We start from the raw sequence: 57,671 nt of genomic DNA on the forward strand, positions 1-57,671 counted from the left end.
CGGTCGGCGACGCCGTGTCCTTCATCACGGGCGCCCAGGCCTGAGCACGCCCCGCCTGCCCCGCAGGCCTGCGGGGCAGGCGGGGCGTGCTCAGGCCTGGGCGCCCGTGATGAAGGACACGGCGTCGCCGACCGTCGTGAGGTTCTTGACCTCGTCGTCCGGGATGCGGACCCCGAACTTGTCCTCGGCGTGCGTGACGATCGTCATCATCGACAGCGAGTCGATGTCGAGGTCGTCGGTGAAGGACTTCTCGAGCGCGACGGCGTCGGTCGGCAGACCCGTCTCCTCGGCGACGATCTCGGCGAGGCCGGCGAGGACTTCCTGCTCGGTGTAAGCCATGGTTTCTCCTTGTCGTGGGGCCGGCGGCGACCGGTCCCGGTGGCGGTGCCCGGTGGGTGTCCCGGGCGGTACAGCGGTAGACGGTGCGTGCGACGGACGGGTCCGCCGACGGCGTGGGTCCTCCCGCGGCGGGGAGGGCGGCCGTCCGTCCAGGGTGATTCTCCCCTACGGCAGGACGACCACCTGCGCCGCGTAGACCAGCCCGGCGCCGAACCCGATCTGGAGCGCGAGGTCGCCGGAGCGGACCTGGCCCTCGTCGAGCAGACGCCGCGTGGCGAGCGGGATCGAGGCGGCCGACGTGTTGCCGGTCTCCGCGATGTCGCGGGCCACCGCGACGGTGTCGGGGAGCTGGAGCTGCTTGATCATCTGGTCGATGATGCGCATGTTGGCCTGGTGCGGCACGAACGCGCCGATGTCGCCGGGGGCGACCCCGGCCTCGGCCATGGCCTTGGCCGCGACGGGCGCCATCTGGAACGCTGCCCACTTGAACACGCTCTGCCCGTCCTGGCGCAGCGTGGGCCAGCCGAGCGAGGGGTCCTCGCGCAGGTCCGACCACGCGTGCGTCTGGCGGATGGCCTGCGCCTTGCCGCCGTCGGAGCCCCACACCGTCGGGCCGATGCCCGGGGTGTCGGACGGTCCGACGATCGCGGCGCCGGCGCCGTCGCCCAGGAGGAACGAGATCGACCGGTCCGTCGGGTCGATGAAGTCGCTCATCTTCTCGGCGCCGACGACGAGCACGTGCGTGGCGATGCCCGCGCGCACGAGCGCGTCGGCCTGCGCGATCGCATAGGCGTAGCCCGCGCACGCGGCCGAGACGTCGAACGCGGCGGCGGGCGTGGCCCCCAGGCGCTCGGCGAGCACCGCGGCGGCCGCGGGCGTCTGGTGGAAGTACGTGACCGTGGAGACGATGACGGCGTCGACGTCGGCACCCTGGAGCCCCGCGCGGGCGAGGGCGTCGCGCGCCGCCGCCTCGGACAGGTCGAGCACGTCGACGTCGGCCCCGGCGCGGCGGCGCGTGACGATGCCGGTGCGCTGGCGGATCCACTCGTCCGACGAGTCGATCGGACCGGCGATGTCGTCGTTCGTGACGACGTTCTCGCCCCGCACACCGCCGATCGCGAGGATCCGCGAGTGCGCCGGGCCCGTGGCCTGGCGCAGCGTCACGCCGCTCACGCGTCGTCCCCGGCGGGGACGGAGGTCTTCGCCGCGCCGCCGACGACGGAGTGTCGGGCGATCAGGTCGCGGGCCGCCTCGACGTCGTCGGGCGACTTCACGGCCACGGACTCCACGCCCTTGAGCGTGCGGCGCGCGAGGCCCGTGAGGACGCCGCCGGGCGCGAGCTCGAGGATCGCGGTGACACCGAGCTCCGCGAGCGTCTCCTGGCACAGGTCCCAGCGCACGGGCGCGGCGATCTGCGCGGTGAGGCGCCGGACGACGTCGCGCGCCTTGCCGAACGTGCTCCCCTCGATGTCGATCGTCCCGTACGACTCGCCGTCGGCGTTCGAGAGGAACGGCAGGCGCGGGTCGGCGACGTCCCACGACGCGGCCACGGGCTCGAACGCCTCGAGCGCGGGCTGCATGAACGGGGTGTGGAACGCCCCGGCGACCTGGAGCGGGATGACGCGCGCCTTGGCGGGCGGGTTCTCGGCGAGGGCCGCCAGGTGGTCGAGCGCCCCCGCGGCGACGACCTGACCGCCGCCGTTGACGTTGGCGGGCCACAGGTGCGCTGCCTCGATCGCGGCGAGCACCTCCTCGGGGTCGCCCCCGACGACGGCGCTCATGCCCGTGGGCGTCGCGGCGGCGGCCGCGGCCATCGCGCGCGCCCGGTGCGCGACGAGCCCGACCGCGCCGACGTCGGTCAGCGCGCCCGCGACCGCGGCGGCGGCGAGCTCGCCGACCGAGTGGCCCGCGGTCACGTCGACGACGTCCGCGGTGTCGCGGCCGTCGAGGATCGCCCGCAGTGCGACCAGGGACGACGCGACGATGAGCGGCTGGGCGACCGCGGTGTCACGGATCGTCTCGGCGTCGGACTCCGTCCCGTGCGCGCGCAGGTCGAGGCTCGCGGCCTCGCCGAACGCGGCGACCTGGTCGGCGAGGCCGGCCAGCTCGAGCCAGGGGGCGAGCATTCCGGGGGACTGGGAGCCCTGTCCAGGGCACAAGACGGCGAGCACCCGTCAACTGTGCCAACCCGAGGCTTCCAGGCCACGTCACGACCCGCACCAACCTTGCGGAGGGTGATTGTGCCGAACCTACAAGAGTGCGACGGTCCGGTGCGACGGCCGCTCCCGGCGCCGACGCGGGCTCAGCGCGTCGTGGAGAGCTGGCCGAGCGCGAGCGCGACCTGGAGGACGAACGACTCGCGCGCGTCGAGCGGGTCCCAGCCGGTGATCTCGGAGACCTTGCGCAGGCGGTAGCGCACGGTGTTCGGGTGCACGTACAGCGACCGGGCCGCCGCCTCCAGCGACCGCCCCGTGCCGAGGTACGCCGACAGCGTCTCGAGCACGGAGCCCGTCGCCTCCGCGAGCGGCCGGTACGCCTGCGCGACCAGGGTGCGCCGCGCCGTCGTGTCGCCCGTGAGCACGCGCTCGGGGAGCAGGTCGTCAGCGAGGACCGGGCGCGGGGCCTGGGGCCACGCCGGCGCGGCGCGCAGGCCCGCGAGCGCCGCCTGGGCCGAGCGCGCCGCCTCCTCCAGGCCGGGGACGGTGGGGCCGATGACGACGGGACCGGGCCCGAACCGCGGCAGGAGCGAGGCCGCCGCGGCCTGGAGGTCGCCCTCCCCGCCGAGCACCAGGACGAGGCGGTCGCCGTGGATGCCGACGAGCGCGTCACCCGCCGCGCGGCGTGTCGCCCGCCGCAGCTCGGCCGTGCGCACCTCGTCGAGCGTCGAGGCGATCGTGCCCGCCATGACCAGGGTCGGGCCGTGCCCGCCCCAGCCGAGCGCTGAGACGCGCGAGCGCAGCGAGTCGTCGCCGTCGCCACGGATCAGCGCGTCGACGACGAGGGCCTCGAGGCGCGCGTCCCACGCGCCGCGCACCTCCGCGGCGCGCGCGTAGACCTCGGCCGCGGAGAACGCGACCTCGCGCGAGTAGCGCAGGACCGCCTCCCGCAGGTCGCGCTCGCCCCCCGGGGCCGCGAGCTGGTCGGAGTACGCCTCCACGACCTCGACGACGATGCGGACGAGCTGGAGCGTGTTCTGGAGCGAGATCGAGCGCGTCAGCTCCGGCGGGGCCGCCGCGAAGATGTCGCTCACGCCGTGCGGCGGGGCCAGCGGGTCCGCGTACCAGGTGACGAACGCGGTGATGCCGGACTGCGCCACGAGCCCCACGTACGAGCGGTCCTCGGCCGGCAGCTCGCGGTACCACGGGATCTCGTCGTCGAGGCGTCGCAGCGCGGCCGACATGAGCAGGCCGCTCCCGTCGCGCAGGCGCTGGAGGTTGTCCGCGTTGCCCGTCGGGCCGCTCGGGGCGGACGCGCTCGAAGGCGTCCTGGGGGTGGCCGTCACGCGCCGAGCATACGGTCCGTGGTTGTGGACAGTCCACAAAGGCGTCTGTCCCCGCGGCGCCCGACCTCGCTCTACCCCCGGCCGCTGGGTGAGCGTCCGGACGACCCGCTAGGGTCGGGACATGGCCCTCATGCCCCGACTTCGACAGCTCATGCGTCGGCCGACGTCCGCGTCGACCGTCGGCACGCGCCGCCCGCGGTCCGGGGAGAAGCGCGGGGACACGGTCCACGAGGACGCGCTGCGGGCGATGCTCGTCGACGACCCCAACGACGAGCGCGCGTTCCGTGCGCTCGCCGAGCTGGTCCGGCGCCGCGCCGCAGAGGGCCCGGCTACGGACGACCCGCTCGCCGCCCCCGCGGACGAGACGGAGAAGCAGCGCGCCGCCGACCTGGCGGTGTGGGCGCTCGCGGAGGAGCTCGCCGGGCACCCCAAGGGGTGGTACCCGCTGGTCGAGCTCGGGCGCCTGTCCCTCGAGGACGACCAGGAGGCCGCGCTGCGCCGGTTCGCGACGGCCGCGGAGCGCGACCCGTCCGGCCGCGCGCTCGCGCAGTCGATGGAGGTGCTGCGCACGGCGGGCCTGCCCGTCGAGGCGCTGGGCCTGGGCGTCGGGCACTGGCGCGCGCGCGAGCACGAGCCGGAGGTCGGGCGCCAGCTCGTTCTCGCGGCGATCGAGGCCGACCGGCCGCTGGAGGCGCGGCACCACCTCGCGTCGCTGGTCGAGTACGGCGACCCGGAGGGCGTGGCCGCCCTGCACGCCGAGCTCGAGCGCACCGTCGCGCAGGCCGAGCAGCACCGCGCCGGGACCTGACGGCCCGCCCGGGCGAGGACGCGGCGGGACCGCTGGTGCGCCGTCGGGCCGCCCGACTGCCCGCACGACGACGGCCGGCCACCCCGCGGGGTGACCGGCCGTCGTCGTGCTACCGGGCGGGGGCCGTCAGGCCTCGCCGCCCGCGTTGCCGGAGGTGCCGGCGGTGACGTCCATGAGGCGGTACTTCTCGATCGCCTGGGCGGACGCGTCCGCGGGGACCTTGCCCTGCTTGGCGAGCGCCTGGAGCGTGCGCACGACGACGGACGGGCCGTCGATCTTGAAGTGACGGCGGGCCGCCGCGCGCGTGTCCGAGAACCCGAAGCCGTCGGCGCCGAGCACCTCGTAGTCGCCCGGGACCCACTTGCGGATCTGGTCGGGGACGAGGTGGTCGTAGTCGCTCGTGGCGACGAACGGGCCCTCGGCACCGGACAGCTTCTCGGTCACGTACGCGACGCGCGGCTCGGCGGACGGGTCGAGGAACGCGGCCTGGTCGGCGGCGAGGCCGTCGCGGCGCAGCTCGTTCCAGCTCGTCACGCTCCACACGTCGGCCGCCACGCCCCAGTCGTCGTGGAGGAGCTGCTGCGCCTCCAGCGCCCACGGGACGCCCACGCCCGAGGCGAGGATCTGGGCACGCGGCCCGTCGCCCTCGCCGACGGAGATGCGGTGGATGCCCTTGAGGATGCCCTCGACGTCCACGTCCTCCGGCTCGGCCGGCTGGACCATCGGCTCGTTGTACACCGTGAGGTAGTACATGACGTTCTGGTCGCGACCGTCCGCGCCCACCCCGTGCTCGCCGGGGCCGAACATGCGCTCGATGCCGTCACGCACGATGTGGCGGATCTCGTACCCGTACGCCGGGTCGTACTGGACCATGGCCGTGTTCGTGCCCGCGATGAGCGGCGAGTGGCCGTCGGCGTGCTGCAGGCCCTCACCGGTCAGGGTCGTGCGGCCCGCGGTCGCGCCGATGATGAAGCCGCGCGTGAGCTGGTCGCCCGCCGCCCAGAACTGGTCGCCGGTGCGCTGGAAGCCGAACATCGAGTAGAAGATGTAGAACGGCACCATGATCTCGCCCTGCGTGGCGTAGGACGTGCCGACCGACTGGAACGCGGCCGCGGAACCGGCCTCGTTGATGCCGGTGTGCATGATCTGGCCGGCCTCGGACTCCTTGTAGCTCAGCATGAGCTCGCGGTCCACGGCGAGGTAGTGCTGGCCCTGGGTGTTGAAGATCTTCGCCGACGGGAAGATCGAGTCCAGGCCGAACGTGCGCGCCTCGTCCGGGATGATCGGCACGATGCGCTTGCCGAACTCCTTGTCCTTGATGAGGTCCTTGAGGAGCCGGACGAAGGCCATCGTGGAGGCGATCTCCTGCTGGCCCGAGCCCTTCTTGAGGATCTCGTAGGCCTTGTCGCCCGGGAGCGCGATCGGCTTGGGCGACGAGCGGCGCTCGGGGACGAACCCGCCCAGCTGCTGACGGCGGTTCAGGAGGTACTGGATCTCCGGGGCGTCGGCGCCCGGGTGGTAGTACGGGGGCTCGTACGGGTTGGCGTCGAGCTCCTCGTCCGTGATCGGGATGCGCAGCGAGTCGCGCAGCGCCTTGAGGTCGGCCAGGCCGACCTTCTTCATCTGGTGCGTCGCGTTGCGGCCCGCGAACGTCGGGCCGAGGGCGTAGCCCTTGACCGTGTGCGCGAGGATCACGGTCGGCTGGCCCGTGTGGGCACGTGCCGCCGCGTAGGCCGCGTAGATCTTGCGGTAGTCGTGGCCGCCGCGCTTGAGGTTCCAGATGTCGTCGTCGGTCATGTTCTCGACGAGCTGCTTGGTCCGCGGGTCGCGGCCGAAGAAGTGCTCGCGGATGAAGGCGCCGGACTCCGCACGGTACGTCTGGTAGTCGCCGTCGGGCGTGACGTTCATGAGGTTGACCAGGGCGCGGTCCTTGTCCGCGTTGAGCAGGACGTCCCACTCGCGGCCCCAGATGACCTTGATGACGTTCCAGCCCGCGCCGCGGAACTGCGCCTCGAGCTCCTGGATGATCTTGCCGTTGCCGCGCACCGGGCCGTCGAGGCGCTGGAGGTTGCAGTTCACGACGAACGTCAGGTTGTCGAGCTGCTGCTGCGCCGCGAGCTGGAGCATGCCGCGCGACTCCGGCTCGTCCATCTCGCCGTCGCCGAGGAACGCCCACACGTCCTGCTGCTCCGTGTCACGGATGCCACGGTTGTGCAGGTACTTGTCCGTCCACGCCTGGTAGATCGCGCTCGCCGGGCCGAGACCCATGGAGACCGTGGGGTACTCCCAGAAGTCGGGCATGAGGCGCGGGTGCGGGTACGACGGCAGGCCGCCGCCGGGGTGCGACTTCTCCTGGCGGAACCCGTCGAGCTGGTCCGCCGAGAGGCGGCCCTCGAGGAACGCGCGCGCGTACACGCCGGGGGAGGCGTGGCCCTGGAAGTAGACCTGGTCGCCGCCGCCGGGGTGGTCCTTGCCGCGGAAGAAGTGGTTGAGGCCCACCTCGTACAGCGTCGCGACCGACGCGTAGGAGGAGATGTGGCCGCCGACGCCGATGCCGGGGCGCTGCGCGCGCGTCACCATGACCGCCGCGTTCCAGCGGATCCACGAGCGGTAGCGGCGCTCGAGCGCCTCGTCGCCGGGGAAGTAGGGCTCCTCGTGCACACCGATCGTGTTCACGTAGGGCGTGGTGAAGGAGGTCGGGACGGCGACGTTGCGCTCCCGGGCCCTCTTGAGCAGGTTCAGCAGGACGTAGCGGGCGCGCGGGCCCCCGCGGTCGTCGATCAGGCCGTCGAGGGCCTCGACCCACTCGCCGGTCTCGGCGGGGTCGAAGTCCGGAACCTGGCTGAGCAGACCGTTGATCAGCGGTCCGGTCTCGTCGTACGAAGCCACCAGCAACCTCATATCTCGTCGGATGCCGGGCGCACGGCCGCGCGGTACACGGCCGACACCCGTCTCGGGGCCACTCCGGGCACGCGGCCGCGGCCGCTGGTGGCGACCGCGCCTCTTCACGAGACCAGGGTGGTCTACCCATTGTGTTCACAACGCGCGCGTAAGTCACACCATCGGGTGGTCAAGAGGGCGTGATTTCGGCGACACGAACCGGAGGGGAGGCGTCCCGGCGTCGTGCGGGTGCGGTGCCCGCCGGTGGGCCGGGCACCACGTGCCGGACCGGGTGTCCGTGGCGGGCACCTTGCCAAGCAACGGATCCTCCGGTGGGCTACCTTTGCCAGACACGGCAGGTCGTCGTGCGCGCGGGCGTCCGCCCGCGCGTCGGTGGCCCGCCGCACGGACGCACAGGACGAGGAAAGGAACGACACGACAGTGACCGACACCGCAGGGCCCCTCGGGGCGGACCGCCTGGGGTTCGCGCCCGGCAACGTGGTGCAGGAGTTCGGCTGGTCGGAGGACGTCGACGACGACCTGCGCGGTGAGCTCGAGCAGCTCGTCGGCGGAGAGCTCGTCGACGAGGACTACGACGACGTCACGGACGGCGTGATCGTCTGGTTCCGCGAGGACGACGGCGACCTCACCGACCTGCTCGTGGACGTCCAGACCGTGCTCGACGACGGCGGCCTCATCTGGGTGTTCACGCCCAAGCCGGGCCGGTCCGGGCACGTGGGCCACAACGACATCCAGGAGGCCGCGACCACGGCCGGGCTCCACGCGACGAGCACGTTCGCCATCGCGCCCGACTGGTCCGCGACGAAGCTCGGGACCCGTGGCCGCGGTCGCTGACGAGGGCGTCGCCGACGTCCGGGCCACGCCGCCCGGGCCGGGCGACCCCGCACCCGACTTCACGCTTCCCGACACGCACGGCACGCCCGTGCACCTCGCCGACCTGCGCGGCGGGCCGGTGCTCCTCGTGTTCTACCCGTTCGCGTTCTCCGGCATCTGCACGGGCGAGCTGTGCGAGCTGCGGGACAACCTCGAGGACTTCGAGGCAGCCGGCGTGACGCTGCTGGGCATCTCGTGCGACTCGGTGTTCGCGCAGAAGGCGTGGACGGCCCAGGAGGGCTTCGAGTTCGACCTCCTCTCCGACTTCTGGCCCCACGGCGACGTCGCCCGGGCCTACGGCGTGCTGGACGAGGAGAACGGGCTCGCCCTGCGCGGCTCGTTCCTGCTCGACGCCGACGGGATCGTGCGCTGGTCGGTCGTCAACCCGCGCGGGCAGCGTCGCGACCTCGAGGGCTACCGGCGGGCGCTCGAACAGCTCTGACGCGGGCTCGCCGCGGCGGCGCCGCTGCCGTCGCCGAGCGGATGCCGACGGCGGTTCTTTGCGTCGGGTTGTCAGGTCCGGGCATCGCGCCCCAGGCGTGGCCGGTGGCGGGGTGCCGACCCGGTAGGCTGTGCTCCGCTGTTCCAGGGCCTGTAGCTCAGCTGGTTAGAGCGCCACGCTTACACCGTGGATGTCGGGGGTTCGAGTCCCTCCGGGCCCACCCCGACCGTAGGACTCGTGCGCACGTCGTGGCGGGTACGCGAGACGTCGCCCTCGAGAACGACGGCGAACGTCCGACGTCGCGCTCACGGCCCACGCCTGGCGTGGCCGACCGGCGGACTGCGATGGCAGTCTGACGCGGTGGCCCACAAGAAGCGGTACGGCGTCGTGATCGTGGTGGTGGTCGTCGCGGTGGTGGCGGCAGGTCTCGCCCGCGGCATCTGGCAGAACGGTCCGCGCTGGGCGTGGAAGCTCGCGGACCTGGACCGGAACGAGCTGCTCCTCGGCGGGGTCGACGACGTCGAGGACGGTGAGGTCGTCACGGTCGACGACGACTCGGTGGTCGTGCGGTACACGCGACCGGAGCTCGACTTCTTCGGGGTCGCCACAGGGAACGTGGGCCAGGAGGTGTGCTACCGGTTCCCCCTGGACGACCCGGACGCCTTCCGCCGGGTGACCTGTCCCTGAGCCGCGCGGGCGGCGTGTCGGCGCCCGCCCCTAGCATCTGCCGCACCAGCAGCGACGACGTGACGGTGAGGTAGAGGGTGCTCGAGAAGGTCAAGGGTCTGTTCCGACGCGACGAGGAGCAGGCGGGAGGTGGCCGCCCGAGCGCTCGGCTCGTCGACGCGCTGAAGGTGCTCGCCGTCGAGTCGCCGGGGCTCGCGGACCGCGCGGTCGCGTACGTGCACCGGGGCGAGGGGCCTGAGGTCCTGCTGGAGCTCGAGGCGCTGCGCGGCGGTGACGTCGAGGCTTTGCTGGGGCGGCCGGGCCAGTCCGGGATCTACTCGTGGACGACGCCCGCGCAGGACGAGCGACTCAAGGCCGCGGTGCCGGGCTGGACGTCCGCGAAGGCCGTGACGGCCCGGTCCAACCTCTACACGCTGAGCGACTCCGTGACGATCCCCGAGCTCGTGCGGCTCGGTCGGGTGCTCAGCGCCGTGTCGTCGGAGGTCGACCGTGAGCGCCCGACCGACCCGCGCTGGCTGACGGTGCTGGTCAACGACATGTCGCGGCGCGCGAACGACCGCCGCAAGGGCAAGAACGGCAAGCAGGCACCCGACCGCTGGACGCCGGACCTGCTGGTGGCGCTCGCGGTCGAGGGCGGCGTGCCGGAGGCCGACGCGCCGGCGGTCGTGCTGCGCGAGCTCTTCGAGCGCCCGACGTCGTCGGGCTGGGCGTCGCGGCACCTCGGCCCGGCGCTGCTCGGCGGCCCGGCGCGCGACTTCGTGGTCGCGCACGTCGACGTGGCGACCCAAGCCCTGCCGGGTGTGAGCGCCGCGGGGCGGACGGAGCTGGTCGAGCTCCTGGCGCCCGACCCGGCGGCGACGGACGCGCTCGCCCCGCTCCTGGCGCGGCTCGCGGCGGACACGAGCAAGGGCGTGCGCGAGGCTGCGGTGGCCGCCGTCGCGCAGCTCCCGGGCGAGCGTCAGCGCGAGATCCTCACCCCGCTCCTCACGGCCCTCCCGCCGTCCCGGCTCGGGACGGTCGTGACGCGCCTCGCGCAGGTCGACGGCGGGCTGGCCGACCTCGAGCGGGCCGCCGAGCAGTCGACCGGCGCGCGCGCGACGCTCCTGCGCGACACCGTCGAGCGTGCGCGCGTGCTCGACGCCGCGCAGGAGGACGAGCCCACCATCGACGTCCCGCCCTACGAGCCGTTGCCGGAGACGGTGCTCGGCGACGAGTTCGTGCAGGCCGCGCGGGCCGCGATCGACACCGCCCTCGAGCGTGCCCGCGCCGAGCAGGCGGCCCACCCCGGCAAGGGCAAGGGCGACGACGGGTGGCCGCGCTGGCGTCGCCAGGCCGTCGAGCAGGACCTCAAGGAGCTTCCCGGCATCACCGACGACGACCTCCGGATCTTCGCCGCGTTCCTGTCCGGGACGAGCACGCGCCGCCCGGGCGGCGTCGCGATGCGCCGGCTGTCCGCACCGGGCGTCTTCTCGCGCCTGCCGGGCATCACCCTCCTGCACCGGCTGCGGCTCCAGGCGAACGAGGCGCGCGGCCACAGCGAGCGGTTCGGCTGGTACCGGCTCAACGAGGGCGACATGCTCGACGTCGACCTGCGCGTCCTCGACGAGGCGCTGCGGCGCATCGGTCGCGACGACTCCGAGGCGCTGATCGACGAGCTGTACTTCTCGACGTGGTGGGCCATGGACACGGTGACGCCCGAGAACGCGTGGCCGTACTACGCGGGGCGGCTCGACCGGCTCGCCGCGGCGCTCGACGACCGCGAGCGCACCTACGGCACGACGAAGCTCGCACGGGCGCTCGCGGTGCTCGCGCAGCTCCCGCACGTCCCGCGCCGGTTCCTGCCGCGACTGACCGAGCTCGCCCTCGGCGAGGGCCGCACCTACCGCGCGACGGCACAGGCGGCGCTGAGCACGCACCCCGGCGTGCGGGGGCTCGCCGAGCAGGGGCTCGGGAACGGCCGGTCCGAGGTGCGCCGCACCGCGGCGGAGTGGCTCGCCCGGCTCGGTGACGCCGACGCGGTCCCCGCGCTCCGGGCCGCGCTCGCGAAGGAGCGCAGCGAGGTCGTCCGCGCGGCGCTCCTCACGTCGCTCGAGAGCCTCGGCGAGGACATCTCGGTCGACCTCGCGCCCGCGCTGCTGCTCGCCGAGGCGACCAAGGGGCTGCGCTCCAAGGCCCCGGTGAGCATGGCGTGGTTCGACCTGGGCTCCCTGCCGGACGCGCGCTGGGCGGCGGACGGCTCACCGGTGGACCCGACGATCCTGCGCTGGTGGGTCGTGCTCGCGGTCAAGCTCAAGGACCCGAGCGGCGCGGGGCTCCTCGAGCGGTACCTGTCCCTCCTCCAGGAGGAGGACCGGGCGCGCCTCGGCAGCTACGTGCTGGCCGCGTGGGTCGCGCAGGACACGCGCAACCCGTCGGCGCAGGAGAGCGAGGCGCACGCGACGGCCGGTGCCCAGCAGCGGTACGACCAGTACCAGGCGTGGGCCAAGCGCTCGCCGGAGTACTACTCGGTCGAGGCGTCCAAGACGGTCGAGGACCACCACCGCGACCTGTACCGGGAGCACCAGGCGACCTACGTCGGCTCGGCGGTCAAGGACAAGGGCATGCTCGCGCTCACGGTCGCGATGCCGGGCGGCGAGCTCGCCGCGACGTTCCAGCGCTACGCGAAGGCGCACGTCGGCCGCCGGGCGCAGACCGAGGCGCTCGTCCAGGCGCTCGCCGCGAACGGACAGCCGGCCGCGATCCAGGAGCTCCTCGCCGTCTCGCGCCGCTTCCGGCAGGCGACCGTGCAGGAGACGGCGCAGCGCCTCGCGGCCGAGCTCGCGGACCGGCGTGGCTGGACGGCGGATCAGCTCGCGGACCGGACGGTCCAGACGGCGGGCTTCGAGGACGACGGCCTGCTCCACCTCGACCTCGGGTCGCGCGAGTACGTCGGGCGCATCACGCCCGCGTTCACGCTCGAGCTCACGAGCGACGCCGGCAAGGTCGTCAAGGCGCTCCCGGCCGCGCGGGCGCAGGACGACCCGGAGCTCGTCTCGGCCGCGAAGAAGCAGCTCACGGCGAGCCGCAAGGAGCTCAAGGCGGTCGTCGCGCTCCAGACGCAGCGGCTCTACGAGGCGATGTGCGTGGGCCGGACGTGGACCGCGCAGGAGTGGCAGGAGTACCTGCTCGGCCACCCGCTGATGTCGCGGCTCGTCGAGCGGCTCGTGTGGGTCGAGAACCCCGGCACGGACGCGGCACGCCCGTTCCGCCCCGACGGCGGCGCGCTCCTCGACGCGGACGACGAGGACGTCGAGCTCGGCGCGGGGTCGACGGTCGGGATCGCGCACGCTGTGCTGCTCGGTCCGGACGCGACGGCCGCGTGGTCGGCGCACCTCGCGGACTTTGAGGTCACGCCGCTCTTCGCGCAGCTCGACGTCGCAACGCCCGACGTCCCCGCCGGCGCGACGGCGATCGACGACCACAAGGGCTGGTTCTCCGACAGCTTCTCCATCCGCGGGCGTGCCACCAAGCGCGGCTACACGCGCTCCCAGGCCGAGGACGCCGGGTGGTTCAGCGCGTACACGAAGTCGTTCGCGAGCGCGGGGATCGTCGTGCAGATCGAGTTCACGGGGTCGTTCGTCCCGGAGGAGAACATCGCGGCCGCGGTGACCGCGCTGACGTTCGAGCGGACCGGCCGCGGGTCGGGTCGCGGGAACGCGCGCATCGCGGACCTCCCGCCCGTGCTCGTCGCGGAGGCGTACCGCGACTACGTCGCCGTCGCCGGTGCGGGCGTCTTCGACCCCGACTGGGAGCGCAAGAGCCAGTACTGACCGTGCCGGGCGGCCCGCACCAGGGCCGACCGGCACGGCGCGGTGCGGGCGCCGGGTGAGGGCGCCCGCACCGCCCGTCGTGTGGGACGCGGCTCCTACGCTGACCTGCAGGACCACGGGCACGGCGCCCACGACCCGACGAAGGAGGAGCCCGGGTGACGAGCACGACGACCGGTGACGCGCAGGTCGCGGCCGGGGTGCCGGGCGAGCTGCGGCCGCCCGCCGAGGTCCGGTACGCCGACGAGCTCGCGGCGCTCGCCGCGGCGGACGCGCGGCGCGGCGCCGACGTCCCGCCCGGGTGGCGGCTGAGCCCTCGCGCGGTGCGCGCGTTCGTGGTGGGCGACGCCGAGCTGGGCGTGAGCCGCAAGTTCTTCGGCGACGACCCGCTCGTCGACCGCGCGGTCGTGTCGCTGCTGGGCCGCCAGGGGCTCATGCTCGTCGGCGAGCCGGGCACCGCGAAGTCGCTCCTGTCCGAGCTGCTGGCCGCCGCCGCCAGCGGCACGTCGACCCTCACGGTCCAGGGCACCGCGGGTACGAGCGAGGACCACGTGCGCTACTCGTGGAACTACGCCCTGCTCATCGCCGAGGGACCCAGCGAGCGCTCGCTCGTGCCGTCGCCCGTCTTCCGGGCGATGGAGAGCGGTCGCGTCGCGCGGTTCGAGGAGATCACGCGCTGCGCGCCCGAGATCCAGGACACGCTCGTGTCCGTGCTCTCGGAGAAGCAGCTCATGGTCCCCGAGCTCGGCGCCGACGCACGCGTCGCGGCGCGTCCCGGCTTCAACGTGTTCGCAACGGCGAACCTGCGCGACCGCGGCGTCCACGAGATGTCGGCGGCCCTCAAGCGTCGCTTCAACTTCGAGACCGTCGCGCCCATCCGCGACCGCGCGTTCGAGATGGAGCTCGTCGAGAGCCGGCTCACGGCCGAGCTCGGCCCGGCCCCGGAGCGCCCGCGGCTCGACCGTGACGTGCTCGAGGTGCTCGTCACGGTCTTCCAGGACCTGCGCACGGGCACGACGGCGAGCGGCGCCCCGGTCAAGCGGCCCGAGACCGTGATGTCGACGGCCGAGGCCGTGAACGTCGCGGTCGCCGCGTCGCTCGAGGCGCGGTACCTCGGCGACGGCACGGTGACCGCGGGCCAGGTCGCGCGCCAGGTGGGCGGCGTCGCGCTCAAGGGCGACGAGGAGGACGCGCGCCGCCTGCGCCACTACGTCGACAACGTCGTGCGCGAGCGCGCGCGGTCCGACGCGCGCTGGAAGGACTTCCTCACCGCGGCGGGCGACCTGTGGCGGTAGGCCTGCGCGCGGCGTGGGACGCCGCGCCGCCCCGGCTGCGGCAGGCGGCGCAGGACCTGGCGGCCCTGCGCGAGCGCGACGGCGTGCACCTCTTCGGCGTGCGCCATCACAGCCCCGCGTGCGCGGTCGCCGTGGCGGCCCTGATCGAGGAGGTCCGCCCCGCGGTCGTGCTCGTCGAGGGGCCGGAGGAGTACACGCGGCTGCTGCCCGCGCTGCTCGACGAGCGGACGGTCCCGCCGGTCGCCGTCCTCAGCCTCGCCGGCGACCCCACGGACGGGGCGCGAGGCGGCGCGGGCTTCTATCCGCTCGCGCGGTACTCGCCCGAGTGGGTCGCGCTCCGGGCGGGGCACGCCCTCGGCGCCCAGGTCGCGTTCGTCGACTCTCCGTGGGCGGCGCGGGGGCCGGGCGAGGATGACGAGCACGACGACCCGACGGCGCGCACGGTCCTCGCGGAGCGGCACCTCGCGCACTCCCGCACGGTCGCCCGCCTCGCGGAGCGTCTCGGGTGCCGCGACCACGACGAGCTGTGGGATCACCTGTTCGAGGCACGGGACACCGCACGCCTGCGCGACTGGCGCGAGCTCACCGACGACGTGTTCGCGTGGGCGGCCCTCGCGCGCCTCGACTACGAGGACGAGGTGCTTCTTGCCGACGGGTCGCTCGACCGGGAGGCGCGCATGTCGACGCGCGTCGCCGAGCACGCGGCGCGCGCGGAAGGGCCGGTCGTCGTCGTGACGGGCGCGTTCCACACTCTCGCCCTCGTCGAGGCGCTGACCGGGAGCGAGCACGGCGAGGCCGTCGTCGCGCGCCGCCCGGAGGGCGGGTACGGCGACCTGGCCGACGCCCCCGCGTGGCTCGTCCGGTACGACGACGAGCGGCTCGACGCGCTGCACGGCTACGGCGCCGGCATGCCGACACCCGGGTACTACGACCGGCTCTGGGCCGCGCACCACGACGCGGGCGGTCCCGCGGGCGCGGCGAACGGCGTCCTCGTGGACGTCGGACGCGGGGCGAGCGCCCGCGGCGCGCTCGTGAGCGTCGCGCAGTCCCAGGCCGCCGTCGAGCACGCGCACCGGCTGGCCGCGCTGCGCGAGCGGCCCTGGCCGTGCCGCACCGACCTGCTCGACGCGATCACGTCCTGCTACGTCAAGGACGCCGACGACCTCGACGCGGCGGGCGACCGGCCCCTCGGGCTCGCGGTCGCGGAGGTGTTCGCCGGGCGCGCGCTCGGCGACGTGCCGCCCGGGGGCGCGGCCCCGCCGCTCGTGGAGGAGGCGCGCTCGCGCGCGCGGGCCCTGCGCCTGGACGTGTCCGACTCCGTGCCGCGCACCGTCCGGCTCGACGCGCGCCGCCGGGCCGCGCACCGCGACCGGCGCCGGTTCCTCGCGCTGTGCGCGTTCCTCGACCTGGGGTTCGCGCGCCGCGTCTCCGGCCCGGACCACGTCGCCGGGCGCGGTCTCGGCCTCGTGCTCGAGGAGTGGGAGTACGCGTGGACGCCGCTCGTGGAGGCGCGGCTCGTCGAGCTCTCTCACCGGGGGGCGACGCTCGAGGCGGTCGCCGTGGCGCTGCTCGACGACGCACGCGACCGAGCCCGCGAGGAGCGGTCGAGCGACGCGGTGGCGCGGCTCGTCGCGCAGTGCGTCGTGGTGGGCCTGCCCGACCGGCTGCCTCCGCTCGTCGCGCTCGTCCGCTCCACGCTCGACGTCGACCCGTCCCTCGCCTCGGTGGTGGCCGGCATGCGGCGCCTCGTCGGACTCTGGCGCGCCCGCGCCGAGCTCGAGCTCGGCGAGCGCGCCGCGGCCCTGCTCGACCTCGCGGAGCAGGGCCTCGCTACCGCGGCCTACCTCGTGCCCGACCTCGCGGCCGCCGACGAGGCGACGCAGGACGACGCGCTGACGAGCCTCGTCGCGCTGCGCTCCCTGGTCCGCGACCTGCGCGACGCGGGTCGTGACGGCACCGGCTCGGCGGCGGAGTCCGTCGCCCGGGCGCTCGCGCACGTGCGGGAGGACGGCGACGCGTCGCCCGCGGTGCGCGGCGCGCTCACGGCGTTCGCCGCCGTCGACGACGAGCTGGACGACGAACCCGGCGGCGACGGTCTCGTCACGCGGGTCCGGGCGCACCTCGCGCCCGGTGCGGACCCGGTGGCGGCGACGGCGTTCCTCGCCGGGGTGATGCGTGCCGCGCCCGACCTCCTGCTCCACACCCCCGAGATGTTCGACGCGGTCGACGACGGGCTGCGCGGCCTGGACGAGGACGCGTTCCGTGCCGTGCTGCCGGACCTGCGCCGGGCGTTCACGTGGCTGCGGCCGACGGAGACGCACCGCCTCGCGGAGCGCGTCGCCGCGCGGACCGGGACGAGCGCTGCCGCGCTCGACCGGCACGTCGACGTGACCGAGGACGACCTGCGGGCGGGGCTGCTCGTCGAGCGCGAGCTCGTCGCGGTGCTGGAGCGCGACGGCCTCGGTGCCTGGGTCGGCGGGGGAGCGTCGTGACGGCCGCGGGCGTCGGCACGGCGGACGTGCCGGACGCGACGTCGGCCGGGACCCCGCGCGACGGCTCCGGACGCGGCGCGGGAGAACCTGCCGGGAGCCGTGCGGACGATCAGGAGGCCGCGCGTCGGTGGCGGCTCGTGCTCGGCCGGTACGCGGCTGACACGTTGCCCGTCGCGCCGCAGGACCAGGGCCTCGACCGGACGCTCGGCCACCTGTACGACCGGGAGTACACCGCGCGTGGGCACCGGCACGGCGACGGCGACGACTCCCGTCCCGGGCGCGGCGGCGGGGGGCGCGGGGGTTCGGTCGTCGCGGGCCTGGACTGGCTCGAGTCGGCGCGCGAGCTGTTCCCGCGCGAGACGTTCGAGCGCATGCAGGTCGAGGCCGTGGGCCGGTACGGGATGACGGAGCTGCTCGCGGACCCCCGCGCGGTCGACGCGGTGGAGCCGAGCACGGAGCTCGCGTCCGCGCTGCTGCGCGCCCGGGGACGGCTGGGGCCCGGCGTGCAGGACGGTCTGAAGCGGCTCGTCGCGCGCGTCGTGGAGGACGTCGTGAAGCGCCTGCGGCCCCGCTTCGAGACGGCCGTGGACGGGCGTCGCGACCGCTCGCGTCGATCGTTCGTGCGCTCGAGCCGCACGTTCGACGCGGCCGCGACCGTGCGCGCGAACCTCGGGCGCTGGGACCCGGAGACGCGGCGCCTGCTCGTCACGGACCTCCGCTTCTCGGCGCGGCGCCGTCGCGCGCTGTCGTACGACGTGGTGCTGCTCGTCGACCAGTCCGGCTCGATGGCCTCGTCGGTGCTGTACAGCGCGGTGAGCGCCGGCATCCTCGCCGGGCTGCCCGGCATCACGGTGCGGCTCGTCCTGTTCGACACGTCCGTCGTCGACATGTCCCACCTCGCGCACGACCCCGTGACGGTGCTCCTCACGGCGCAGCTCGGCGGCGGCACGGACATCGCGCGCGCGGTGCGCTACGCGGAGCAGCACGTGCGCGACCCACGCCGGACCGTCGTGGCGCTCGTGACCGACTTCGAGGAGGGCGGCTCCGTGTCGCAGCTCGTGGCGAGCGTCGGGCGGCTGCACGCGTCCGGCGTGCGGCTGCTCGGCCTGGCCGCCCTCGACGGCCAGGCGAATCCCGCGTACGACCGAGGTGTCGCCCGGCGGCTCGCGGAGCAGGGCATGGAGATCGCGGCCCTCACCCCGGAGCGTTTCGCCGAGTGGCTGGGGGAGGTGCTCCCGTGAGCGGCACCACCGGTCCCGGCCTGTGGGCGGCGGTGTACGCGGGGTACGACGACGCCGCGCTCGCCACGCTCGCCAACGCCGGCCTGGTCCGTCGGGCGCGCAAAGACGTCGCCGCGGGCAAGGTCGAGGTGCTCGAGCAGCGCGCGGACGGGGCCGTGCTGTCGGTCGGGGGCGCGCGCGTCGAGCTCGACGCGCGCGGCCCTGCGGGTGCACGATGCGCGTGCCCGACGCCCGGCGCGTGCCAGCACGTCGTGGCCGCGTGCCTGTGGGCGCGCGAGGCGACGGCCGAGTCGGTGGCCGATGCGGCGACCGAGCAGGTGGAGCCGGTCGCGGCGGTCGGCGACGGCGCGGCGGTGGTGCGACCGACGGCGGACACTCCCGCCGACGCCGACGCCGACGCCGACGCCGACGCCGATGCCGATGCCGATGCCGGCCCCGGCCCCGGGCCGAGGGCCGACCCGCTGGGCGAGATCCTCGCGCTGGACCCGATTGCCGTGCACCGCACCGCCGGCGCCGCCGTCGTGCGCGCGCTCGCCCGGGAGATGCGGGAACGGGCGGAGACGCCGACGCGCGGGGGCGCGACGGACGTGACGGTGGACGGTCCTCGCCTGGTGGTCTCCTGGCCCGACGCCCCGCGCGTCACCTACGTCGCGGGGGCGGGCTTCGCCGGCATGCTCGTCGAGCGCGAACGCGTCGCCTCCCCGACGCCGCGCGCGGCGGACGACCGACGGTGGCGCCTGGAGGCGCTCGCCCGAGTCTGGGACGCGCACGGCCGTGTGTGGCCGTGGCCCGAGGAGACGGCTGCCGCCGCGCCGCGCTCCGCGGGGGTCCCCGACGCCCGGACGGTCGCCGACGAGGTCGCGCGCGCGGTCGAGCGGGTCCTCGACGTCGGGCTCTCGCACCTCGGCCGCGACGACCTGGAGGAGCTGCGCGGCGCCGGGGTCCTCGCCCGGCTGGGGCGCCGGCCCGCGGTGCAACGGCTCGTGACGTCGGCGCTCGGTCGGCTCGAGGCGCTCGCCGACCGCCGCGACGCCGTGGACGAGACGGAGTGCCTGCTCGCACTGGCCGAGCTCTGGGCGTTCGTGCGGGCCGAGCCCGCGCCGGACGCCGCGGCGCCCGACGAGCGCGTGACGGACCTGCCGCACCTCGTCCCGCTCGGGGCGCGCTGGTGGGTCGCGGCGTCGGGGGCGCGGGGCGTCACCGTGCACGTGTGGGACGTCGCGGAGGGCCGGACGCGAACGGTCACGACCGGACGGCCGCCCGGTGCCGACCCGACGTTCCGCCGCTCGTGGGACCTCCCGCTCGTCTGGGGGCGCTCGGTGGAGGCGCTGTGCCGCGGCCCGTTCGGCCTGCGCGGGGCGACCGAGCGCGCCGGGGCGCTGCGGCCCGGCGAGGGCCCGGTCGTGGAACCGCTCGGGACGCTGACCGCCGACGCGCTGCGCGACGTCGCCGAGCGGACCGCGGAGACCGACGCGCGCGCCGAGGTGGGCTTCGGCCGTCGGCCGGCCGTGGTGCGGGTCGTCATGGTCCGGGACGCGGGCCCCGTCGGCGTCGACGAGGTCGCGCAGGAGATCACCTGGACCCTCGTCGCGGCGGACGGCACGCCGACCGTCGTGCGCGTCGACGCGGCGGACGAGCAGGCCTGCGACACCCTGCTCGGGGTCGCGGCGGGGAACCGCCGGCTCGTCGCCGTCGCGGTCGAGCACGACCTCGAGTCCGGCGGGGCCGAGGCCGTCGGCCTGTTCGTCGAGCGGCCCGGTGGAGGGCTCGGGCTCGTCGTGCCGACGCTCACGCCCGCGTACGACCACCGCACCTGGTCGACCGCGTGGACGAGGCTCCGCGCGCGCGTCCGTGCGCTGCGGGGACGCGCGACGACGCACGTGCGCGAGGTCGCGCCGCCGCGACCTGTCGAGGACGTGTGCGCCACGGTGCTCGACGCCGCCGTGGCGCTCGCGGCGACCGGCCGTCGGCACCTCAGCCCGCACCAGGGGGCCGCCCTCGCCCGCGCGGCGCGGACCGCGGACGACCTCGGGGCCCCGACCCTCGCGGGTGCGGTCGCGCTCGTCGCCCACGAGCCTGACGCCGCGCGCCTCCTGCGGGCGGCGCTCGTCGCCGCGCGGGGTCGCGCCCTCGCGCGGGTCGTGGGCTCGTCCCGCGAGCTCCGGCCGGACCAGCGGGCGGTGCGCGCATGAGCACCTACGCCGTCCACGTCGGGTCGCCCGAGCACGGCCGGGTCGAGCACGTCGTCGACGGCCCCGCGGAACCCGTCCGTGAGACGTGGGACGACACGAACCGGTGGTACCCACGCCTCCTCGCCGAGGGCCGGCGCGTCGAGCGGTCGCACGACCTGCGCCTGTCCCACGTCGTGCTGCGCCGCTCGCAGCTCGCCGCGGGCTCGGCGCTCGCGCGGCGCGAGCCGGGTCCGTGGGACGCGCTCGCCGCCGCCCCGGCCGGCCCTGAGCCGACGGCGGTGCCGCGTCCCGTCGGCCTGTTCGAGCTCGGGCCGCAGGCCGCGCCCCGCGTCGAGCTCGACACGGTGGCGGAGCTGCGCGACCAGCTCGCCGCGGTCGCGGGCTGTGAGGGCCCCGACGGACCGGGGCGGCTGCGCATGCTGCTCGCCGCCGAGTCGGCGGGCGCGCTCGTCGCGGCGGAGATGCACCACGCGGGCGTCCCGTGGCGCGCCGACGTGCACGACGCGATCCTCACGGACGCGCTCGGCCCACGCCCGCGTCCCGGCGAGCGCCCCGCGCTCATGGAGGACCTGGTCGCGCGCATCCGCGCGGCCCTCGACGCGCCGCCGACCCTCAACCCGGACTCGCACCCGGACCTGCTCAAGGCGCTCCAGTACGCGGGAGTCGGCGTGCGGTCGCTGCGCAAGTGGGAGCTCGAGCGCACGGACCACCCCGTCGTCGAGCCCCTGCTCGAGTACAAGAAGCTCTCGCGGCTCCTCACCGCGAACGGCTGGTCCTGGCTCGACACCTGGGTCCACGACGGGCGGTTCCGCACCGAGTACGTCGTGGGCGGCGTCGTCACGGGCCGGTGGTCGTCGAGCGGCGGCGGGGCGCTGCAGCTGCCCAAGCAGGTGCGCCGCGCGGTCGTCGCCGACCCGGGCTGGAAGCTCGTCGTCGCCGACGCCGCGCAGCTCGAGCCGCGCGTGCTGGCCGGGCTCGCGCACGACGAGCGCATGGCGGCGGCGGGGCGCGGGGGCGACATGTACGCGGGCATCGTCGCCTCGGGAGCCGTCGCGACGCGCGACCACGCGAAGGTCGGCATGCTCGGCGCGATGTACGGGGGGACGACGGGCGACAGCGCGCTCGTCCTGCCGCGGCTCGCGAAGGCGTTCCCCGACGCGATCGGCCTCGTGGAGCGCGCCGCGCAGGCCGGCGAGCGTGGCGAGGTCGTGTCGACCCTCCTCGGGCGGAGCTCGCCACGACCCGGCGAGTCGTGGCAGGCGGCCCAGGAGGGTGCCTACGCGGTCGAGGAGGGCGGCGCGGTGGACGTCGAGAGCGGCCGGACGGGCGCGGACGCGCAGGCGCGTGCCCGGTCGTACACCCGGGCGTGGGGGCGCTTCACGCGGAACTTCGTCGTGCAGGGCACGGCGGCCGAGTGGGCGCTGTGCTGGCTCGCCTCGATCCGCCGCAGGCTGTGGGACCTGCCCGTCGCATCGACCCCGGGCGCCGCGCCCGCGCCGTTCGCCGACCGGGCGCACCTCGTGTTCTTCCTCCACGACGAGGTCGTCGTGCACGCGCCGGCCGAGCTCGCCGAGGCGGTGGCCGACGAGGTCCGCGCGGCCGCGGCGGAGGCGGGGCGCCTCCTCTTCGGGGAGTTCCCGGTCGACTTCCCGCTCACCGTCGCGCTCGTCGACCACTACGCCGAGGCGAAGTGAGGAACGGGCGACGGGCCGCGGCGGACCCGTCGCCCGGTGGTGCCGTCGCCCGACGGCGTCAGCGCCGCGGCTCGCCGCGGTAGGTGCCGAACGACCACAGGTTGCCCTCGGGATCCTGGAGCACGAGCTCGCGGCTCCCGTAGTCCGTGTCCCGGAGCGGGACGACGACGCGTCCCCCGGCACCCGGCGCGCGCTCGCGGAGCCGGGCGTCGAGCGCCTCGATCTCGTCGTCGGGGACGACGACGTACGTGCCGCAGGTCCCGGGCTCGCGCGACCACTCGCGGTCGGGGGAGTGGCTGCCGAGCATGATCCCGCCGCCGTGCGGCCAGTCGAGCTGGGCGTGGGCGACGTCGCGGTCGTCGCCCGCCATGACGGCCGTCGCGACGAACCCGACGACGTCGGTGAGGAACGCGACGAGGCTGCGGGCGTCGCGCGCCTGGAGGGTGGGCCAGACCCACGGTGTCGGCGGCGCGTCGGGCACCGGGGGCGGCGCCGCGGGCGTGCCGGAGGTGTCAGTCGGTGTGCGGGTGCTCTCGTGGATGCTCATGCCCCCACCCTGGCCCGTCGGTGTGGCCCCCGGCTTGGATGTTCCCGAGCTCTTCGCGCACCCAGCCGGTCGGGCTCGTGCCCGCGAACCGGCGGAAGTCGCGCACCAGGTGGGAGTGGTCGGCGTACCCGGTCTGCGCGGCGACGTCGGCGAGCGTCCGGGAGCCCCGGCCGAGGGCGAGGCGCTGCACCTGGCGGCGGGCGGCGTCGAACCGCACGAGGCCGCGCGCCGCCCGGGGCGTGACGCCGAGCTCGGCCCGGAACAGCGTCTCGAGCTGGCGCTCGCCGAGAGCGACGTGCCGCGCGACGTCGCGCACGAGTGCCCGACCCCGGGTGCGGACGAGCAGGCGCCAGGCCTCCGCGACCTCGACGCGCACCTCGCCGCGGACGGGCACGGCTCCGGGGCCGTGGGGTGGGTCCGCCGGGGCTGCGAAGGCCGCGCGCACGGCGTCGAACGCGGCCGCCCACGAGCCCGCCTCGGCGGCCTGCTCGCGCAGGCGGGCGGCGTCGGGGCCGAGGACGGCGTCGCCGTCCTCGACGAGGCCGAGGTCGCCCGCGCGCACGCCCAGCAGCCCCCGGCAGGCCAGCGGGTCGAGCGCGAGCTGCACGCCCGCCTGCTCCCGCGGCTGGTGGATCAGGGCCGGGTGCGTGTGCAGGCCGCCGACGAGCGACTCGTAGCGCACCGGGACGGCGTCCGGCCCGGGCGACGTCGGGACGACGCCCGCGGTGCTCACGACGAGCGTGAGCCACGGCGACGGGAGGCCGCGGTGGACCGACGGCGCGCCGTCCGTCGTCTCCGTCCGCAGGCGGTACCCGACCATCGACACGACGCCGGGCGGCAGCGCGTCCGACGGGGCTCGCACGAACTCGTGCATCCGACCACGCTAGACGGCGCGCGTACGGCTCACAGCCCGAGCGGACGGTGCCACCCGACGTCGACGCGGAGCGTGGCGCCGGACGCCTCGTCGTCGGCCTCCCACACGCACCGGACCCGCCGGTCGAGGACCGACATCGCGTCGCACCGCCGCCCCGCCTCGTCGAGGCCGACCCGCGCACGGACGGCGTCGCGGTCGTGCCCGGGCCACGAGAGCGTCAGCTCGCGCCAGCAGCCGCCCGACCCGCAGTCCGTCCCCTCGTCGACGACCTGGACGCCGTCGGGGAAGGCCGGGACCGGGGGCGTACCCGCCTCGTCGAGCTCGACCCAGAGGACGGGACCGAGCAGCCACCCGACCAGGAGGACCAGTCCGACGGCCGCACCGGCGACCCCGGCACGACGGCCCGCCCTGCGCTGCATCGGCGCATCGTATCGAGAGGTCAGGTCGACGGGCGCAGCCCCCGCACCTGGGGGACGTCCGTGCCCCGGGCGGCGCGACGCACGTGGGAGCGCGCGTGCTCGATCGCGTCGTCGAGCGTGTCGAAGAGGTGGTTCTCGTGGCGGAGCTCCGCGAGCGCCCCGACGTTCGTGAGGAGCGACCGGTGCTGTTCCTGGACGCCCTTGACGAGCACGGTCACGCCGCGCGCCTCGAGCCCTTCGACGAGCTCGCCGAGCGCCCTGGCCCCGGTCGCGTCGACCATGCGGAGCTGGGAGAGCCGCAGGACCACGACCGCGACGTCGTCGTGCGACGAGGCGTCGGTCACCTCGGTGAGCACGCGGTCCGCGGCGCCGAAGAACATGGAGCCCTCGAGACGGAAGAGCGCGACGTGCTCGTCGCCCGGCTGGGCAGGCCCGGGGAGGGGGTCGCGGTGCACGGCCGAGGCGCGGGCGACGGTCCGCAGCGCGAAGAACGCGGCGACGAGGATGCCGATCTCGATGGCCTGCACGAGGTCGAACGCGACGGTGACGACGGCGGTGACGACGAAGGTCGCCGCGCTCGACCGCCCGGCGCCGACCACCGAGCGGATCGTCCGGGCGCCGATCATCCGGAAGCTCGTCACCATGAGGACGCCGGCGAGCGCGGCGAGCGGGATCCGGGAGACCGGGCCCGTGGCGAGGTAGATGACGGCGAGGATCACGACGGCGTGCACGACGGCCGCGAGCCGCGTGCGGGCGCCGGACCGCACGTTGACCGCGGTGCGGGCGATGGCACCCGTGGCGGGCATGCCGCCGAAGAGGCCGCTGGCCACGGACGCGAGGCCCTGCCCGACGAGCTCGCGGTCGGGCTGGTAGACGGAGCCCCCGGGCGACCCGGTCTGCACCATGGAGGCGGCGACGCGGGCGGACAGCAGCGACTCGATGGCCGCGAGCGCGGCGATCGCGAGGGCGGCGCCGCCGAGGTCGCGCAGCGCGCCGGGGGTGAACGTCGGCAGGACGGGCGCGGGCAGGGACGAGGGCAGGGCGCCGATGCGCGGGACGGGGGCGCCGAACGCCTCGACGAGGACGGTGGCCAGCACGACCGCGACGAGCGACGCCGGGATCGCCGCGTGGGCGCGGGGGAGCAGCAGCATCGTCGCGGCGACGAGCGCGACGCACCCGAGCGTCCACAGGACCGGGGCGGGCGGGACGTCGGTCACCGCGGTGCGCACGGCCCCGACGGCGGTCACGAACGTGTTGTGACCAGGGGCGGCCTCGACCCCGACCGCGGCCGGGACCTGCTGGAGGAAGATGATGCAGGCGATCCCGAGCGTGAAGCCCTCGACGACGGGCCAGGGGATGTACGTGACGACGCGCCCGAGCCGGGCGAGCCCCGCGACGAGGACGACGAGCCCGGCGAGGACGGTGACGAGCGCGACGGAGCCCAGCCCGTGGGTGACGACGATCGGCGCGAGCACGACGGCCATGGCCCCGGTCGGTCCGGAGACCTGGTGGTTCGACCCGCCGAGCACGGCGGCGACGATCCCCGCGATCACCGCGGTGACGAGCCCGGCTGCCGCCCCGACGCCGGAGCTCACGCCGAACGCGAGCGCGAGCGGGAGGGCGACGACGCCCACGGTGACGCCCGCGAGGAGGTCGGCGCGCAGGGTCCGGGGGCGCAGGTCGTAGTCGGAGCGTCGCGGGAGCAGGTCGCGGACGGCGGCGAGGCGGCTCATGCGGAGGCGTTCGACGCGGTCGCGTCGAGCACGGCCCGCGCCGACGCGCCCGGCAGGGCGGGGAGCCGTCGCGCGGCGTCGAGCTGGTCGGACGCGCCCGCGAGGTTCGAGAGGAGGAACGCACGCGCGACGACGAGGAGCTCGGCGACGAGCGGCTCGGCGAGGCGGTACTCCACCGCGTTGCCGCTGCGGGTCGAGGTGACGACCCCGGCCCGGCGCAGCACGGCGAGGTGCTGGGAGAGCTGGGAGGGCTCGCACCCCGTGACGTCCAGCAGGTCGGACACGGGCGCGGTGTGGTCGGCGTCGGCCGCGAGGACCTCGAGCACCTGGATGCGGGTGGGGTGGGCGAGGCACCGGAAGAGCTCGGCCTTGATGCGGTAGAGGGGAGCGGTCTCGTCGGTTCCCCGGGCGCCGTCGCCGCGCGCGTCGGCGTCGGGCCGGTCGGGGCGGGGGGTGCGGGGCACGGGTCCTCCGAGCAACGGTTTGATGAATTGCGCAATCCATCAAACCACATCGGACGGCACCCGGGCCTCCCGCGCGGGATAGCCTGCCGCCATGACCGTCGCGCCCGACCCGAGCACCGGCACGTCGACCGAGCCGGAGGCCGACGGCGCCGCGCACCCGACGCTCGGCCGCGTCGTGCGGACCCTGGACGAGCTGTACCCGCCGTCGACGGCGGAGGCCTGGGACGCCGTCGGGCTCGTGGCGGGGGACCCGGGCGCGCCCGTGCGCAAGGTGCTGTTCGCCGTCGACCCGGTCGAGGACGTCGCGGACGAGGCGCTCGCCTGGGGCGCAGATCTCCTGGTCACGCACCACCCGCTGTTCCTGCGGCCCGTGCACTCGGTCGCGGCCACGACGTTCAAGGGCTCGCTCGTGCACCGGCTCATCCGGGGCGGGTGCGGCCTGTACGTCGCGCACACCAACGCCGACGCGGCGGAGCGCGGCGTCGCGGACGCGCTCGCGGACGCCCTCGGCCTGCTGCACCGCGTGCCGCTCGTCGCCCACCCGGCGCCGTCCCCGCACGAGGCGGCGTCGACCGGGACGGGCCGCGTGGGGCGCCTGGCGGAGCCGACGACGCTGCGCGGCTTCGCGCAGCGTGTCGCCGAGGCCCTTCCCCCGACGGTGCAGGGCGTGCGCGTCGCGGGCGACCTCGACGCGACCGTGGAGTCCGTCGCGGTCGTCGGCGGCTCGGGCGACTCGCTGTTCGACGCCGTCCGCGCGAGCGGCGCCGACGTCTACCTCACGTCCGACCTGCGCCACCACCCGGTCTCCGAGCTGCGCGAGCGCGCCCGGCTCGAGGGCGACGGCGAGGCCGGCACGCCCTTCCTCGTCGACGTGCCGCACTACGCCTCCGAGTGGCCGTGGCTCCGCTACGCTGCCGAGGACCTCGCGCGCGCCCTCGAGCGCGCGCAGCCGGGGACGGTCGTCGAGACGCGCGTGAGCACGCTCGTCACCGACCCGTGGACCGCGCGGATCGCGTCGGCGCCCGCGGACCCGCGCTCCGACCGGCCCGACCCCGACGCCCCGTCCGCCTGACGCCCCGACCCTGCACGCCGGCCCCGCACGGGGCCCACGAAAGGAACCACCTGTGGCCACTGCACCGCCCGCCGACCAGCTCCGCCTGCTCGACGTCCAGGAGCTCGACACGCGGGCGCAGCAGCTCGCGCACCAGCGCAAGAACCTGCCGGAGCACGCGCGCATCGCCGAGCTCGACGCCCAGATCGCGGACCTGCGCGGCAAGCTCGTCGAGTCCCGCACCGCGGTGAGCGACCTCAAGCGCGAGCTCACCAAGGCGGAGACCGACGTCGAGCAGGTGCGCACGCGCGCCGCGCGCGACCAGTCGCGGCTCGACTCGGGGCAGGTCGGGGCCAAGGACGCGCAGGCGCTCGTCGCGGAGCTCGAGTCGCTCGCGCGGCGCCAGGGCGTGCTCGAGGAGGTCGAGCTCGACGTCATGGAGCGCCTCGAGGCGCACGAGGAGGCGCTCGCGAAGCTCGAGTCGGCGAACGCCGAGCTCGAGGCCGCGAAGGCCGAGGTCGTGACGGCGCGGGACGCGCGCTACGCCGAGCTCGACGCCGAGGCCGGCCAGGTCGCGGGCAAGCGCACCGAGGCCGTCGCGGGTCTCGACGCCGGGCTCCTCGCCCTGTACGAGCGCGTGCGCGACCAGAACGGCGGTCGGGGCGTCGTCGCGCTGCGCGGCCAGCACGTGGACGGGCTCAACGTCTCGCTGAGCCCGGCCGAGCTCGCGGCGATCACGTCGGCCGCGCCCGACCAGGTGGTGCGGCTCGAGGACTACGGCCACATCGTGGTCCGGCCGGAGGGCGCCGGCGCGTGAGCGCGGCCGGTCGGCGCCACCTCGTCGTCGAGGCCGACGGCGGGTCCCGGGGGAACCCGGGGCCCGCGGGCTTCGGCGCGCTCGTGCGCGACGGTGAGACCGGACAGGTCCTCGCCGAGCGCGCCGCGTACCTCGGGGTGACGACGAACAACGTCGCCGAGTACTCGGGCCTCGTCGCCGGGCTGCGCGCCGCGGCCGAGATCGACCCGGACGCGCGGGTGACCGTGCGGATGGACTCGCGGCTCGTCGTCGAGCAGATGTCGGGTCGCTGGCAGATCAAGCACGACGACATGCGCCGCCTCGCCGCCGAGGCCGCGTCGGTGCTGCCCGCGGAGCAGGTCGCGTACGAGTGGGTGCCGCGCGCGCAGAACTCCGCTGCGGACGCCCTCGCGAACGAGGCGATGGACACGGCGGGGACGGTCGCGCGCGACTACCCGCCCGCCGCCGCTCCGGGTGCCGGCGACGACGAGCCCGACCCCGCCGCTGCCGACGCGCCCGCCGAGGTCCCGGGGGAGTCGGCCGCGTTCGACACCCCCGCCCGCCCGTCCGGTGCCGCGGTCCGGTTCGACGACGCGCCCGCCCTCACGGTCGTGCTCGTGCGGCACGGGCAGACGCCGCTCACCGTCGCGGGTGCGTTCAGCGGGTCGTCGGTGCCGGGCCCGTCGCTCACGGCGCGCGGCCGCACGCAGGCGGCACAGGCCGCCGACCTCGTGTTCCGGGTCGGGCGCCAGGCGTGGCCCGACCTTCCCCGGCCGACCACGATCGTCGCCTCGCCGATGGTGCGCGCGCAGGAGACCGCGCGGGCGGTCGGTCGCCGGCTCGGCGTCCACGTCACGACGGACGACCGGTTCGCCGAGGTCGACTTCGGAGAGTGGGAGGGGCTCACCGCCGCGGAGGTCGACGCCGCGTGGCCGGGCCGCCTGCACACCTGGCACACGACCGGCACGACCGCGGCCCCGGGCGGCGAGTCGTATGCCGACGTCGGGGCGCGCGTCTGGCACGGGCTCCAGGACCTCGTGGACACGCTCCTGCCGGGTGCGGGGCCGGCGGGCCGGACGGCGGTCGTCGTGGGCCACGCGGTGCAGGTGCGCGCCGCGATCGGCACGGCGATCGGCGCACCGCCGTCGCAGTGGTCGCGCGTGCGCGTGCCCCCGGCGTCGGTGAGCATCCTGCGCCTGTGGCCCGACGGAACGAGCGAGCTCACGGCCCAGGGCGTCCCGAGCGACCTCTGACGTCCCTCCGCCGCGAGGTAGAACCTCCGGTCGCGAGGTAGAGCTCCGCGCGTTCTACCTCGGAGCACCGAGTTCTACCTCGCGCCCGGGGTCCGGCGCCGTTGCGGCAGGTTCACCCCTTTCGCGGCTTCTTCACCTTGGCGGGTTCCGTGAGGGCGTGCTCGACGGCCGTCGCGACCCACGCGTCGAGCTCGTCCGGGTCGGCGACCCGCGCGCCGTCGACGAGGATCATCCCCGTCATCGGGCGGACGCCCATCTCCATGACCGTTCCGCCGCGTTCGAGCGCCGCGTCCGTGCCGTCCTTGCCGACCCGCACCATGAGGTCGTCGCGGGTGACGCCGAGCGCCATGTGCGTGTTGACGAGGAACGCGATCCCGCCGAACATCTTCCGCTCGTCGAACGGCGCGCGCGGCCCCAGGGCGGCGCGGATCCGCTCGGCGAGGTCCTCGCTGTAGACCATGGGTCCACTGTGGACCGTGTCCTGCGGCACCGCAGCCGCTGTGCCGTCGCCACCGGGCTGCCAGGCGCCGGCGGATCGCTCAGGCGATGACGAGCTCGAGCGTGCGCGGCCCGCTCCGGGTGGTCGCGTCGTGGAGCGTCGTCTCCAGCAGGCGGTAGCTCAGGCCCGAGCCCACCTCGGTGCCGATCACCGTGCCGACGAGCTCTCCCGCGGCGTCGAGCAGCCCGTCGGCGGACGACGGCGACGCCGCCGCCCGGCGCAGCAGGTGCCCGGCGAGCACGCCCCGGGTGTGCTTGGCGTTGTGCGAGACGACGGTGCGCTTCCCGGCGTGCTCGCGGACCACCCGCACCGCGACCCAGTCGGCCGCGCGCGGCCCGGAGGCCGTGGGCTTCCAGGCGCCCACGTAGGTCGCGGACCGGCAGTCGACGACGACGTCGCCCGCCGCGCGCTCGTCGAGCACGGGGGCGAGGTGCGGGCGCCACGCGGTGGCGAGCTTCCCGACGCCGGGCAGGTCGACCGCCATGGAGAGCCGGTACGCGGGGACCCGGTCGGCGGGGGAGAGAGCCCCCCACAGCGCCGATACGACCCGGACGTCCTCGCGGGCCCGCCGCGCGGCCTCGCCGCCGGACGCGAGCGCGCCCGCGAGGTCGGCGGCGCCGTAGAGCACGCCCGTGTAGACGTCGGCCGCGGAGCCCGCCGGTGCCGTCCGCAGGGACGTGTTGCGGCGCACCTCGTCGGCGAGCCCCGGCGTCGTGCCCAGGACGTCGTGCGCGTCCGGGCGCGCGCTCGCGGCGGCGAGCGCGTCGAGGACCTGCGCGCGGTGCGCGGTGAGGGCGGGAGAGCTGAGCGAGCCGAGGTCGACCGGCGCGGCGCCGTCGGGCGCGGGGGTCTTGCCCTCGGACGGGGGGAGCAGCACGAGCACGCGGCCACTCTACGAGCGCTCGCCGCGTCGTCGCGGCGGGTGACCAGGGACGGCGGCGTGGGGTGCGTCACGGCTACGCTCGCCCGATGGCCCAGGTGAAGATCTACGGACGGCGCAGCGTGTGGGGCGAGCGGCGGACGGAGGTGTCCGACGCGCTGCACGACGCGCTCGTGCGCACCTGGCAGCTCCCGCCGGACAAGCGGTTCCACCGCTTCCTGCTCCTGGACGACGGCGACCTGGTCGCCCCCCGCTCGGACGCGTACCTCGTCGTCGAGGTCGTGTGCTTCACGGGCCGCACGCGCGAGGCCAAGCGGGCGCTGATCGCGGCGCTGTACGACGACGTCGTGCCCGCCCTCGGCCTCACCCCGGACGACGTGGAGCTCGTGATCCTGGAGAGCCCGCGCGAGAACTGGGGCATCCGCGGGGTCAGCGGCGACGAGCTCGCGCTGTCGTACCGCGTTGACGTCTGACACCGATCCCCGGAGGCTCCCTGCGCCTCAGGTGACGGGACAGCCCCGTGCCCGGTGCGCGGCGACTCATCCCGCCTCGGCGACGACGGCCAGCACCGCGTCGCCGTACCGGGCGAGCTTGTTCTCGCCGACGCCGCTCACCAGCGCGAGCCGCTCGAGCGACCCGGGCCGGGCGGTCGCGATCCCGCGGAGCGTCGCATCCCCGAACACGATGTACGCGGGCACGCCCTGGGTCTTCGCCTCGCCCGCCCGCCAGGCGCGCAGCGCCTCGAACAGGGGGACGTCGGCCTCGGCCAGCTCGGCGGCGGCCGCCGCCTTCCGTCCCTTCGCCGCGCGCACCGGACGCGCCGGCTCGTGCCGCATCCGGACCTCGCGTCGCCGGGCCAGGACCTCCCCGCTCGCCGCGGTGAGCACGAGCGTCCCGTGCGCGCCCTCGACGGTGAGCAGCCCCTGGGCGAGGAGCTGGCGCACCACGGCCCGCCACTCGTGCTCGGACAGGTCGTTCCCGACCCCGAACACCGACAGCTCCTGGTGCCGGAACCGTCGGACCTTCTCGGTGTCCCGGCCGAGGAGGATGTCGACGACCTGCCCGACGCCGAAGCTCTGCCCGCGCTCGCGGTCCAGACGGAACACCGTCGAGAGCACCTTCTGCGCGGCGACCGTCCCGTCCCAGGCCTCGGGCGGGGCGAGGCACGTGTCGCACGACCCGCAGCCGCCCGGGTGCTCCTGCCCGAAGTAGGCGAGGAGCTGGGCGCGGCGGCACTCGACGGTCTCGCAGAGGGCGAGCATCGCGTTCAGGTGCTGGCCCAGGTTGCGGCGGTGCGCGGCATCGCCGTCGGACGTCTCGATGAGCTTGCGCTGCTGCACGACGTCGGCGAGGCCGTAGGCCAGCCAGGCGGTGGACGGCAGTCCGTCACGCCCGGCGCGCCCCGTCTCCTGGTAGTACCCCTCGACGGACTTGGGCAGGTCGAGGTGCGCGACGAACCGGACGTCGGGCTTGTCGATGCCCATGCCGAAGGCGATCGTCGCGACCATGACCACGCCGTCCTCGCGCAGGAACCGGGACTGGTTCGCGGCGCGCACCGCCGCGGGGAGCCCCGCGTGGTAGGGCAGCGCCTCGATCCCGTTCTCGACGAGCGTCGCGGCGGTCTTCTCCACCGACGCGCGCGAGAGGCAGTAGACGATCCCCGCCTCTCCGGCGTGCTCGGTGCGCAGCAGGTCGAGCAGCTGCTTCTCCGGCCGGTCCTTGGGCACGATCCGGTAGGTGATGTTGGGCCGGTCGAAGCTGGAGACGAAGTGCCGCGCGCCCTCCAGGTCGAGGCGCTGGGCGATCTCGGCCCGCGTCGCGGCCGTCGCCGTCGCCGTCAGCGCGATGCGCGGGACGGACGGCCAGCGCTGGTGCAGCACCGACAGCTCGAGGTAGTCGGGCCGGAAGTCGTGGCCCCACTGGGACACGCAGTGCGCCTCGTCGATCGCGAAGAGCGCGATCTGCGTCCTGTCGAGCAGGTCGAGGGTGGCGCGGCTCCGAAGCCCTTCCGGTGCCACGTAGAGCAGGTCGAGCTCGCCCGCCACGAGCGCGCGCTCCACGGCGCGGCGGTCCTCCGAGGACAGCGTGGAGTTGAGGAACGCCGCGCGGACGCCGAGCGCCGCGAGGGCGTCCACCTGGTCCTGCATGAGGGCGATGAGCGGGGAGACCACGACGCCGGTGCCCGCGCGGACCAGGGCGGGGATCTGGTAGCACAGCGACTTGCCCCCGCCGGTCGGCATGAGCACCAGGGCGTCGCCGCCGTTGACGACGGTGTCGATGACGGCCGCCTGCTCACCCCGGAACGCGTCGTACCCGAACACCCGCCGGAGCACGTCGAGCGCGGGATCGGTCGCAGTCGCTGTGGCCACCCGGGCACCCTACCGAGGAGTGCCGACACGACGGTCCCGGCGCGTCCGCGCCACCACCGAGGCGCCCGTCACGGGCGGCGGAGCTCGGCGGGCAGGTCGTCCCGGTGGCGGACGGCGAGCGACGTCACCGCGCGGGTCAGGCAGACGTACAGCCGCCGCAGGCCCGTGACCCGGTCGGGCTCGCCCCGGACGACGCCCTCCGGGTCGTCCAGCACGACGTGGTCGAACTCCAGCCCCTTCGCGAGCGACGCGGGCACGAGGTCGAGGCGTGCATCGAACTCGACCGCGCCGTCGTCGTCCGACGCCTCGCCGACGACCGCGAAGGGGAGGCCGGCCTGGGTGAGGGCCCCGCGCGCGGCCTCCGTGCCGGCGTCGGGCACGATGAGCCCGACCGACCCCTCCCGGTCGAGCGCCGTACGGGCCAGGTCCACGAGCGGATCCGTGGTGAGGACCAGCTCGCCCCGGGCGCGGCGGACGGCGACGGGCGGGTCGAGGTCCGGCGCGATCGAGGGGAGCAGGCGGGCCGCGTACTCGATGACGTCGCCGGGCACGCGGAAGCCGGCGGTGAGCTGCTCCACGTGGCCGTCGGGCTTGCCGAGGTGCGTCAGCGCGTCGGTCCACGAGGAGACGCCCCACGGCGTCGTCGCCTGGGCCAGGTCGCCCAGCACCGTCAGGGAGCCCGTGCGCGCCCGGCGCCCGAGTGCGCGCAGCATCATCGGCGACAGGTCCTGCGCCTCGTCCACCACGACGTGCGCGACCGACGCGCCGCGGGTCAGCAGGTCAGCGACCTCGTCGAGCAGGACGAGGTCGGCCAGCGTCCAGCGGGCCGTCCCCGGCGTCCGGGAGGGTCGCTCCGGACGCAGCAGCTCCTGCTCGGCCGCGGTGAGGACGCCGTCGGCGCTCGCGGCGAGGAACGCGGGGTCGACGAGGAGCCGGTGCAGCAGCGCCGTCGGCGTGACCTTCGGCCACACCGCGGCGGTGTAGTCCCGGACCGGGCGCGTGCGCGCGAGCGCGTCCCACGCCCGCTCGTCGAGCGCCTCGCCGGACTCCTCGATCTGCACGAGGATCCGGTGCGCGAGCGCGTGCCGCAGGTGGTCGCGACCGGCCTCGAAGCGCGGCTCCCGGCCGACCACCTGCGCCACGCACTCGCGCGCCTCGTGCGCGGCGACGCGCCAGCGGCGCGCACCGCGCGGCAGCACCAGGGCCTCGCTCGGCTCGGCGACGTGCGACCACACCGCGCGGCGGAGCACCTCGGCCAGGCGCCCGTCGCCCTTGAGCCGCGCGACGTCCGCGGGCTCCGTCCCGCGCAGGCGACCGTGCGCGGCGACGATCTGCTCGACGGTGGTCTGGGTCGCGTCGACCTCGCCGAGGGCGGGCAGCACGTCGCGGATGTACCGCAGGAAGCTCGCGTTGGGCCCCACGACGGTCATCCCGGCGCGGCTCACCCGCTCGCGGTGGGAGTACAGCAGGTACGCGGCGCGGTGCAGCCCGACGGCGGTCTTGCCGGTGCCGGGCGCGCCCTGCACGACGACGGTCCGGTCGAGCCCGCTGCGCACGATGACGTCCTGCTCGGGCTGGATAGTGGCGACGATGTCGCGCATCGGCCCGGTACGGGGCCGCTCGATCTCGGCCTCGAGGATCGCGGAGGGCTCCGCGCCGGGTCCCGGGGCGGTGAGCGCCTCGTCCTCGAAGCCGGTGAGGGCACCGCGCTGGAAGCCGTAGCGGCGGCGGGCCGTGACACCCATCGGCTCGGTGCGGGTGGCGCGGTAGAAGGGCGTGCTCACCGGGGCGCGCCAGTCGACGACGAGCGGGTCACCCTCGGGGTCGGAGACGTGGCGGCGCCCGATGTGGAAGACCTCTTCGGGCTCGTCGTCCGTGCCGTCGAGGTCGATCCGTCCGAAGAAGAGCGGGACCTCGGGGTCGTCGGCGAGCTGGGCGAGCCGTCGGGCGAGCGCCGCCTCGAGATACTCGGCGCTGACCCGGTCGCCCGCCAGGGCGTCGAGCGACCCGGCCTGCTCGCGCATGCGGGCGAGCTGCGTGCGGGCCTCGGCCAGGAACTCCTGCTCCCGGGCGAGCTCGCCCGAGGTGTCTCCGGCGGGTGCCGCGGACGAGGTGTCGGGGGCGGACGGTACGGCGGGGGCGGGCACGACAGACCTCCGGGAGCCGGCTTCGAGGGGGTGGGACATCCTACGGGGCAGCACCCTCCGGTCGACCGGTCGCTGGTTCGACGAGCCGCCCGGGAGCGGTAATCTTGCCGGTGCGGACGAGTCGGTCGGGCGGTCGCGTCGAGGGGCCTCGGTCCCTCGCCGAGGAACGTCCGGGCTCCGAAGGGCAAGGTGGTGGGTAACGCCCACCCGGGGTGACCCGCGGGACAGTGCCACAGAGAACAGACCGCCGCGTCGGGAAGGGCTCCGGCCCCGCCCGGTGCGGTAAGGGTGAAACGGTGGTGTAAGAGACCACCAGCGGACCGGGTGACCGGTCCGGCTCGGTAAACCCCACCTGGAGCAAGGTCAGACAGACTGTGTCTGAGGGCTGCCCGCCCGATTCTCCACGGAGAAGCGCAGTCGGGTAGACCGCTCGAGCCCTGCGGCGACGCAGGGCCTAGATGGATGACCGTCGCCCGCGCGAGGGCGACCTCGCGCGGGAACAGAACCCGGCGTACAGACCGGCTCGTCCGCCCGCCTCTCCCGGCACGACCGGGAGGACGGCACTCCGTCCTACTCGTGCCGAGGAGCACCATGTCCCACCACGACGCGCACACGCCTCCGCTCGCCTACGTCATCGCCGGATCCGAGGCCACCGGCGGCGCCGGCATCCAGGTCGACCTCAAGACGTTCCAGGAGCTGGGCACGTACGGCGTCGGCACGCTCACGTGCATCGTCTCGTTCGACCCGAAGAACGACTGGGGCCACCGGTTCGTCCCCGTCGACCCGCAGGTGATCGCCGACCAGTTCGAGGCGGCGACGGTCACGCACGAGCCGTCGGTCGTGAAGATCGGCATGCTCGGCACGCCCGCGACGATCGACGTCGTCGCCGAGTCGCTGCGCTCGCGCACGTGGGAGCACGTCGTGCTCGACCCGGTCCTCATCTGCAAGGGCCAGGAGCCCGGTGCCGCCCTCGACACCGACACGGCGCTGCGCGCACAGGTCCTCCCGCTCGCGACCGTCGTCACGCCCAACCTCTTCGAGACGCGCACGCTCGCGGGCGTCGAGTCGATCGAGACGGTCGAGGAGCTCGTCGAGGCGGCGCGCAAGGTCCAGGCGCTCGGCCCGCGCGCCGTCGTCGCGAAGGGCGGCGTCGAGCTGCCCGGCCCGGACGCGGTCGACGTGCTGGTCGACGGCGACGAGGTGCACGTGCTGCGCACGCCGAAGATCGGCGAGGAGCGCGTGAGCGGCGCGGGCTGCACGTTCGCCGCCGCGATCACCGCGGAGCTCGCCAAGGGCGCGTCGGTGCTCGACGCCGCGCGCGTCGCCAAGGACGTCGTCACCGCCTCGATCGAGGATCGCGTGGCGTCGAACGCGCCCTTCGACGCCGTCCGCGTCGGCGCGCGCCGCTGACTGCGACCGGTCCGGTGGGTCGCAGGCCGCGACCCCCTGTCGACCGGTGCTCGACCGACGATCACCCCTCGGACGCCTGCACGTCCCCTGACGGTCAAGGAATACTCTCGTCACCGTGAACGACCTCTCCCCTTCGGAACTGTCCCCGTCGCCGGGTGCTGCCGACGGCCCTGACCGGGCCGCCGCCGACGTCTCCGACGACACCGGGCACGCGGGGCGCGGCCTCGCCCGCCACGACGTGCCCGCCCCGCTGCGCGACGACGTCCGCCTGCTCGGTGGGCTCCTCGGCACCGTGCTCCGCGAGACGGGCGGCCAGGACCTGCTCGACGACGTCGAGCGCCTGCGCGAGCTGTCCATCCGCGCGTACGACGACCCGTCCGGCGCCGTGCTGGCCGAGGCGGAGACGCTCGTCGAGGGCCTCTCCATGGCCCGCGCCGAGCAGGTCGCCCGTGCCTTCACGTGCTACTTCCACCTCGCGAACCTCGCGGAGGAGTACCACCGCGTGCGCGTCCTGCGCGAGCGCGAGGCCGAGTTCGCGACCCGCGCGACGACGCCCGACGACTCCCTCCCGGAGGCGTTCGAGCAGCTCGTCGGCGAGGTGGGCCGCGAGGAGGCGCTGCGTCGTCTCCGCGGCCTCGAGTTCCGCCCGGTGCTCACGGCGCACCCGACCGAGGCCCGCCGTCGTGCGGTGTCGGGCGCGGTGCGCCGCATCGCGACCTTGCTCGACGAGCGCGACGCCCAGCGCCTCGGCGGCACGTCGCTCGCGGAGAACGAGCGCCGCCTGCTCGCCGAGATCGACACGATGTGGCGCACCGCCCCCATCCGCGAGCACAAGCCGTCCGTCCTCGACGAGGTGAAGACGGCGCTCGGTGTGTTCGACGCGACGATGTTCGACACGTTCCCGACCGTCTACCGCCGCCTCGACGACTGGCTGCTGGGTGACGAGGCGGGCCGCGAGGAGCCCCTCGTACGGCCGTTCGTCAGCCTCGGCACGTGGATCGGCGGCGACCGGGACGGCAACCCGAACGTCACGGCCGAGGTCACGCGCCAGGCCGCCGCGATCGCGGCGGACCACGCGCTCGCCGCGCTCGAGCAGCAGACGCGCCTCGTGGGGCGCAAGCTCACGCTCGACCAGGACGGCACACCGCCGTCGGACGGGCTGCGCGCTCTGTGGGAGCGGCAGCGCCGGCTCTCGGAGGCCGTGACCGTCGCCGCGTCCGAGGCGTCCCCGCGCGAGCCGCACCGCGCGGTGCTGCTCGTCGTCGCGGACCGCATCGCCGCGACGCGGGCGCGCAACGCCGACCTCGCGTACCCGAACGCCGAGCAGCTCGAGTCCGACCTGCGGGTCGTCCAGGAGTCCCTCGTCGCCGCGGGCGCGCCCCGCGCCGCGTACGGGGACCTCCAGCAGCTTGTCTGGCAGGTGGAGACCTTCGGCTTCCACCTCGCCGAGCTCGAGGTGCGCCAGCACTCCCAGGTCCACGAGGGCGCGCTCGCCGAGATCGCGGAGAAGGGCCTGCGCGGCGACCTGTCCGACCGCACGCGCGAGGTGCTCGACACGTTCCGCGCGCTGGGCGCGGTCCAGCAGCGGTACGGCATCCGTGCCGCACGCCGCTACATCGTGTCGTTCACGCAGAAGCCGGAGCACCTCGCCGCGGTGTACGAGCTCGCGGAGCTCGCGTTCGAGGGCTCCGACGAGGCGCCCGTGGTCGACGCGATCCCGCTGTTCGAGACCTTCGCCGACCTCCGGGCGAGCGTCGACATCCTCGAGTCGATGCTCACGCTGCCCCAGGTGCAGCGCCGGCTCGCCGAGAACGGGCGCCGCGTCGAGGTCATGCTCGGCTACTCGGACTCGTCGAAGGACGTCGGCCCGGTCTCCGCGACGCTCGCCCTCCACGACGCGCAGAGCCGCATCGCGCACTGGGCCGAGCGGCACGACATCACGCTCACGCTGTTCCACGGCCGCGGCGGTGCCCTCGGACGCGGCGGCGGCCCGGCGAACCGCGCCGTGCTCGCCCAGCCCCCGGGCTCGGTGGACGGCCGGTTCAAGCTCACCGAGCAGGGCGAGGTCATCCTCGCGCGCTACGGCGACCCGACGATCGCGTCGCGCCACATCGAGCAGGTCGCCGCGGCGACGCTGCTCGCGTCGGCGCCGTCCACCGAGAAGCGCAACGCCGAGGCGACCGAGCGCTACCGCGACCTCGCGGCCGCGCTCGACGAGTCGTCGCGTCGGTGGTTCCACGACCTCGTGCGGGCGGACGGGTTCCCGCAGTGGTTCTCCCAGGTGACCCCGCTCGAGGAGGTCGGCCTCCTGCCGATCGGCTCCCGGCCGGCACGTCGCGGCCTGTCCGTCTCCTCGCTCGACGACCTGCGGGCCATCCCGTGGGTGTTCTCGTGGTCGCAGGCCCGCATCAACCTCGCCGGGTGGTACGGGCTCGGGACGGCGCTGAAGGAGTTCGGCGACCTCGAGCTGCTCCGCGAGGCGCACCGCGAGTGGCCGCTCTTCGCGACGCTGCTGGACAACGTCGAGATGTCGCTCGCCAAGACGGACGAGCGCATCGCCGAGCGGTACCTCGCGCTCGGGGACCGCGACGACCTCGCGCAGGCGATCCTCGACGAGCTGCGCCTCACGCGCGAGCAGGTCCTCGCGGTCACGGAGAACGCGTGGCCGCTCGCCGGCCGCCGGGTGCTGGGCCGCGCGGTCCAGCTCCGCAGCCCGTACGTCGACGCGCTCTCGCTGCTCCAGGTCCGCGCGCTGCGCGGTCTGCGCTCCGGCGCGGAGGGTCCGGTCAAGGACGAGCTCCAGCACCTCCTGCTGCTCACAGTGAACGGCGTCGCCGCCGGCCTGCAGAACACGGGCTGACGCCCCCACGCTCCCCGTCACGACGGCCGCCATGCCGACCCCGCACGGGGTCCGTGGCGGCCGTCGCCGTCTGGACACCCGTCCAACTGTTGAATGAATCCTCAACGATCGCTCCGGGGAACGATGTCGAGACCGCCCTGGGTAAAGTCTTCGCCAGAGGCCTACCAGCCAGCGGCATCCGTGCGGTACGCTGGCGACGTCCGATCACGCCGGAGCCTTCTCGTCGCCCGATGACGTACGACAGCAGGCATCGACCGATCGACAGCGTCAGGCAGGTGGCGCGTACTCGTCGGGGTGGGCGAGGCAGGGGCAGGACGAAGGGCGGGGCAGTGTTGGTGCAGGAGCTGGAGCGGAGCGACGTCGAAGCGGGAACGGGCGGCATCCGGCTGCTCGAGGAGCCCGAGGCGAGCGTCGTGGACATGTGGGGCGAGATCGACGTCGCCCTCCGCAGCGAGGCGAGCGCCGCGCTCGCGAACGCGCTCGAACGGGACGTCCCCGTGGTGATCGACACGTCCAAGGTGACGTTCATGGACTCCACGGGCATCGCGTTCCTCGTGCAGTTCTACACGATCGGCTCCGAGGAGGGGCTGTCCGTGACGCTGCGCAACCCGCCGACGGTCGTCACGGACGTCCTCGAGATGCTCGGCGTCATCGACATCTTCGGCACCGAGCGGCACGAGGTCACCACGAGCTGAACTCCCGTCGCGGCCCGACGGCGGGGCGGCCACCCGGCGCGCCCGCGCCGGTCAGCGCGCGTCCGCCGCCAGCGACGCCGCGCCCACGATGCCGGCCGCGTTGCGGAGCCGGGCCGGGACGATCGGCGCCCGCAGGTGCAGCAGCGGCAGGAAGTGCTCGTGCTTCTTGCTCACGCCGCCGCCCACGACGATGAGGTCGGGCGAGAACAGGTCCTCCACGACACCGAAGTAGCGCTGGAGCCGCTCGGCCCACTGCGCCCAGTCGAGGTCCTCGCGGTCCCGGGCGGCGTCGGACGCGCGCGTCTCGGCGTCGTACCCGTCGATCTCGAGGTGCCCGAGCTCGGTGTTCGGGAGCAGGTGGCCGTCGACGACGATCGCGCTGCCGATCCCCGTGCCGAGCGTCGCGACGAGCACGACCCCGTCCGCCTCGCGCGCGGCGCCGTACCGGACCTCGCCGATCCCGGCGGCGTCGGCGTCGTTGACCGCGACGACGTGGCGCCCGGTCTCGCGCGCGACGAGCGCGGGCAGGTCGACGCCGGTCCACGACTGGTCGAGGTTGGCGATGAACCGCACGACGCCGTGCTGGAGCGGCGCGGGGAACGCGACGCCGATCGGCACGTCCGGCGGGAGGTCGTACTCGCCCACGAGCTCGGCGATCACCTCGGCGACGGCCTGCGGCGTCGAGGGCTGCGGCGTCGGGATCCGGTGGCGCTCCTGCGCGAACTCGCCGGTCGCGAGGTCGACGGGAGCGCCCTTGATGCCGCTGCCGCCGACGTCGATGCCGAACGCGGTGCGGGGGCGGTCGGTCTGCGCCGCGGGCGCGGCGTGAGAGTCCTGGTGAGCGTTCATGGCAGTGTGAGGATCTCCGCTCCGTCGTCGGTCACCAGCAGCGTGTGCTCGAACTGCGCGGTCCGCGAGGCGTCCGCGGTGACTACCGTCCACCCGTCGTCCCACATCCGCCACTCGGACGTGCCGAGCGTGAGCATGGGCTCGATGGTGAAGACCATCCCGGTCTCGATGACGGTCGCGTGGTCGGGCGCGGCGTCGTAGTGCGGCACGACGAGCCCCGAGTGGAACGCCCGTCCGACGCCGTGCCCCGTGTACTCGCGCACGACCCCATACCCGAACCGGGCGGCGTAGCGCTCGATGACGCGCCCGACCACGTTGATCTGGCGGCCGGGGGCGACGGCCTTGATGCCGCGGGCGAGGGCCTCGCGCGTGCGCTCGACGAGGAGCGCGGACTCCTCGTCGACCTCGCCGACCGTGAACGTCGCGTTGGTGTCGCCGTGCACGCCACCGACGTACGCCGTGATGTCGACGTTGACGATGTCGCCCTCGACGAGCACGGTCGAGTCGGGGATCCCGTGGCACACGACCTCGTTGAGGGACGTGCACAGCGACTTGGGGAACCCGCGGTAGCCCAGGGTCGACGGGTACGCGCCGTGGTCGAGGAGGAACTCGTGCCCGATGCGGTCGAGCTCGTCGGTCGTCACGCCTGGCGCGACGTGCCGCCCGACCTCCACGAGCGCCTGCGCGGCGACCCGCGACGCGGCGCGGATGCGCTCGATCGTCTCCGTGTCGTTGACCTCGCTCCCGGTGAACGGCCGCGGGCCGGGCCGGCCGACGTACTCGGGACGCTCGATGGACGCCGGCACGGCGCGCGGCGGTCCGACGACCCCGGGCACGAGCGGGCCGCGGCGTCCCGCGGGTGGGGGAGCGACGGCGTCGGGCGAGGTCGGGGACGGCGTGGGGCTCATGACGGCCAGTCTACGAACGTGCGGGGTCGTGGACGGCCGGGCGGGCCGAGATGGGGGAGGATCGGGTCATGAGCACCGGATCACGCTTCACCGACGACGGCGAGCCCGCGGCCGAGGACGAGTACTACTTCGACACCCGCACGGGCGAGGTGCATCGCGGCCCGAGCGGCTCGTGGTCGCACCGCATGGGCCCGTACCCGACCCGCGAGGCCGCGCAGAAGGCGCTGGAGACCGCGCGCGAGCGGTCGGACGCCTGGGACGAGGAAGACCGCCGCGAGCGCGGCGAGTGACCCACGCCCCTCCACCCGGCCCGCGACGCGTCTGGTCGGGCCGCCTCGGCCTGCTCCTCGCCGGGCTCGCCGTCGGCGCGCTGACGTTCCTCGTCGCGCTGCAGGTCCGCGCCGGGTCCGGGGGTGGCCCGACGACGCTCGCCCCCTCGGGCGACGCGGTCGCCTCGGCCCCCGAGCCGGAGCCGACGACCGCCTCGCCGGAGCCGGCGGTCACGGAGACCGGGCCGCCGCCCCCGCTCGCGGGCGTCACCGTCGCCGTCGACCCCGGGCACAACGGCGGCAACGGGGCGAACCCCCTCACGGTCAACGCGCCCGTCCCCGACGGGCGGGGCGACACCAAGGCGTGCAACACGGTGGGCGCGTCGACGGACGCGGGCTACGCCGAGCACGCGTTCACCTGGGACGTGGGCAGCCGCCTCGCGGAGGGGCTCACCGAGCTCGGCGCCGTCGTCGTGCTCACGCGCCCCGACGACGCGGGCGTGGGGCCGTGCGTCGACGCGCGGGGCCGCTTCCCCCAGGAGAACGACGCGGACGTCCTCGTCTCGATCCACGCCAACGGCACGGAGGACCGGAGCGCGCACGGGTTCTTCGCGATCGTCTCGGACCCGCCCGTCGTCGACGCCCAGGGGGAGCCGAGCGTCGCGCTCGCGCACGAGCTCGTGGCGGCATTGACCGCGGCCGGGTTCGCGCCGTCGTCCTCGGTCGTCGCGGACGACGGCCCGATCCAGCGGCGCGCCGACCTCGCGACCCTCAACCACGCCGAGCGACCCGCGGTCATGCTCGAGCTGGGGGAGATGCGCAACCCCGACGAGGCTGCGGTCATGGAGTCCGAGGAGGGGCGCCAGCGCTACGCCGACGCCCTCGCTGCGGGCCTCACGGCGTGGGTGGCCGACGGCGGCGCGGACGTCGGCTGAGCGCTGCCGTGTCGCCGCCGTCCCGCCGCCCCGTGGCGGGCCCGGAGGTCAGCGCGCGAAGCTGTGCGCGTCGTCGGGGAAGGTTCCGCCCCGCACGTCGGCGGCGTAGTCGGCGGCCGCCTGGCCGAGCGCGGCGCCGATCTCGGCGTACCGCTTGGCGAAGCGGGGTGACCAGTCGGTCATGCCGGCCATGTCCGTCCAGACGAGCACCTGGCCGTCGCACGCGGCGCCCGCGCCGATCCCGATCGTGGGGATGCGCAGGATCTCGGTGATCCGCGCCGCGACCTCGACCGGCACCATCTCGAGAACGACGGCGACGGCGCCCGCCTCGGCCACGGCGAGGGCGTCCTCGCTGAGGCGCTCCGCCGCGTCGTCGCCCCGGCCCTGGACGCGAGGCCCGCCGAGCGCGTTCTCGGACTGGGGCGTGAAGCCGAGGTGGCCCACCACGGGGATGCCGGCGTCGGTGAGCGCGCGGATCTGCGCGGCGATGCGGCGCCCGCCCTCGAGCTTGACGGCGTTCACGCCGGTCTCCTTGAGGAACCGCACGCCCGTGGCGAGCGCCTGCTCCGCGTTCGCCTCGTACGAGCCGAACGGCAGGTCGACGACCGTGAACGCGCGGCGCGCGGCGCGTGCGACGGCGCGGGCCGGGGGGATCAGGTCGTCGACCGTGACGGGCAGGGTCGTCGCGTGCCCGTGCATCGTGTTGCCGATCGAGTCGCCGACCAGCAGCATGTCGATCCCGGCGTCGTCGAAGATGCGCGCGGTCACCGCGTCGTACGCCGTGAGCATCGTGATCTTCTCGCCGCGCGCCTTCGCCTCGGCGAGGTGGTGCACGCGGACGCGGCGCGGTCCCGTGCCCCCGGTCGTGGCGGGCTCGGGGGCGGTGTGAGCAGACATGACGGCCTTTCTGGGTGCGGGGTACGGGGCGGACGGCGCGCGGGGTGGCCGGCGCCGTCAGTCGATCGGCTCGCGCCAGCGGTTGGTGATGGGCAGGCGGCGGTCGCGGCCGAACGCGAGGGCGGTGACCTTGGGGCCCGGCGGGTACTGCCGGCGCTTCCACTCGGCGCGGTCGACGAGGGTGACCACCTTGTCGACGACCTCGGGGTCGAACCCGCGAGCGAGCAGCTCGGCGCGGCCCTCGGCGTGCTCGATGTAGGCGTCGAGCACCTCGTCGAGGAGGTCGTAGGGCGGCAGCGAGTCCTGGTCGGTCTGGCCCGGGCGCAGCTCCGCCGACGGCGGCTTGGTGATGGACGACTCGGGGATCGGCGGGATCTCGCCCCGGTCGACCGCCTGGTTGTTGCGCCAGCGCGCGAGCTGCCAGACGCGCGACTTGTCGACGTCCTTGAGGGGGGCGAAGCCGCCGATGCTGCCGGCGTCGTAGATCGTCGCGTACCCGGTCGAGAGCTCGGACTTGTTGCCGGGAGCGATGACGAGGTGGCCCTCGCGGTTGGAGATCGCCATGAGAATCACGCCGCGCACCCGCGCCTGGAGGTTCTCCTCCGCGACGCCCTCGAGCGCGAGCTCGCCCTGGAACGCCTCGACCATCGGCGCGATGGGCTGGACGCGGTAGTCGGCGCCGAGCCGCTTGGCGAGGTCCGCGGCGTCGTCCTTGCTGTGGTCGGACGAGTACTGCGACGGCATCGAGACGCCCACGACGTTCTCGCCGCCGATCGCGTCGGCGGCGATCGCCGCGGTGAGGGCGGAGTCGATCCCGCCCGAGACGCCGAGGAGGACGGAGCGGAAGCCGTTCTTGCGGACGTAGCCGGCCAGGCCGGTGACGCAGGCCCGGTACACCTCCTCGTCGGGGTGCAGCTCGGGGGCGCGCGGCCCGCGGGGGGCGCCGTCGGACGGCAGCTCCCACACGAGCAGGTCCTCGACGAACTGCGGCGAGGTCGCGACGACGGCGCCCGCGGCGTCGGTGACGAACGAGCCGCCGTCGAACACGAGGTCGTCCTGCCCGCCCACGAGGTTCACGTACGCGACCGGGGCGCTCACCTCGCGCGCGCGGCGCGCCGCGAGGTCGGTGCGCACGTGGCCCTTGCCCTCCTCGTACGGGGAGCCGTTGAGCACGAGCAGCAGGTCGAGCCCGTTCCCCGCCTCGTCGAGCGTCGCCATCTCGGCGACCGGGCCGCCGTCCTGCCAGATGTCCTCGCAGATCGCGATACCGACCCGGCGGCCCTCGACCTCGACGACGGTCGTGGTCTCGCCCGGCGCGAAGATGCGGAACTCGTCGAACACGCCGTAATTGGGCAGGTGGTGCTTGTCGTACGCGGCCTGCACGACGCCGTCGCGCAGCACGACCGCGCGGTTCGTCGGCAGGTCCGCGGGCGAGCCCGAGGCCTCGCGCTCCGCCGCGCCCGCGCCGCGCGGGGATCCGGAGGTCCCGACGGTGCCGAGCACCACGGTGATCCCGCCCAGGCCGTCGGCGGCGAGGCGCGCCGCGATGTCCGCGGCGGCGTCCCACGCCGCGCGGCGGAACGACGCGCGCAGGGCGAGGTCCTCGATCGGGTAGCCGGTGAGGGTCATCTCCGGGAACGCGACGAGCTGCGCGCCCGCCGTCGCCGCCTCCCGGGTGCGCTCGAGGACGAGGGCGGCGTTGCCGTCGAGGTCCCCCACGCACGTGTCGACCTGTGCCAGCGCGACGCGCAGATCAGCCATGCCGCCAGCCTAGACGAGCGGGGCCGCGCGGCCGTTCCAGGGGGCCGTCCCGACGCGCGACGTCCGCCACACGGCCGTGTCACCCGTTCGTCACACGGATCAGGCAGGATGTACCGCATGGACAGGCAGCAGGAGTTCGTGCTCCGCACGGTCGAGGAGCGCGACATCCGCTTCATCCGGCTCTGGTTCACCGACGTGCTCGGCATGCTCAAGTCGGTGGCGATCGCGCCGGCGGAGCTCGAGTCGGCGTTCGCCGAGGGCATCGGGTTCGACGGCAGCTCGATCGAGGGCCTCACGCGCGTGTACGAGGCCGACATGATCGCCAAGCCGGACCCGACCACGTTCCAGGTGCTCCCGTGGCGCGGCGAGCGGCACGGCACCGCGCGCATGTTCTGCGACATCCTCACGCCCGACGGCGAGCCGTCCCTCGCGGACAGCCGCAACGTGCTCAAGCGCGCCCTCGCCAAGGCGAGCGACAAGGGGTTCACGTTCTACACGCACCCCGAGGTCGAGTTCTACCTGTTCAACCAGCCCGCCGACGCCGAGCACGGCCTCGTGCCCGTCGACCAGGGCGGGTACTTCGACCACCTCGCCCGGGGATCGACGCACGACTTCCGCCGCGCCGCGATCACGATGCTCGAGTCCATGGGCATCTCGGTCGAGTTCTCCCACCACGAGGCGGGACCGGGCCAGAACGAGATCGACCTGCGCTACGCGGATGCGCTGACCACGGCCGACAACCTCATGACGTTCCGCACGGTCGTCAAGGAGGTCGCGCTGGAGCAGGGCGTGTTCGCCTCGTTCATGCCCAAGCCGATGGCCGACCAGCCGGGCTCGGGCATGCACACGCACCTGTCGCTCTTCGAGGGCGACCGCAACGCGTTCCACGAGCCGGGTGCCCAGTTCGAGCTGTCCAAGACGGCGCGCCAGTTCATCGCGGGACTGCTGGTGCACGCCGCGGAGATCACGGCGATCACCAACCAGTACGTGAACTCGTACAAGCGCCTGTGGGGCGGCGCCGAGGCGCCGAGCTACGTGTGCTGGGGCCACAACAACCGCTCGGCGCTCGTGCGCGTGCCGATGTACAAGCCGGGCAAGGGCAACTCGAGCCGCGTCGAGTACCGCGCGCTCGACTCGGCCACGAACCCGTACCTCGCGTTCGCCGTCATGCTCGCCGCGGGCCTCAAGGGCATCGAGGAGGGCTACGAGCTCCCCGAGGCCACCGAGGACGACGTCTGGGAGCTCACCGACGCCGAGCGTCGAGCCCTGGGCATCAAGCCGCTCCCGCAGTCGCTCGACGAGGCGATCGCGGTCATGGAGAAGTCGGAGCTCGTGGCCGAGACCCTCGGCGAGCACGTCTTCGACTTCGTGCTGCGCAACAAGCGCCAGGAGTGGGACGGCTACCGCGCGCAGGTCACGCCGTTCGAGCTGAAGCGGTTCCTCCAGGTCCTGTGAGCGGGCCCACGACGACGTCCGGTCGGTCCGGCGGCTCCCGCCGGCCGACGCTCACCGGTCGGCTCGCGCGCGTCGGCTTCGCCGACATCTCGCGCTCGGCGAGCCTGCTCGCGGACCCGGACCTCGCGCTCCTGCTCGACGGCGGGCGGGGCCCGGGAGCGGACGCTCCGGAGGGCGTGGAGCCGGCGTCCGTCGTCGACGACGAGCTCCTCGCCGCCTTCGGGGCGGCGGCCGACCCCGACCTCGCGCTGCTCCAGGTCGTGCGGCTCGCGGGCGCGCTGCGCCCCGACGTCGAGGCGCGCGGCCCGCTCGCGGACGTCGCGCGGCGCGCCCTGCGGCCCGGCGAGGCGCGCGACCGCCTGCTGGCGGTGCTCGGCGCCTCGGTCGCGCTCGGTGACGACGTCGTGCGCCGGCCCGCGCTGCTCGACGTCGTCGCCGACCCGACCCCGGGGACCGGCGTCGACGTGCGCGCCGTCCGGGCCGAGCTGCTGCGCGCCGTCGGCGCCGACCCCGAGGCCGCCGTGCCGGTCGCCGACCAGGCCGGGCCGGAGCGCGTGGACGCGCTGCGCCGCGCCTACCGCGAGCGGATCCTGCGCATCGCCGCGACCGACCTCACGGTGACCGACCCCCTGACCCGCATGCCCGCTGTCGGGGCGGCGCTCGCTGACCTCGCTGCCGCCGCGCTCGAGGGCGCCCTCGCGATCGCCCGCGCCGAGCTCGACGACCACGGCGCGGGCGTGCGGCTCGCCGTCATCGGGATGGGCAAGTGCGGAGCGCGCGAGCTCAACTACATCTCCGACGTCGACGTCATCTACGTCGTGGAGCCCGTCGAGGCGTACGCCGAGGCGTACGACGAGGCGTACGCGACCAGCGTGGGTGCGCGGCTCGCGACCGGCCTGGCGCGCGTGTGCTGGGGCACGTCGGGGGAGCCCGCGCTGTGGCAGGTCGATGCCGCGCTGCGCCCCGAGGGCAAGCAGGGCCCGCTCGTGCGCACCCTCGCGAGCCACGTCGCGTACTACGAGCGCTGGGCCAAGACCTGGGAGTTCCAGGCGCTCCTCAAGGCGCGCACGGTCGCCGGGGACCGGGACCTGGGCCGCGCGTACGAGGAGGCGATCGCCCCGTTCGTGTGGTCCGCGGCGGGCCGCGAGAACTTCGTCGAGGACTCGCAGGCGATGCGTCGGCGCGTCGAGGACCACGTGCCCGCGGCGGAGGCCGACCGCCAGCTCAAGCTCGGCAAGGGCGGCCTGCGCGACGTCGAGTTCACCGTCCAGCTCCTCCAGCTCGTGCACGGGCGCGCGGACGAGTCGATCCGCAGCCGCGGGACGCTCACGGCGCTCGCCGAGCTCGCCGCGGCCGGGTACGTGGGCCGCGAGCACGCGGCCCGGCTCGGGGTCTGCTACCGGTTCCTGCGGTCGCTCGAGCACCGCATCCAGCTCTTCCGGCTCCGGCGCACCCACCTCGTGCCGACCGCCGAGGACGAGCTGCGCCGTCTTGCGCGGTCGCTCGGGATGCGCGCCGAGGGCGCCGACGGGCTCACCGAGCGGTGGCGGGCGACGCGCCGCGAGGTGCGCGGCCTGCACGAGGAGATCTTCTACCGCCCGCTCCTGCCCGCCGTCGCGCAGCTCTCCCCGGACGAGGTGAGCCTCGCGCCGGAGGCGGCGAAGGCCCGCTTCGCGGCGATCGGCTACCGCGACCCCGCGGGCGCGATGCGCCACGTCACCGCGCTCACCGAGGGCGTGAGCCGGCGCGCGGCGATCCAGCGCCAGCTCCTGCCCGTCATGCTCGGCTGGTTCGCCGAGGGCGCCGACCCCGACGCGGGCCTGCTCGCGTTCCGAACCCTCTCCGAGACGCTCGGCGCGACGCACTGGTACCTCAAGCTGCTGCGCGACTCCGGCTCCGCGGCGCAGCGGCTCGCGCACCTGCTCTCGAACTCGCGCTACATGGCCGACGCGCTCGGCCGGTCGCCCGAGTCGGTCCGCTGGCTCGCGGCAGACGCCGACCTCGCGCCGCGCGGGATCGAACGGCTCACGGCCGAGACCGACGCCATCCTCACGCGCGCCGACGAGGTCGAGCCCGCGACCGTGAGCCTGCGCGCGGTGCGCCGCCGTGAGCTCGCGCGCACCGGTGCCGCCGAGCTGCTGGGCGTCGTCGACGCGGTCGACGCGGCCCGGAGCATCTCCGACGCCGCGGACGTCGTGCTCGCGGGCGCGCTCCGGATCGCGGAGTTCGTCGCACGCGGCGAGCTCGGGTACGACGCCCAGGACCCCGGATCCGCCCCCGCGCGCCTCCTCGTCGTCGCGATGGGTCGCCTCGGCGGGCGCGAGATGGGCTACGGCTCGGACGCCGACGTGATGTTCGTGCACGACCCGGCGCCGGGCACCGAGGGCGCCGACGCCCAGGCGTACGCGCTCGCGGTGGCGACCCGGCTGCGCCAGCTCCTGTCCGCCGTCGGCCCGGAGCCCGCGCTCCCGGTCGACGCCGACCTGCGGCCCGAGGGGCGCAACGGCCCGCTCGTGCGCTCGCTCGCGTCGTACACCGAGTACTACGAGCGGTGGTCGAGCGTCTGGGAGGCGCAGGCGCTCCTGCGCGCGCGCCCGGTCGCGGGCGACCTCGACGGTCTCGGCGAGGCGTTCACCCGCGTCGTCGACGGCCGGCGCTACCCGCAGGGCGGGCTCGACCTCGCGGAGGTGCGCGAGGTGCGGCGCATCAAGGCGCGCGTCGAGTCCGAGCGGCTCCCGCGCGGCGTCGAGGCGTCGCGCCACCTCAAGCTCGGCCGCGGGGGAGTGTCCGACGTCGAGTGGACCGTCCAGCTCCTCCAGCTCCAGCACGCCCGCGACGTGGCCGGGCTGCGGACGACGTCGACCGTGGACGCGCTCGAGGCCGCCGTGGCCGCGGGTCTCGTCGACGCGGACGACGCCGCGGTGCTCGGCGAGGCGTGGCACCTCGCGTCCCGGCTGCGGAGTGCGCTCGTGCTGTGGTCGGGCCGGACGACCGGGACGACCGTCGACGTGCTGCCGCACGACCGGTTCGCGCTCAACGGTCTCGCGCGCGTGCTCGACCTCCCGGACGTCGACACGGGCGCCGAGCTCGAGGAGCACTTCCTGCGCACCGCGCGCCGCGCCCGGACCGTCATGGAGCGCGTCTTCTACGGCGAGGACTGACCGTGGTCCGGCGCGACGAGCCACCCGTCCCGGGACTGCTCGAGCGACGCGAGCCGCGCGTGCTCGGTGATGCGGGCGACCGCCGCGCGGCGCCGGGGCGCAGCCGTCGGGACGCCGGGTCGTTCTACGGCGCGCGCATGCGCTGGGCGGGGTGGATCGCCTGGGCGCTCGCCGCGTTCGCGGTGGTGCTGACCGTCGTGTGGCAGCGCCCCGAGCCCCTGGGGGCTGCGGCCCTGTGGGGCCTGGCCGGCGTCGGCTGTCGGCGCTCCGCGCGCCTCGTGGAGGGCCCGCTCCGACCGGCCCGCGCGTTCGCGCTCCTCGGCCTCGTGCTCGCGCTCCTCGTGCTGCTGATCGTGGGCGCGGGCCTCGTGGCCCGGGGCGAGCACGCCTGACGCGCCCGCCCCGGGACCGGGTCAGATCGTGCGGGGCGCGCGGGCGAGGTTCTGACGCAGCTCGCCGGCGTCCTGGCGCGCGACGTACGCCGGGCGGTCGCGCTCGACGCGCCACGACTCCGCGAGCGGGCTCGTGTCGACGGCGTCGAACCCGAGCTCGTCGTAGAACCGCACGACCCACGCGGCGGCCTCGGGGAAGTCGCTCGCGGTCGCGAGCGCGCGGCGTCCGGGGGTGCCCGCGGGGGTCCCGTCGGTCGTGATGTCCGTCGACCGGATGTGGTTGAACGCCTTGGCCACCTTCGACCCGGCCAGGTGCTCCTGGAGCAGGCCTGACGACGTGGCCTCGCCCCGGTCGAGCGCCTCGACGTGCCCGTCGCGCTCCCAGTAGTAGTTGTTCGCGTCGAGGACGATCTTGCCGTCGAGCGGCTCGACGGGGACGTCGCGGTACGCCCCGAAGGGCACCGCGACGAGCGCGACGTCCGCGTCCCGCGCCGCCTCCTCCGCCGTCGCCGCCCGCGCCCGAGGGCCGAGCTCGGCGACGAGGTCGTCCAGCGTCCGGGGGTCCCGCGAGTTCGCGATGACCACGTCGTAGCCGTGGGCGATGGCCGCCCGTGCGACCTGTGAGCCGATGTTGCCTGCGCCGATGATCCCGAGAGTCGTCATGGTCATCGACAACGCACCGGCGCGCCCCCTATTCCGCCGACCTCCCGGACAGGGCGACGTGTGGCATCCTGACGTCCCAGGGGGTGCCCATGATCGATCCGCTGGTCGCGACCTTCGTCATCTTGGCGCTGGCGGTCGTGGGCTTCATGACCAACCGGCTGCCGCTCGTGGTCGTCGCGCTCTTCGTGCCCGTCTCCCTGTGGGCGACCGGGGTGCTCACGCTCGACGAGGCGCTGGGCGGGTTCAGCGACCCGATCGTGCTGTTCATCGCGACCCTGTTCGTGCTCAGCGACGCGCTGGACTCCACCGGGATCACCGCGTGGATCGGGCAGTGGCTCGAGCGGCGCGCGTCCCTCGGCCGCGCCGGGCTGCTCGCGCTGATGGTCGGGGTCGCCGCCCTGCTCGCGGCCGTCATCAGCATCAACGGCGCCGTCGCGGCGCTCCTCCCGGTCGCGGTCGTGGCGGCCGCGCGGGCCGGCATCGTACCCTCGCGCATGCTCATCCCGCTCGCGTTCGCCGCGGGCGCCGGCTCGCTCCTCACGCTGACCGGGACGCCCGTGAACATCATCGTCTCCGAGGCGGCCGCGGAGGCGGGTGGTCAGGAGTTCGGCTACTTCGAGTTCGCGCTGGTGGGGATCCCGCTCGTCCTCGCCACGGCCGTGCTCGTCGTGACGCTCGGCGACCGGCTGCTGCCGGAGCGCGTCCCCGAGCACCTCGCCGACACGGCCACCGACCCGCGCGAGCGGGTGCGCTCGTGGCGCGAGAGCTACCCCGCCGAGCTCGACACCGGGCGCCTGTTCACGGGCGGCACCGGGGTCGTCGAGGTGCTCATCGCGCCACGCTCGACGCTCGTGGGGCGCTGGGTGAGCCCCGGCATGACGACCCGGGACGAAGGCCTGGTCGTGCTCGCCATCCGCCGTGGCGACGGCAGCTCGACCGGGCCGGACACCGAGGCCCCGTCCGGCCCGATGATCCTCCAGCCCGGCGACGCCGTGCTCGTGCGCGGGCCCTGGGACGCGCTCCACCGCTACACGCAGTCGCCCGACGTCATCGCCGTCGACTCCTCGAAGAGCCTCCAGCGCGGCGTCCCGCTCGGGCGCGGTTGGCGGCGCTGCCTCGGGGTGCTGGTCGCGACGATCGTGCTGCTCGCGACCGGGGTGGTGCCGCCCGTCATCGCGGGTCTGCTCGCGGCGGGCGCCCTCGTGCTGCTGCGCGTCGTCACCGTGCCGCAGTCGTTCCGCGCGATCTCGTGGGACACCGTCGTGCTCATCGCGGCCCTCATCCCGCTGTCCGCGGCGTTCGTCTCCTCCGGTGCGGCCGACGCGATCGCGGACGTCGTGCTCAGGGTCACGGGCGGCGGCTCCCCGTACCTCGCGCTCCTCGTCGTGTGCGTGCTCACGCTCGTGCTCGGCCAGTTCATCTCGAACGTCGCGACGGTCCTCGTGATGGCCCCGGTCGCGGTGTCGTTCGCGCAGACGCTCGGGGTGAGCGTGCAGCCGTTCATGATGGCGCTGACGGTCGCGGGCGCCGCGGCGTTCCTCACCCCGATCGCCACGCCGGTCAACCTCATGGTCCTCCAGCCGGGCGGCTACCGGTTCGGCGACTACTGGCGCCTCGGCCTGCCCCTCGCGGTGGTGTTCCTCGCCGCGGCCGTCCTCTACGTCCCGCTCGTCTGGCCGTTCTGACCGGCCCCGCGGGAGCGCCTGCCCGCCGTGGCAGGAAGCCCCTGTGCGTGGGACGGTATACCGCGTCGCACGGGCCGTCCGCCCCTGCGGCGTCCGGACGGACCTGAGACAGGGGAGCGGTGCATGAACGATGTGGCGAGCGGCGGCGGGACCTACGACGCGATCGTGATCGGGGCGGGCTTCTCGGGGCTGGCGATGCTCCACCATCTCCGGGAGGTCGGGCTCTCCGTCCTCGTGGTCGACGGCGCCGGGGGAGTCGGCGGGACGTGGTGGGCCAACCGGTACCCGGGCGTGCGCACCGACTCGGAGTACCTCGCGTACGCGTTCTCGTTCTCCCGCGAGGTGCGGGACGAGTGGGACTGGAGCGAGCGGTACCCCCGGGGCGAGGAGATCCGTGCCTACCTCGAGTTCGTCGCCGACCGGCTCGACCTGCGGCGCGACATCCGGCTGGGCGCGACCGTCGAGCGCGCCGAGCACTCGGACGCCACGAATCTGTGGACCCTCACGCTCGCCGACGGCTCGACGCTGCGCGCTACCTACCTCGTCTCGGCGACGGGCCTGCTCTCGCGCCCCCTGTACCCGGACCTCCCCGATCTGGACACCTTCGCCGGGCCGGCGTACCACTCGGCGAGGTGGCCGCACGAGGGTGTGGACCTGTCCGGCAAGCGCGTCGGACTGGTCGGCGTCGGCGCCTCGGGGATCCAGATGCTTCCCGAGCTCGCCGCCCAGGCAGCCCACGTCACCGTCTTCCAGCGCACCCCGAACTACGTCCTGGAGACGACCAGCCCCGCGGTCACCCCGGAGGAGCTCGCCGCGCTGCGTGCGGACTACGACGCCGTCTTCGAGCGCGCGGCCCAGCACCCCTTCGGTGTGCCGATGGAGATCCCGACGCGGTCCGCGCTCGAGGTGGACGACGACGAGCGCCGCCGGGTGTTCGAGTCGCGCTGGGAGGCGGGCGGTTTCCGCTTCGCCAACGAGTGCTTCACCGACCTCGTCTCGAGCCCCGAGGCGAGCGCGCTCGCGTCCGAGTTCCTCCGCGGCAAGATCCGGGAGATCGTCACCGACCCGCGGACGGCCGAGGCGCTCAGCCCGTCCACCTACACGTTCATGGGCAAGCGCCCGCCCACCGGGCACGGCTACTACGCCGCGTACAACCGGGAGAACGTCGAGCTCGTCGACGTCCTCGCGACCCCGATCACGCGGGTGACGCCCCGCGGCGTCGTCGTGGGCGGCTCTGTGGACGGTGCGGAGGAGGTCGAGCACGAGCTCGACGTGCTCGTGCTCGCGACCGGGTTCGACGCCATGACCGGGGCGCTCACCGCGTTCGACGTCGTCGGGCGCGAGGGCATCACGCTGCGCGAGCGGTGGGAGCGGGACGGCTTGCGGACCTACCTGGGGATCTCCGTCCACGGGTTCCCCAACTTCTTCCTGTCGCTCGGCCCGCAGACGCCGCTGTCCAACCTCACGGTGCCGGTCCAGCGCGGTGCGCAGTGGCTCCAGCGCGCAATCGCGTACGCGCGGGAGAACCGCGTCGCGCAGCTCGAGGCGACGCGTGAGGCCGAGGAGTGGTGGTACGAGGAGACCGAGCGCGCGGGGCGGGCCACCGTCATGTACGAGGAGGGCAGGAAGGCCGGGGCCTGGTTCGTCGGCGGCAACGTCCCCGGCAAGCGCGCGGAGATGGCGGTGTACCTCGGCGGAGGGCCCGTCTACCAGGACGAGTGCGCCCGGGCCGCGGCCGAGCAGTACGCCGGGTTCCGCCCGGGCTCCGGGCTGCCGACGGCCCACGTGCCCGCCGCCGCGACGGAGACCGCCGCGGTTCGTGCCGCAGGCTGACAGGCGGGTGCGGTGCGCCCCCTGCGCGCACCGCACCCGCCTCGCTGCACGCGGGACAGCCCGGTCAGCAGTACAGGCCCGAGCCCGGGGCCACGCCCAGGACCTCGGTGATGCGCACGTACCGGTCCACCCGCGACTGCACGGACGTCGGGTTGCCGCCGTCGCACTCGAGCGCACCGTTGAGCGAGTTGATCGTCTGGCCGAACCCGGCGCCCGAGACCATCGCCTGGTGCGACGTCATCACCCCGGGCCCGTTCTGCGTGTTCCAGTACCAGAGCGCCGTCTGCCAGGCGACGGACGGGTCCTCCTCGACGAGCCACGGGTCGTTCAGCAGGTCGATCCCGAGCGCGTCACCCGCGGCCTTGTAGTTGAAGTTCCAGCTGAACATGATGGGCCCGCGACCGTAGTACGCCGTCCGGCCGGCGGGGCAGCCGAACGGCTGGGAGTCGTCACACTTGATCCAGTAGTTGGCCTCGTTGATCTCCTTCACGTACCGCAGCCCGACCGACTCGAAGTCCGCGTGGGTGAGGAACGCGGCGACCTCGCGCGTCCGCGTCTCGGGCGTGCCCGTGCTCGCGAACGCCGGGTAGGCACCCAGCGCGTCGACGAACCCGTCGTACGTGTAGAACGGGTGCCGGTTCGGGAAGATCGCGTCGAACTCCGCACGGCTCACGACGAAGTCGTCCCCGCCCCCGTCGCACTGGCCCGCGTCCACCCAGACGCTCGTCGAGCCGGGCGTCTCTCGCTGGGTCCACCAGCGGGCCGCCCAGTTCCGCCCGTGGTGCGACGCCGTCTGGCCGCCCGAGTACGCCGTCGTGGCCGACCACGTTGCGGCGCACGCGGCGGCGCTCGCGGTGGTCACGGTCGCACTCGCCGGAGTGGCGAGCGACGCCGCCACGACGGTCGACACCAGCGCGGACGCGACGGCCGTGAGGGCGCGCCGGAAGCGTGTGCTCATGAATCCCCCTGCTCTCGTGGCGGCATCGTTACCGCCGCTCACAAACCTAGCGAGTGGTTCACGGTCGGGGCAAGGGATCAGCAGAATCGGCGAGAGAGACGACGGCGGCCCACCACCGGGAGGGTGGCGGGCCGCCGTGAGACCTGTCGGCGTGACCGATCAGATGTCGTAGTAGAGCTCGAACTCGTGGGGGTGCGGGCGCAGGCGGATCGGGTCGATCTCGTTGGTGCGCTTGTAGTCGATCCACGTCTGGATGAGGTCCGGCGTGAACACGTCGCCCTGCGTGAGGAACTCGTGGTCGGCCTCGAGGTTGTCGAGCGCCTCGGCGAGCGAGCCGGGGACCTGCTGGATCTGCGCGTGCTCCTCGGGCGGCAGCTCGTAGAGGTCCTTGTCGATCGGCTCCGGCGGCTCGATGCGGTTCTTGATGCCGTCGATGCCGGCGAGGAGCTGCGCGGCGAACGCGAGGTACGGGTTGGCCGACGGGTCCGGCACGCGGAACTCGACGCGCTTCGCGGCGGCGGACGAGCCGGTCACCGGGATGCGGATGCACGCGGAGCGGTTGCGGGCCGAGTAGACCAGGTTGACCGGGGCCTCGTAGCCCGGGACCAGGCGGTGGTAGGAGTTCACCGACGGGTTCGTGAACGCGAGCAGCGACGGGGCGTGCTTGAGCAGGCCGCCGATGTACCAGCGCGCGAGGTCGGAGAGACCGCCGTAGCCCTTCTCGTCGAAGAACAGCGGCTTGCCGTCCTTCCAGAGGGACTGGTGCGAGTGCATGCCCGAGCCGTTGTCGCCGAAGATCGGCTTCGGCATGAACGTGACGGACTTGCCGGCCTCGAACGCCTCGTTGCGGATGACGTACTTGAACTTCATCAGGTCGTCGGCCGCGTGCAGCAGCGTGTTGAAGCGGTAGTTGATCTCCTGCTGGCCCGCGGTGCCCACCTCGTGGTGCGCACGCTCGACCTCGAGGCCGACCTGCTCCAGCGTCGCGCACATGTCGTCGCGGAGGTCCGCGAAGCGGTCGGACGGGGAGACGGGGAAGTAGCCGCCCTTGTAGCGCGTCTTGTACGCGAGGTTGCCACCCTCCTCCTCGCGGCCCGTGTTCCACGCGGCCTCGATCGAGTCGAGGTAGTAGAAGCTCGAGTGCTGGTTCGTCGCGAAGCGGGCCTCGTCGAAGAGGTAGAACTCGGCCTCGGGCGCGAAGAACGCGGTGTCGGCGATGCCGGTGGAGCGCAGGTACGCCTCGGCCTTGGCCGCGATGTTGCGCGGGTCGCGCGAGTACGGCTCACCCGTGAACGGGTCGACGATCGAGAAGTTCACGACCAGCGTCTTGCGCTTGCGGAACGGGTCCACGAACGCGGTCTTGACGTCCGGCACGAGCTTCATGTCCGACTCGTGGATCGCCTGGAAGCCGCGGATCGACGACCCGTCGAACATCAGGCCGTCCTCGAACGCCTTCTCGTCGAACTGCGAGACGGGGATGTTGAAGTGCTGCATGATGCCGGGCAGGTCGCAGAACCGGACGTCGACGAACTCGACGCCCTCGTTCCGCGTGAAGGCGATTGCCTCCTCCGCGTTGTTGAACATCCGTTGCTCCTTGATCGGGTGGTGCCGTCGGGCTGCGCGGCGAACCTGCCGC

General features: G+C 74.7%; 45 protein-coding genes, 1 tRNA gene and 1 other RNA gene. 26 read left to right on the top strand and 21 right to left on the bottom strand.

Going from position 1 to position 57,671, the window contains the following annotated elements; translation table 11 throughout:
- Window positions 1-90 precede the first annotated feature (90 nt).
- The 4 genes from A0J59_RS08965 to A0J59_RS08980 all read right to left on the bottom strand — a co-directional run bounded on the left by A0J59_RS08965 (window position 91) and on the right by A0J59_RS08980 (window position 3,841).
- The gene (locus tag A0J59_RS08965; RefSeq protein WP_021482065.1) at window positions 91-339 is read right to left on the bottom strand and encodes an acyl carrier protein; all 249 of its coding nucleotides are present in this window, start codon (window positions 337-339) and stop codon (window positions 91-93) included.
- Between the two features lie 165 nt (window positions 340-504).
- On the bottom strand, window positions 505-1,512 hold the full coding sequence (locus tag A0J59_RS08970) for a beta-ketoacyl-ACP synthase III (RefSeq protein WP_047234689.1): 1,008 nt from the start codon (window positions 1,510-1,512) through the stop codon (window positions 505-507).
- Window positions 1,509-2,510 (bottom strand): ACP S-malonyltransferase, encoded by a 1,002-nt coding sequence (locus A0J59_RS08975; protein ID WP_047234690.1) that lies wholly within the window; start codon window positions 2,508-2,510, stop codon window positions 1,509-1,511. Before A0J59_RS08975 ends, A0J59_RS08970 begins: the two co-directional genes overlap by 4 nt.
- A 131-nt stretch (window positions 2,511-2,641) precedes the next feature.
- Complete coding sequence (locus tag A0J59_RS08980) at window positions 2,642-3,841, bottom strand: CdaR family transcriptional regulator (protein WP_047234691.1); 1,200 nt, start codon at window positions 3,839-3,841, stop codon at window positions 2,642-2,644.
- Between the two features lie 121 nt (window positions 3,842-3,962).
- Here A0J59_RS08980 and A0J59_RS08985 point away from each other — a divergent pair, with 121 nt between their 5' ends.
- Complete coding sequence (locus A0J59_RS08985; RefSeq protein WP_064315889.1) at window positions 3,963-4,649, top strand: hypothetical protein; 687 nt, start codon at window positions 3,963-3,965, stop codon at window positions 4,647-4,649.
- A 126-nt stretch (window positions 4,650-4,775) separates the two neighbouring features.
- Here the strand turns inward: A0J59_RS08985 and aceE are convergent, their stop codons facing one another.
- A complete protein-coding gene (aceE, locus tag A0J59_RS08990) occupies window positions 4,776-7,538 on the bottom strand; it encodes a pyruvate dehydrogenase (acetyl-transferring), homodimeric type (protein ID WP_064315890.1) in 2,763 nt (920 codons plus the stop codon).
- A gap of 432 nt (window positions 7,539-7,970) precedes the next feature.
- Here aceE and A0J59_RS08995 point away from each other — a divergent pair, with 432 nt between their 5' ends.
- From A0J59_RS08995 to A0J59_RS09040, 10 genes are all read left to right on the top strand, one after another.
- A complete protein-coding gene (locus A0J59_RS08995) occupies window positions 7,971-8,384 on the top strand; it encodes a DUF3052 domain-containing protein (RefSeq protein ID WP_047234694.1) in 414 nt (137 codons plus the stop codon).
- Window positions 8,368-8,865, top strand: coding sequence for a peroxiredoxin (locus A0J59_RS09000; RefSeq protein WP_047234695.1), 498 nt, complete (start codon window positions 8,368-8,370; stop codon window positions 8,863-8,865). Before A0J59_RS08995 ends, A0J59_RS09000 begins: the two co-directional genes overlap by 17 nt.
- A gap of 146 nt (window positions 8,866-9,011) precedes the next feature.
- Window positions 9,012-9,085 (top strand) — tRNA-Val (locus tag A0J59_RS09005).
- 140 nt (window positions 9,086-9,225) lie between these two features.
- Window positions 9,226-9,552 carry a hypothetical protein gene (locus tag A0J59_RS09010; protein WP_053371211.1) on the top strand — a complete coding sequence of 109 codons (327 nt, stop codon included), beginning with the start codon at window positions 9,226-9,228 and terminating at the stop codon, window positions 9,550-9,552.
- Window positions 9,553-9,629: 77 nt separating this feature from the next.
- Window positions 9,630-13,361: a DUF4132 domain-containing protein gene (locus tag A0J59_RS09015; RefSeq protein WP_064315891.1), complete on the top strand. Its 3,732-nt coding sequence runs from the start codon at window positions 9,630-9,632 to the stop codon at window positions 13,359-13,361.
- Between the two features lie 155 nt (window positions 13,362-13,516).
- Complete coding sequence (locus A0J59_RS09020; RefSeq protein ID WP_064315892.1) at window positions 13,517-14,653, top strand: AAA family ATPase; 1,137 nt, start codon at window positions 13,517-13,519, stop codon at window positions 14,651-14,653.
- Entirely contained in the window at window positions 14,644-17,145 is a 2,502-nt protein-coding gene (locus A0J59_RS09025) for a DUF5682 family protein (protein ID WP_082918876.1), read from the top strand. Before A0J59_RS09020 ends, A0J59_RS09025 begins: the two co-directional genes overlap by 10 nt.
- Window positions 17,142-18,386: a VWA domain-containing protein gene (locus A0J59_RS09030; protein ID WP_255365100.1), complete on the top strand. Its 1,245-nt coding sequence runs from the start codon at window positions 17,142-17,144 to the stop codon at window positions 18,384-18,386. Before A0J59_RS09025 ends, A0J59_RS09030 begins: the two co-directional genes overlap by 4 nt.
- The gene (locus A0J59_RS09035) at window positions 18,383-20,578 is read left to right on the top strand and encodes a hypothetical protein (protein WP_064315893.1); all 2,196 of its coding nucleotides are present in this window, start codon (window positions 18,383-18,385) and stop codon (window positions 20,576-20,578) included. The genes A0J59_RS09030 and A0J59_RS09035 overlap by 4 nt, the downstream gene beginning before the upstream one ends.
- On the top strand, window positions 20,575-22,272 hold the full coding sequence (locus A0J59_RS09040) for a bifunctional 3'-5' exonuclease/DNA polymerase (RefSeq protein WP_064315894.1): 1,698 nt from the start codon (window positions 20,575-20,577) through the stop codon (window positions 22,270-22,272). The genes A0J59_RS09035 and A0J59_RS09040 overlap by 4 nt, the downstream gene beginning before the upstream one ends.
- Window positions 22,273-22,330: 58 nt before the next feature.
- Here the strand turns inward: A0J59_RS09040 and A0J59_RS09045 are convergent, their stop codons facing one another.
- Genes A0J59_RS09045 through A0J59_RS09065 form a run of 5 tightly spaced genes read right to left on the bottom strand, consistent with a single transcriptional unit; the run spans window position 22,331 to window position 26,309 of the window.
- Window positions 22,331-22,819, bottom strand: a complete 489-nt coding sequence (locus tag A0J59_RS09045) for a VOC family protein (RefSeq protein ID WP_255365101.1) — start codon at window positions 22,817-22,819, stop codon at window positions 22,331-22,333.
- Complete coding sequence (locus A0J59_RS09050; protein ID WP_064315895.1) at window positions 22,785-23,693, bottom strand: helix-turn-helix domain-containing protein; 909 nt, start codon at window positions 23,691-23,693, stop codon at window positions 22,785-22,787. Before A0J59_RS09050 ends, A0J59_RS09045 begins: the two co-directional genes overlap by 35 nt.
- A gap of 29 nt (window positions 23,694-23,722) precedes the next feature.
- Window positions 23,723-24,112, bottom strand: a complete 390-nt coding sequence (locus A0J59_RS09055) for a hypothetical protein (protein WP_064315896.1) — start codon at window positions 24,110-24,112, stop codon at window positions 23,723-23,725.
- A 20-nt stretch (window positions 24,113-24,132) separates the two neighbouring features.
- The gene (locus A0J59_RS09060) at window positions 24,133-25,845 is read right to left on the bottom strand and encodes a SulP family inorganic anion transporter (RefSeq protein WP_064315897.1); all 1,713 of its coding nucleotides are present in this window, start codon (window positions 25,843-25,845) and stop codon (window positions 24,133-24,135) included.
- A complete protein-coding gene (locus A0J59_RS09065) occupies window positions 25,842-26,309 on the bottom strand; it encodes a metalloregulator ArsR/SmtB family transcription factor (protein WP_082141415.1) in 468 nt (155 codons plus the stop codon). The genes A0J59_RS09060 and A0J59_RS09065 overlap by 4 nt, the downstream gene beginning before the upstream one ends.
- A 91-nt stretch (window positions 26,310-26,400) precedes the next feature.
- On the opposite strand from A0J59_RS09065, the gene A0J59_RS09070 reads away from it, so the two are divergent.
- From A0J59_RS09070 to A0J59_RS09080, 3 genes are read left to right on the top strand one after another with little or no spacing between them, the layout of a single operon-like run.
- Window positions 26,401-27,381 (top strand): Nif3-like dinuclear metal center hexameric protein, encoded by a 981-nt coding sequence (locus A0J59_RS09070; protein ID WP_082918877.1) that lies wholly within the window; start codon window positions 26,401-26,403, stop codon window positions 27,379-27,381.
- A gap of 52 nt (window positions 27,382-27,433) precedes the next feature.
- Window positions 27,434-28,177: a zinc ribbon domain-containing protein gene (locus tag A0J59_RS09075; RefSeq protein WP_047233957.1), complete on the top strand. Its 744-nt coding sequence runs from the start codon at window positions 27,434-27,436 to the stop codon at window positions 28,175-28,177.
- On the top strand, window positions 28,174-29,409 hold the full coding sequence (locus tag A0J59_RS09080) for a bifunctional RNase H/acid phosphatase (RefSeq protein ID WP_064315898.1): 1,236 nt from the start codon (window positions 28,174-28,176) through the stop codon (window positions 29,407-29,409). The genes A0J59_RS09075 and A0J59_RS09080 overlap by 4 nt, the downstream gene beginning before the upstream one ends.
- 112 nt (window positions 29,410-29,521) lie before the next feature.
- Here the strand turns inward: A0J59_RS09080 and A0J59_RS09085 are convergent, their stop codons facing one another.
- Together A0J59_RS09085 and A0J59_RS09090 are read right to left on the bottom strand one after the other, a co-directional pair.
- Entirely contained in the window at window positions 29,522-29,869 is a 348-nt protein-coding gene (locus A0J59_RS09085; protein ID WP_064315899.1) for a TfoX/Sxy family protein, read from the bottom strand.
- A gap of 79 nt (window positions 29,870-29,948) precedes the next feature.
- A complete protein-coding gene (locus A0J59_RS09090) occupies window positions 29,949-30,791 on the bottom strand; it encodes a YaaA family protein (protein WP_064315900.1) in 843 nt (280 codons plus the stop codon).
- A gap of 86 nt (window positions 30,792-30,877) precedes the next feature.
- Here A0J59_RS09090 and A0J59_RS09095 point away from each other — a divergent pair, with 86 nt between their 5' ends.
- Window positions 30,878-31,261: a tautomerase family protein gene (locus A0J59_RS09095; protein ID WP_053371222.1), complete on the top strand. Its 384-nt coding sequence runs from the start codon at window positions 30,878-30,880 to the stop codon at window positions 31,259-31,261.
- A 66-nt stretch (window positions 31,262-31,327) separates the two neighbouring features.
- Here the strand turns inward: A0J59_RS09095 and recQ are convergent, their stop codons facing one another.
- Both recQ and A0J59_RS09105 read right to left on the bottom strand, forming a co-directional pair.
- Window positions 31,328-33,157 (bottom strand): DNA helicase RecQ, encoded by a 1,830-nt coding sequence (gene recQ, locus A0J59_RS09100; RefSeq protein ID WP_064315901.1) that lies wholly within the window; start codon window positions 33,155-33,157, stop codon window positions 31,328-31,330.
- 68 nt (window positions 33,158-33,225) lie between these two features.
- Window positions 33,226-35,304 (bottom strand): AAA family ATPase, encoded by a 2,079-nt coding sequence (locus A0J59_RS09105; protein WP_082918878.1) that lies wholly within the window; start codon window positions 35,302-35,304, stop codon window positions 33,226-33,228.
- Between the two features lie 117 nt (window positions 35,305-35,421).
- Between A0J59_RS09105 and rnpB the strand changes: the two genes are divergently transcribed.
- The 4 genes from rnpB to A0J59_RS09125 all read left to right on the top strand — a co-directional run bounded on the left by rnpB (window position 35,422) and on the right by A0J59_RS09125 (window position 40,269).
- An RNA gene (gene rnpB, locus A0J59_RS09110) (RNase P RNA component class A) lies at window positions 35,422-35,834 on the top strand.
- A 61-nt stretch (window positions 35,835-35,895) separates the two neighbouring features.
- A complete protein-coding gene (locus tag A0J59_RS09115) occupies window positions 35,896-36,714 on the top strand; it encodes a hydroxymethylpyrimidine/phosphomethylpyrimidine kinase (protein ID WP_064315902.1) in 819 nt (272 codons plus the stop codon).
- A gap of 238 nt (window positions 36,715-36,952) precedes the next feature.
- Window positions 36,953-39,574, top strand: coding sequence for a phosphoenolpyruvate carboxylase (locus tag A0J59_RS09120; protein ID WP_064315918.1), 2,622 nt, complete (start codon window positions 36,953-36,955; stop codon window positions 39,572-39,574).
- Between the two features lie 335 nt (window positions 39,575-39,909).
- Entirely contained in the window at window positions 39,910-40,269 is a 360-nt protein-coding gene (locus A0J59_RS09125; RefSeq protein WP_255365104.1) for an STAS domain-containing protein, read from the top strand.
- Between the two features lie 51 nt (window positions 40,270-40,320).
- On the opposite strand, the gene ppgK is transcribed toward A0J59_RS09125, so the two are convergent.
- Both ppgK and map read right to left on the bottom strand, forming a co-directional pair.
- Complete coding sequence (ppgK, locus tag A0J59_RS09130) at window positions 40,321-41,118, bottom strand: polyphosphate--glucose phosphotransferase (protein WP_053371225.1); 798 nt, start codon at window positions 41,116-41,118, stop codon at window positions 40,321-40,323.
- On the bottom strand, window positions 41,115-42,026 hold the full coding sequence (gene map, locus A0J59_RS09135) for a type I methionyl aminopeptidase (protein WP_082141412.1): 912 nt from the start codon (window positions 42,024-42,026) through the stop codon (window positions 41,115-41,117). The genes ppgK and map overlap by 4 nt, the downstream gene beginning before the upstream one ends.
- Window positions 42,027-42,094: 68 nt before the next feature.
- On the opposite strand from map, the gene A0J59_RS09140 reads away from it, so the two are divergent.
- Complete coding sequence (locus tag A0J59_RS09140; RefSeq protein WP_047233948.1) at window positions 42,095-42,316, top strand: hypothetical protein; 222 nt, start codon at window positions 42,095-42,097, stop codon at window positions 42,314-42,316.
- Complete coding sequence (locus A0J59_RS09145; RefSeq protein ID WP_064315903.1) at window positions 42,313-43,230, top strand: N-acetylmuramoyl-L-alanine amidase; 918 nt, start codon at window positions 42,313-42,315, stop codon at window positions 43,228-43,230. The genes A0J59_RS09140 and A0J59_RS09145 overlap by 4 nt, the downstream gene beginning before the upstream one ends.
- Window positions 43,231-43,278: 48 nt before the next feature.
- Here the strand turns inward: A0J59_RS09145 and panB are convergent, their stop codons facing one another.
- Both panB and A0J59_RS09155 read right to left on the bottom strand, forming a co-directional pair.
- Window positions 43,279-44,127 (bottom strand): 3-methyl-2-oxobutanoate hydroxymethyltransferase, encoded by an 849-nt coding sequence (panB, locus tag A0J59_RS09150; protein ID WP_064315904.1) that lies wholly within the window; start codon window positions 44,125-44,127, stop codon window positions 43,279-43,281.
- A 57-nt stretch (window positions 44,128-44,184) separates the two neighbouring features.
- Window positions 44,185-45,888: an NAD+ synthase gene (locus A0J59_RS09155; protein WP_064315905.1), complete on the bottom strand. Its 1,704-nt coding sequence runs from the start codon at window positions 45,886-45,888 to the stop codon at window positions 44,185-44,187.
- A 117-nt stretch (window positions 45,889-46,005) separates the two neighbouring features.
- Between A0J59_RS09155 and glnA (A0J59_RS09160) the strand changes: the two genes are divergently transcribed.
- The 3 genes from glnA (A0J59_RS09160) to A0J59_RS09170 are packed head-to-tail and all read left to right on the top strand — an operon-like array spanning window position 46,006 to window position 50,896.
- On the top strand, window positions 46,006-47,343 hold the full coding sequence (gene glnA, locus A0J59_RS09160; protein ID WP_047233945.1) for a type I glutamate--ammonia ligase: 1,338 nt from the start codon (window positions 46,006-46,008) through the stop codon (window positions 47,341-47,343).
- Window positions 47,340-50,504 carry a bifunctional [glutamine synthetase] adenylyltransferase/[glutamine synthetase]-adenylyl-L-tyrosine phosphorylase gene (locus A0J59_RS09165; protein ID WP_064315906.1) on the top strand — a complete coding sequence of 1,055 codons (3,165 nt, stop codon included), beginning with the start codon at window positions 47,340-47,342 and terminating at the stop codon, window positions 50,502-50,504. Before glnA (A0J59_RS09160) ends, A0J59_RS09165 begins: the two co-directional genes overlap by 4 nt.
- 2 nt (window positions 50,505-50,506) lie before the next feature.
- Entirely contained in the window at window positions 50,507-50,896 is a 390-nt protein-coding gene (locus A0J59_RS09170; RefSeq protein WP_064315907.1) for a hypothetical protein, read from the top strand.
- Window positions 50,897-50,917: 21 nt separating this feature from the next.
- On the opposite strand, the gene A0J59_RS09175 is transcribed toward A0J59_RS09170, so the two are convergent.
- Window positions 50,918-51,559, bottom strand: a complete 642-nt coding sequence (locus tag A0J59_RS09175) for an NADPH-dependent F420 reductase (RefSeq protein ID WP_053371358.1) — start codon at window positions 51,557-51,559, stop codon at window positions 50,918-50,920.
- Between the two features lie 89 nt (window positions 51,560-51,648).
- Between A0J59_RS09175 and A0J59_RS09180 the strand changes: the two genes are divergently transcribed.
- Entirely contained in the window at window positions 51,649-53,244 is a 1,596-nt protein-coding gene (locus A0J59_RS09180; RefSeq protein WP_255365106.1) for an SLC13 family permease, read from the top strand.
- 123 nt (window positions 53,245-53,367) lie between these two features.
- Window positions 53,368-55,077, top strand: a complete 1,710-nt coding sequence (locus A0J59_RS09185) for an NAD(P)/FAD-dependent oxidoreductase (RefSeq protein WP_064315908.1) — start codon at window positions 53,368-53,370, stop codon at window positions 55,075-55,077.
- Between the two features lie 64 nt (window positions 55,078-55,141).
- Here A0J59_RS09185 and A0J59_RS09190 read toward each other — a convergent pair whose 3' ends face one another.
- On the bottom strand, window positions 55,142-56,035 hold the full coding sequence (locus tag A0J59_RS09190; protein WP_064315909.1) for a glycoside hydrolase family 19 protein: 894 nt from the start codon (window positions 56,033-56,035) through the stop codon (window positions 55,142-55,144).
- A gap of 159 nt (window positions 56,036-56,194) precedes the next feature.
- A complete protein-coding gene (gene glnA, locus A0J59_RS09195) occupies window positions 56,195-57,619 on the bottom strand; it encodes a type I glutamate--ammonia ligase (protein ID WP_047233942.1) in 1,425 nt (474 codons plus the stop codon).
- Window positions 57,620-57,671 lie beyond the last annotated feature (52 nt).

Source organism: Cellulosimicrobium sp. I38E, assembly GCF_001647255.1.
Classification (GTDB): Bacteria; Actinomycetota; Actinomycetes; order Actinomycetales; family Cellulomonadaceae; genus Cellulosimicrobium; species Cellulosimicrobium cellulans_E.

What these genes read in the sequence shown, in the direction of transcription:
- A0J59_RS08965 (WP_021482065.1), bottom strand. Translation starts at nt 339, where the DNA reads ATGGCTTACACCGAGCAGGAAGTCCTCGCCGGCCTCGCCGAGATCGTC.
- A0J59_RS08985 (WP_064315889.1), top strand. Translation starts at nt 3,963, where the DNA reads ATGGCCCTCATGCCCCGACTTCGACAGCTCATGCGTCGGCCGACGTCC.
- A0J59_RS09040 (WP_064315894.1), top strand. Translation starts at nt 20,575, where the DNA reads ATGAGCACCTACGCCGTCCACGTCGGGTCGCCCGAGCACGGCCGGGTC.
- A0J59_RS09045 (WP_255365101.1), bottom strand. Translation starts at nt 22,819, where the DNA reads ATGAGCATCCACGAGAGCACCCGCACACCGACTGACACCTCCGGCACG.
- A0J59_RS09050 (WP_064315895.1), bottom strand. Translation starts at nt 23,693, where the DNA reads ATGCACGAGTTCGTGCGAGCCCCGTCGGACGCGCTGCCGCCCGGCGTC.
- A0J59_RS09055 (WP_064315896.1), bottom strand. Translation starts at nt 24,112, where the DNA reads ATGCAGCGCAGGGCGGGCCGTCGTGCCGGGGTCGCCGGTGCGGCCGTC.
- A0J59_RS09060 (WP_064315897.1), bottom strand. Translation starts at nt 25,845, where the DNA reads ATGAGCCGCCTCGCCGCCGTCCGCGACCTGCTCCCGCGACGCTCCGAC.
- A0J59_RS09070 (WP_082918877.1), top strand. Translation starts at nt 26,401, where the DNA reads ATGACCGTCGCGCCCGACCCGAGCACCGGCACGTCGACCGAGCCGGAG.
- A0J59_RS09085 (WP_064315899.1), bottom strand. Translation starts at nt 29,869, where the DNA reads ATGGTCTACAGCGAGGACCTCGCCGAGCGGATCCGCGCCGCCCTGGGG.
- A0J59_RS09095 (WP_053371222.1), top strand. Translation starts at nt 30,878, where the DNA reads ATGGCCCAGGTGAAGATCTACGGACGGCGCAGCGTGTGGGGCGAGCGG.
- A0J59_RS09115 (WP_064315902.1), top strand. Translation starts at nt 35,896, where the DNA reads ATGTCCCACCACGACGCGCACACGCCTCCGCTCGCCTACGTCATCGCC.
- ppgK (WP_053371225.1), bottom strand. Translation starts at nt 41,118, where the DNA reads ATGAACGCTCACCAGGACTCTCACGCCGCGCCCGCGGCGCAGACCGAC.
- map (WP_082141412.1), bottom strand. Translation starts at nt 42,026, where the DNA reads ATGAGCCCCACGCCGTCCCCGACCTCGCCCGACGCCGTCGCTCCCCCA.
- A0J59_RS09140 (WP_047233948.1), top strand. Translation starts at nt 42,095, where the DNA reads ATGAGCACCGGATCACGCTTCACCGACGACGGCGAGCCCGCGGCCGAG.
- panB (WP_064315904.1), bottom strand. Translation starts at nt 44,127, where the DNA reads ATGTCTGCTCACACCGCCCCCGAGCCCGCCACGACCGGGGGCACGGGA.
- A0J59_RS09155 (WP_064315905.1), bottom strand. Translation starts at nt 45,888, where the DNA reads ATGGCTGATCTGCGCGTCGCGCTGGCACAGGTCGACACGTGCGTGGGG.
- glnA (WP_047233945.1), top strand. Translation starts at nt 46,006, where the DNA reads ATGGACAGGCAGCAGGAGTTCGTGCTCCGCACGGTCGAGGAGCGCGAC.
- A0J59_RS09175 (WP_053371358.1), bottom strand. Translation starts at nt 51,559, where the DNA reads ATGACGACTCTCGGGATCATCGGCGCAGGCAACATCGGCTCACAGGTC.
- A0J59_RS09180 (WP_255365106.1), top strand. Translation starts at nt 51,649, where the DNA reads ATGATCGATCCGCTGGTCGCGACCTTCGTCATCTTGGCGCTGGCGGTC.
- A0J59_RS09185 (WP_064315908.1), top strand. Translation starts at nt 53,368, where the DNA reads ATGAACGATGTGGCGAGCGGCGGCGGGACCTACGACGCGATCGTGATC.
- A0J59_RS09190 (WP_064315909.1), bottom strand. Translation starts at nt 56,035, where the DNA reads ATGAGCACACGCTTCCGGCGCGCCCTCACGGCCGTCGCGTCCGCGCTG.
- glnA (WP_047233942.1), bottom strand. Translation starts at nt 57,619, where the DNA reads ATGTTCAACAACGCGGAGGAGGCAATCGCCTTCACGCGGAACGAGGGC.